This window comes from Rhodococcus sp. ENV425 (assembly GCF_002887785.1).
In the GTDB taxonomy this organism is placed as follows: domain Bacteria; phylum Actinomycetota; class Actinomycetes; order Mycobacteriales; family Mycobacteriaceae; genus Rhodococcus; species Rhodococcus aetherivorans.
Genome location: NZ_PCZU01000187.1, coordinates 27,074 through 83,995, shown reverse-complemented (window position 1 = coordinate 83,995; position 56,922 = coordinate 27,074). Strand labels below are relative to the sequence as shown.

General features: G+C 67.6%; 54 protein-coding genes and 1 pseudogene (1 of these 55 running past the window's edge). 29 read left to right on the top strand and 26 right to left on the bottom strand.

Annotated features, from left to right (window positions below):
* The 3 genes from CQZ88_RS31155 to CQZ88_RS15840 all read left to right on the top strand — a co-directional run.
* Positions 1-283, top strand: partial view of a hypothetical protein gene (locus CQZ88_RS31155; protein WP_231772002.1) — the 3' portion only. Its footprint begins 152 nt before the window's first position; the window shows 283 of its 435 coding nt (coding positions 153-435); its start codon lies off the left edge, out of view; the stop codon is at positions 281-283.
* A 1,327-nt stretch (positions 284-1,610) separates the two neighbouring features.
* On the top strand, positions 1,611-1,913 hold the full coding sequence (locus CQZ88_RS15845) for an FtsW/RodA/SpoVE family cell cycle protein (protein ID WP_081637032.1): 303 nt from the start codon (positions 1,611-1,613) through the stop codon (positions 1,911-1,913).
* A 69-nt stretch (positions 1,914-1,982) separates the two neighbouring features.
* Positions 1,983-5,006, top strand: a complete 3,024-nt coding sequence (locus CQZ88_RS15840) for a protein kinase (protein ID WP_102800009.1) — start codon at positions 1,983-1,985, stop codon at positions 5,004-5,006.
* 258 nt (positions 5,007-5,264) lie between these two features.
* Here the strand turns inward: CQZ88_RS15840 and CQZ88_RS15835 are convergent, their stop codons facing one another.
* The 5 genes from CQZ88_RS15835 to CQZ88_RS15815 all read right to left on the bottom strand — a co-directional run bounded on the left by CQZ88_RS15835 (position 5,265) and on the right by CQZ88_RS15815 (position 10,163).
* Positions 5,265-6,032, bottom strand: coding sequence for an SDR family NAD(P)-dependent oxidoreductase (locus tag CQZ88_RS15835; protein WP_006942918.1), 768 nt, complete (start codon positions 6,030-6,032; stop codon positions 5,265-5,267).
* 57 nt (positions 6,033-6,089) lie between these two features.
* Positions 6,090-6,329: a hypothetical protein gene (locus CQZ88_RS15830; protein WP_044476293.1), complete on the bottom strand. Its 240-nt coding sequence runs from the start codon at positions 6,327-6,329 to the stop codon at positions 6,090-6,092.
* 408 nt (positions 6,330-6,737) lie between these two features.
* Positions 6,738-8,450, bottom strand: a complete 1,713-nt coding sequence (locus CQZ88_RS15825) for an FAD-dependent oxidoreductase (protein ID WP_102800008.1) — start codon at positions 8,448-8,450, stop codon at positions 6,738-6,740.
* A gap of 184 nt (positions 8,451-8,634) precedes the next feature.
* Entirely contained in the window at positions 8,635-8,835 is a 201-nt protein-coding gene (locus tag CQZ88_RS15820; RefSeq protein ID WP_006942920.1) for a ferredoxin, read from the bottom strand.
* Positions 8,836-8,936: 101 nt separating this feature from the next.
* Entirely contained in the window at positions 8,937-10,163 is a 1,227-nt protein-coding gene (locus CQZ88_RS15815) for a cytochrome P450 (RefSeq protein ID WP_006942921.1), read from the bottom strand.
* 309 nt (positions 10,164-10,472) lie between these two features.
* On the opposite strand from CQZ88_RS15815, the gene CQZ88_RS15810 reads away from it, so the two are divergent.
* A complete protein-coding gene (locus tag CQZ88_RS15810; RefSeq protein WP_006942922.1) occupies positions 10,473-11,213 on the top strand; it encodes an SDR family NAD(P)-dependent oxidoreductase in 741 nt (246 codons plus the stop codon).
* Positions 11,214-11,272: 59 nt separating this feature from the next.
* The gene (locus CQZ88_RS15805; RefSeq protein ID WP_006942923.1) at positions 11,273-11,668 is read left to right on the top strand and encodes an SDR family NAD(P)-dependent oxidoreductase; all 396 of its coding nucleotides are present in this window, start codon (positions 11,273-11,275) and stop codon (positions 11,666-11,668) included.
* A gap of 962 nt (positions 11,669-12,630) precedes the next feature.
* Here the strand turns inward: CQZ88_RS15805 and CQZ88_RS31150 are convergent.
* From CQZ88_RS31150 to CQZ88_RS15755, 11 genes and pseudogenes are all read right to left on the bottom strand, one after another.
* On the bottom strand, positions 12,631-12,915 hold the full coding sequence (locus CQZ88_RS31150; RefSeq protein ID WP_258008621.1) for a hypothetical protein: 285 nt from the start codon (positions 12,913-12,915) through the stop codon (positions 12,631-12,633).
* A gap of 40 nt (positions 12,916-12,955) precedes the next feature.
* Positions 12,956-13,321: pseudogene (locus CQZ88_RS32415) on the bottom strand (hypothetical protein); the annotation flags it as partial.
* Positions 13,322-13,848: 527 nt separating this feature from the next.
* Positions 13,849-14,685: a mycofactocin-coupled SDR family oxidoreductase gene (locus tag CQZ88_RS15795; RefSeq protein ID WP_006942926.1), complete on the bottom strand. Its 837-nt coding sequence runs from the start codon at positions 14,683-14,685 to the stop codon at positions 13,849-13,851.
* A gap of 80 nt (positions 14,686-14,765) precedes the next feature.
* Positions 14,766-15,383 (bottom strand): nuclear transport factor 2 family protein, encoded by a 618-nt coding sequence (locus tag CQZ88_RS15790; protein ID WP_006942927.1) that lies wholly within the window; start codon positions 15,381-15,383, stop codon positions 14,766-14,768.
* A gap of 29 nt (positions 15,384-15,412) precedes the next feature.
* Positions 15,413-15,967 (bottom strand): VOC family protein, encoded by a 555-nt coding sequence (locus CQZ88_RS15785; RefSeq protein ID WP_006942929.1) that lies wholly within the window; start codon positions 15,965-15,967, stop codon positions 15,413-15,415.
* 92 nt (positions 15,968-16,059) lie between these two features.
* Positions 16,060-17,379 (bottom strand): MFS transporter, encoded by a 1,320-nt coding sequence (locus CQZ88_RS15780; RefSeq protein ID WP_239010506.1) that lies wholly within the window; start codon positions 17,377-17,379, stop codon positions 16,060-16,062.
* A 345-nt stretch (positions 17,380-17,724) separates the two neighbouring features.
* Positions 17,725-18,648, bottom strand: coding sequence for an SDR family NAD(P)-dependent oxidoreductase (locus CQZ88_RS15775; RefSeq protein ID WP_044476301.1), 924 nt, complete (start codon positions 18,646-18,648; stop codon positions 17,725-17,727).
* Between the two features lie 207 nt (positions 18,649-18,855).
* Positions 18,856-19,821 (bottom strand): SMP-30/gluconolactonase/LRE family protein, encoded by a 966-nt coding sequence (locus CQZ88_RS15770; RefSeq protein WP_006942934.1) that lies wholly within the window; start codon positions 19,819-19,821, stop codon positions 18,856-18,858.
* Positions 19,822-19,945: 124 nt separating this feature from the next.
* Positions 19,946-20,689: an SDR family NAD(P)-dependent oxidoreductase gene (locus CQZ88_RS15765; protein ID WP_102800006.1), complete on the bottom strand. Its 744-nt coding sequence runs from the start codon at positions 20,687-20,689 to the stop codon at positions 19,946-19,948.
* Between the two features lie 103 nt (positions 20,690-20,792).
* On the bottom strand, positions 20,793-22,430 hold the full coding sequence (locus CQZ88_RS15760) for an NAD(P)/FAD-dependent oxidoreductase (RefSeq protein WP_006942944.1): 1,638 nt from the start codon (positions 22,428-22,430) through the stop codon (positions 20,793-20,795).
* Between the two features lie 171 nt (positions 22,431-22,601).
* Complete coding sequence (locus tag CQZ88_RS15755) at positions 22,602-23,738, bottom strand: acyl-CoA dehydrogenase family protein (protein ID WP_006942948.1); 1,137 nt, start codon at positions 23,736-23,738, stop codon at positions 22,602-22,604.
* A gap of 154 nt (positions 23,739-23,892) precedes the next feature.
* On the opposite strand from CQZ88_RS15755, the gene CQZ88_RS15750 reads away from it, so the two are divergent.
* From CQZ88_RS15750 to CQZ88_RS15735, 4 genes are read left to right on the top strand one after another with little or no spacing between them, the layout of a single operon-like run.
* Positions 23,893-25,068 (top strand): CaiB/BaiF CoA-transferase family protein, encoded by a 1,176-nt coding sequence (locus tag CQZ88_RS15750; protein WP_006942951.1) that lies wholly within the window; start codon positions 23,893-23,895, stop codon positions 25,066-25,068.
* A gap of 17 nt (positions 25,069-25,085) precedes the next feature.
* Positions 25,086-26,819: a class I adenylate-forming enzyme family protein gene (locus CQZ88_RS15745; RefSeq protein ID WP_102800010.1), complete on the top strand. Its 1,734-nt coding sequence runs from the start codon at positions 25,086-25,088 to the stop codon at positions 26,817-26,819.
* Positions 26,820-26,821: 2 nt separating this feature from the next.
* Positions 26,822-28,006 (top strand): NAD(P)/FAD-dependent oxidoreductase, encoded by a 1,185-nt coding sequence (locus CQZ88_RS15740; protein ID WP_006942957.1) that lies wholly within the window; start codon positions 26,822-26,824, stop codon positions 28,004-28,006.
* 29 nt (positions 28,007-28,035) lie between these two features.
* The gene (locus CQZ88_RS15735) at positions 28,036-28,488 is read left to right on the top strand and encodes a nuclear transport factor 2 family protein (protein ID WP_006942960.1); all 453 of its coding nucleotides are present in this window, start codon (positions 28,036-28,038) and stop codon (positions 28,486-28,488) included.
* Here the strand turns inward: CQZ88_RS15735 and CQZ88_RS15730 are convergent.
* A complete protein-coding gene (locus CQZ88_RS15730; RefSeq protein WP_006942961.1) occupies positions 28,485-29,105 on the bottom strand; it encodes a TetR/AcrR family transcriptional regulator in 621 nt (206 codons plus the stop codon). The two genes, CQZ88_RS15735 and CQZ88_RS15730, sit on opposite strands and share 4 nt — an antisense overlap.
* 176 nt (positions 29,106-29,281) lie before the next feature.
* On the opposite strand from CQZ88_RS15730, the gene camK reads away from it, so the two are divergent.
* From camK to CQZ88_RS15685, 9 genes are all read left to right on the top strand, one after another.
* Positions 29,282-30,055 carry a 6-oxocamphor hydrolase gene (camK, locus tag CQZ88_RS15725; RefSeq protein ID WP_006942964.1) on the top strand — a complete coding sequence of 258 codons (774 nt, stop codon included), beginning with the start codon at positions 29,282-29,284 and terminating at the stop codon, positions 30,053-30,055.
* Positions 30,052-30,555 (top strand): MaoC/PaaZ C-terminal domain-containing protein, encoded by a 504-nt coding sequence (locus CQZ88_RS15720; RefSeq protein WP_006942965.1) that lies wholly within the window; start codon positions 30,052-30,054, stop codon positions 30,553-30,555. Before camK ends, CQZ88_RS15720 begins: the two co-directional genes overlap by 4 nt.
* Positions 30,556-30,558: 3 nt before the next feature.
* Entirely contained in the window at positions 30,559-31,785 is a 1,227-nt protein-coding gene (locus CQZ88_RS15715) for a thiolase family protein (RefSeq protein ID WP_006942966.1), read from the top strand.
* Between the two features lie 8 nt (positions 31,786-31,793).
* Positions 31,794-32,180: a Zn-ribbon domain-containing OB-fold protein gene (locus CQZ88_RS15710; protein WP_006942967.1), complete on the top strand. Its 387-nt coding sequence runs from the start codon at positions 31,794-31,796 to the stop codon at positions 32,178-32,180.
* Positions 32,181-32,192: 12 nt separating this feature from the next.
* Positions 32,193-33,800, top strand: a complete 1,608-nt coding sequence (locus tag CQZ88_RS15705; RefSeq protein ID WP_006942969.1) for a class I adenylate-forming enzyme family protein — start codon at positions 32,193-32,195, stop codon at positions 33,798-33,800.
* A gap of 81 nt (positions 33,801-33,881) precedes the next feature.
* Positions 33,882-35,051: a thiolase family protein gene (locus CQZ88_RS15700; RefSeq protein WP_006942971.1), complete on the top strand. Its 1,170-nt coding sequence runs from the start codon at positions 33,882-33,884 to the stop codon at positions 35,049-35,051.
* A gap of 41 nt (positions 35,052-35,092) precedes the next feature.
* Positions 35,093-35,965 (top strand): enoyl-CoA hydratase/isomerase family protein, encoded by an 873-nt coding sequence (locus CQZ88_RS15695; RefSeq protein ID WP_065923017.1) that lies wholly within the window; start codon positions 35,093-35,095, stop codon positions 35,963-35,965.
* A 20-nt stretch (positions 35,966-35,985) separates the two neighbouring features.
* Positions 35,986-36,591: a TetR/AcrR family transcriptional regulator gene (locus CQZ88_RS15690; RefSeq protein ID WP_006942975.1), complete on the top strand. Its 606-nt coding sequence runs from the start codon at positions 35,986-35,988 to the stop codon at positions 36,589-36,591.
* Positions 36,592-36,712: 121 nt separating this feature from the next.
* Positions 36,713-37,333 carry a TetR/AcrR family transcriptional regulator gene (locus CQZ88_RS15685; protein WP_161996384.1) on the top strand — a complete coding sequence of 207 codons (621 nt, stop codon included), beginning with the start codon at positions 36,713-36,715 and terminating at the stop codon, positions 37,331-37,333.
* 308 nt (positions 37,334-37,641) lie between these two features.
* On the opposite strand, the gene CQZ88_RS15680 is transcribed toward CQZ88_RS15685, so the two are convergent.
* Entirely contained in the window at positions 37,642-37,911 is a 270-nt protein-coding gene (locus tag CQZ88_RS15680; RefSeq protein WP_221776578.1) for a hypothetical protein, read from the bottom strand.
* Positions 37,912-37,948: 37 nt separating this feature from the next.
* The gene (locus CQZ88_RS15675) at positions 37,949-38,473 is read right to left on the bottom strand and encodes a helix-turn-helix domain-containing protein (protein WP_006942980.1); all 525 of its coding nucleotides are present in this window, start codon (positions 38,471-38,473) and stop codon (positions 37,949-37,951) included.
* 55 nt (positions 38,474-38,528) lie between these two features.
* Between CQZ88_RS15675 and CQZ88_RS15670 the strand changes: the two genes are divergently transcribed.
* Together CQZ88_RS15670 and CQZ88_RS15665 are read left to right on the top strand one after the other, a co-directional pair.
* Positions 38,529-39,923 (top strand): MFS transporter, encoded by a 1,395-nt coding sequence (locus CQZ88_RS15670; protein ID WP_006942981.1) that lies wholly within the window; start codon positions 38,529-38,531, stop codon positions 39,921-39,923.
* Positions 39,920-40,663, top strand: a complete 744-nt coding sequence (locus CQZ88_RS15665; RefSeq protein WP_006942982.1) for an acyl-CoA thioesterase II — start codon at positions 39,920-39,922, stop codon at positions 40,661-40,663. Before CQZ88_RS15670 ends, CQZ88_RS15665 begins: the two co-directional genes overlap by 4 nt.
* 343 nt (positions 40,664-41,006) lie before the next feature.
* On the opposite strand, the gene CQZ88_RS15655 is transcribed toward CQZ88_RS15665, so the two are convergent.
* The 3 genes from CQZ88_RS15655 to CQZ88_RS15645 form a co-directional block, all read right to left on the bottom strand.
* Positions 41,007-42,335, bottom strand: a complete 1,329-nt coding sequence (locus CQZ88_RS15655; RefSeq protein WP_102800002.1) for a serine/threonine-protein kinase — start codon at positions 42,333-42,335, stop codon at positions 41,007-41,009.
* Between the two features lie 113 nt (positions 42,336-42,448).
* A complete protein-coding gene (locus CQZ88_RS15650; RefSeq protein WP_006942985.1) occupies positions 42,449-44,053 on the bottom strand; it encodes an NAD(P)/FAD-dependent oxidoreductase in 1,605 nt (534 codons plus the stop codon).
* Between the two features lie 44 nt (positions 44,054-44,097).
* Entirely contained in the window at positions 44,098-44,562 is a 465-nt protein-coding gene (locus tag CQZ88_RS15645; RefSeq protein WP_006942986.1) for a hypothetical protein, read from the bottom strand.
* 150 nt (positions 44,563-44,712) lie between these two features.
* Between CQZ88_RS15645 and CQZ88_RS15640 the strand changes: the two genes are divergently transcribed.
* Positions 44,713-45,501: a nuclear transport factor 2 family protein gene (locus tag CQZ88_RS15640; RefSeq protein ID WP_006942987.1), complete on the top strand. Its 789-nt coding sequence runs from the start codon at positions 44,713-44,715 to the stop codon at positions 45,499-45,501.
* A gap of 5 nt (positions 45,502-45,506) precedes the next feature.
* Here the strand turns inward: CQZ88_RS15640 and CQZ88_RS15635 are convergent, their stop codons facing one another.
* The 3 genes from CQZ88_RS15635 to CQZ88_RS15625 form a co-directional block, all read right to left on the bottom strand.
* Complete coding sequence (locus CQZ88_RS15635) at positions 45,507-46,361, bottom strand: hypothetical protein (protein WP_029541220.1); 855 nt, start codon at positions 46,359-46,361, stop codon at positions 45,507-45,509.
* Positions 46,362-46,422: 61 nt separating this feature from the next.
* Entirely contained in the window at positions 46,423-46,629 is a 207-nt protein-coding gene (locus tag CQZ88_RS15630) for a hypothetical protein (protein WP_006942989.1), read from the bottom strand.
* A gap of 91 nt (positions 46,630-46,720) precedes the next feature.
* The gene (locus CQZ88_RS15625) at positions 46,721-47,905 is read right to left on the bottom strand and encodes an Ig-like domain-containing protein (RefSeq protein ID WP_006942990.1); all 1,185 of its coding nucleotides are present in this window, start codon (positions 47,903-47,905) and stop codon (positions 46,721-46,723) included.
* A 109-nt stretch (positions 47,906-48,014) separates the two neighbouring features.
* On the opposite strand from CQZ88_RS15625, the gene CQZ88_RS15620 reads away from it, so the two are divergent.
* Genes CQZ88_RS15620 through CQZ88_RS15610 form a run of 3 tightly spaced genes read left to right on the top strand, consistent with a single transcriptional unit; the run spans position 48,015 to position 51,315 of the window.
* Positions 48,015-48,752, top strand: a complete 738-nt coding sequence (locus tag CQZ88_RS15620) for a response regulator transcription factor (RefSeq protein ID WP_168579156.1) — start codon at positions 48,015-48,017, stop codon at positions 48,750-48,752.
* Positions 48,749-50,158, top strand: a complete 1,410-nt coding sequence (locus CQZ88_RS15615) for a cell wall metabolism sensor histidine kinase WalK (protein WP_006942992.1) — start codon at positions 48,749-48,751, stop codon at positions 50,156-50,158. Before CQZ88_RS15620 ends, CQZ88_RS15615 begins: the two co-directional genes overlap by 4 nt.
* Before the next feature lie 53 nt (positions 50,159-50,211).
* Positions 50,212-51,315, top strand: coding sequence for an alpha/beta fold hydrolase (locus CQZ88_RS15610; protein WP_006942993.1), 1,104 nt, complete (start codon positions 50,212-50,214; stop codon positions 51,313-51,315).
* Here CQZ88_RS15610 and CQZ88_RS15605 read toward each other — a convergent pair.
* The gene (locus tag CQZ88_RS15605; RefSeq protein ID WP_029541228.1) at positions 51,277-51,702 is read right to left on the bottom strand and encodes an HIT family protein; all 426 of its coding nucleotides are present in this window, start codon (positions 51,700-51,702) and stop codon (positions 51,277-51,279) included. The two genes, CQZ88_RS15610 and CQZ88_RS15605, sit on opposite strands and share 39 nt — an antisense overlap.
* A 53-nt stretch (positions 51,703-51,755) precedes the next feature.
* Here CQZ88_RS15605 and CQZ88_RS15600 point away from each other — a divergent pair, with 53 nt between their 5' ends.
* The 5 genes from CQZ88_RS15600 to purB form a co-directional block, all read left to right on the top strand.
* Positions 51,756-52,496 (top strand): nucleoside/nucleotide kinase family protein, encoded by a 741-nt coding sequence (locus tag CQZ88_RS15600; protein WP_006942995.1) that lies wholly within the window; start codon positions 51,756-51,758, stop codon positions 52,494-52,496.
* A gap of 10 nt (positions 52,497-52,506) precedes the next feature.
* On the top strand, positions 52,507-53,757 hold the full coding sequence (gene purD / locus CQZ88_RS15595) for a phosphoribosylamine--glycine ligase (protein WP_029541231.1): 1,251 nt from the start codon (positions 52,507-52,509) through the stop codon (positions 53,755-53,757).
* A gap of 50 nt (positions 53,758-53,807) precedes the next feature.
* Entirely contained in the window at positions 53,808-54,986 is a 1,179-nt protein-coding gene (locus tag CQZ88_RS15590) for a pyridoxal phosphate-dependent aminotransferase (RefSeq protein ID WP_006943002.1), read from the top strand.
* Between the two features lie 84 nt (positions 54,987-55,070).
* Entirely contained in the window at positions 55,071-55,688 is a 618-nt protein-coding gene (locus CQZ88_RS15585; protein WP_029541237.1) for a TetR/AcrR family transcriptional regulator, read from the top strand.
* A gap of 24 nt (positions 55,689-55,712) precedes the next feature.
* The coding region (gene purB / locus CQZ88_RS15580; RefSeq protein WP_258008620.1) for an adenylosuccinate lyase at positions 55,713-56,922 on the top strand (1,210 nt) is incomplete at its 3' end.

Here is a 56,922-nt window from a genome sequence, read left to right as displayed (position 1 = left end):
CGAAGATCCTGCCAACCCGAACGGGTTCACCCCCGTGGCGGGGACTCCGCAGTACGCGTCCACGTCGAGGTTTCCCGAAGGCGCAGTGATCGAGCTGCGGGCCGAGGGAGACCTGTACACAGCCCGGGTCAACGGCAAGATCGTGCTGCAGGGGACCGTGGGGGCCGACAAGATCCCGTTCACGAATCGGTACGTCGGCACGGTGATCCAGGATGACAGCCGGGAGCGCGGCGGTGGCCAGCCCCCCGCTCAGCTCGACGATTGTCGGGCGTTGACCCCGTGACGTCGCATTCCTGTCTCCTTCAGCACAGGCCACGATGCCGCAGCCAACCCCTGCGCGCCGAGTTGCCGCTGTCCAACGCCCGGACGCCGCCCGGCTGTGCGAGCGGATCCGCGGCCAGCCGGAAATCGTCACCCGGGATGAGCACATGGCCCGGACAGCTCGCTCCAACGCCCTCGAAGCCACCCGCCAGGCCGACACCACCGCGGTAGCCGAGCCACTCGAGCCGCTCACCGTCGCAGCAGCTGGAAAGCACCGTCGGGTCGCTCGCCGACCGCTGCCACTCGCAACGATCGAGGGTTGATCCGGCTCGGAGAGATCATCCAGGACACGGTCGAGCGGAAAATGCACGACCCGGCCCTCATCGGCCGCGAACTCGATAGCGTCTCAGGCACCGGTCCCGCCGAGACCGGACCGATGCACCCCATCAGGTTTCGGACGGCCTTGTCACCTGTCGATAATGCTAGCCTTCGGTTCGTCGACAGCTGACGGTCCGGCACGCTGATACCGAATGCCATATCAGCGTGTCGAGTCTGCCACCGCCACTATGCCGGTTCGGCTTCGTCGCCGAGGTCGGGCGCGTGGCATGGCAGCTCGTCTCTTCCGCTTCGGTGCCGGCATCGGTGTTGGGGCCGGTCTCGTTGCGCTGGTGTGCGGCGAGTGCTTCGCCGACGGTGCGCAAGTAGGCGGTGCCGGCAGTGCGCAGTGCGTCGTATAGTCCCGCCCGCCCGGTGTCCTGCCCGACCGGCGCTATTTCCCCAGCGGTGTGCTGTGCGGAGGCTGGCGGGTCGAGGGGCACGGTCGGCTTGCCATACGCCGTGTCGGCCTTGTTCGTGGGTCATGGCAACCTCCCTGCTCGAAGCGCCGGACTGGGCGACCTGCTTGTTCTGCCCTTCTGGCGCAGGGAATGTGGACCAGCATGAGGACCGGGGAGTGCCATCTACTCACGGGAACGTAGGTTCGACATCGGTAATGCCCCGGGGCTGGCGGCCGCGTACACCGGTCCCCGGTGCGGCTGCGGTGTGTCCCCGACATCGGATACTGGGCTGTCCAGCGCGACAGCCGGAGCACACACACGGCCGTGGGTGTGGGGCGTACCGGGGCGGCGTGGCTACTCTCCGAGATATGACCCTGTGCCCCAACATATTACGATGTTCAGGCAATTGGTGCGGTGGGAGGATTGTGCCATGATCACCCCCTGGTCGGAAAGAGCAGGGCATCAGCCGGGCGACCGCGCAGTTGTGTGGGGATTTCCCCGTATCCTCGTACACCGACGTCGAAGCCGTAGTCCAGGAGATCAGGGCGCGACTGTAGATCGTGCGCTCGATGGTTGGGGTGCAGGCCTGGACCTTCGGACCCGAAGTGGAGTTCCAGGCCGCAGGCATACAACGAATTCCCCTTTTCGATCACCGGGGAAGAATTCGGCATGCTGGTGGTGATCGGGCAGTTCGCCGCGCAATTGTGGGTGGGATTACGGGTGGCGATGGGTTCGGCTGATCCGTTCCTGTGCATGCTCGCCGCGGTGGCGACGATGTGGATCATGTTCCAGACGTTCGTCGACATCAGCTGCACGGTGACGGCGGTGTTGCCGCGCTATTCTGAAACTGTCCGCAGAGGTGGCACATGGCATTGAAGGAACGGCGAACAAGCCTGATTGTTGCGTTGAAGCGGTCGAGCCGACACGCTGGAACAGGTTGCTGCGATGGCAGGCGGTGATCCGCGGGCGACTCAGCGCGACGACGCGACGGCCATCGGTGCCGAACTCGGGGCAGCGGGTTTCGAGGACGCCGAGCAGATCGGACGCGGCGGCTTCGGCATGGTCTACCGCTGTCGGCAGCGGGCCTTGGACCGTACGGTCGCCGTCAAGATCCTCACCGTGTCATTGGACGAGGAGAACCTTGCCCGGTTTCTGCGTGAGCAGCGGGCCATGGGCCGGTTGACCGGGCATCCCAACATCGTCCATGTCCTGCAGGTCGGGACGACCGACAGTGGCCGGCCCTATCTGGTGATGCCGTACTACCCCCAGACTTCCCTCGACGCATGGATCCGCCGCCAAGGTCCGTTGTCGGTCGACGACGCCCTGCGGATGGGGGTCCGGCTTGCCGGTGCCTTGGACACGACCCATCGGCTGGGAGTCTTGCACCGCGATGTCAAACCGGCGAATGTCCTTCTCACCGAGTACGGCGAGCCGGTGCTGACCGACTTCGGGATTGCCCACATCGAAGGGGGCTTCGAAACCGAAACCGGGGCGATCATCGGGTCGCCCGCATTCACCGCGCCGGAGGTGCTCAGCGGCGAGCGTCCCAGTGTGGCCTCGGACATCTACGGCCTCGGAGCGACGTTGTTCGCAGCTCTGACCGGGCACGCTGCCTTCGAACGCCGACAGGGTGAGCAGGTGGTCGCCCAATTCCTGCGGATCACCACCCAGCCGGTCCCGGATCTACGCGAAAACGGATTTCCGGATGACATCAGCCGCGCTGTTGAACGCGCCATGGACGCCGATCCCCGCCGACGCCCGAGCACTGCAGCAGCCTTTGGGCACGAGCTGCAACAAATCCAGGTGAGTCGAGGGCAGCGAGCCGACGAGATGGCGCTGCTCGAGTACAGCGGCCGGCTCCGGCCCGGATTACCCGATGCTGTGAGACCTGTCCGCCGAGTGGGGAACCTGCCCGCCGAATCGACCACCTTCGTGGGGCGCCGGCGAGAAGTTTCCGCCGCGAAGAAGAGATTGACGGCCTCCCGCGCGCTGACGCTGACCGGGATCGGTGGGGTGGGTAAGACGCGGCTGGCGCTGCGGGTCGCGACGGAGCTGCAGCCGAGCTACCGCGACGGTGCGTGGCTGGTCGAGTTGGGAGAACTCAACGACGAGGCGCTACTCGTCGATGTCGTGGCCGAGGTACTCGACGTCCGAGATTCGCCGGGTCGATCGCTGGAGGATGCAGTAGTCGACTTCGTGGCCTCGCGACAGCTTCTGCTGGTACTCGATAACTGTGAGCAGATTGTCGACGCTGCGGCGCGGCTGGCGGACCGGTTGTTGCGACACTGTCCGGATCTACGCATTCTGGCCACCAGCCGTGAACCCCTCGGTATTCGCGGTGAGGTGGTCATGCGGGTATCGCCGCTGTCGGTGCCGCCCTTGGATCAATTGGGATCGGTCCGGGAACCGCGCCGATTCGATGCGTTGAAGCTGTTCGTCGAGCGGGCAGCAGCCGCCGTGCCGGACTTCGAGTTGACCGAGTACAACCGTGCCGCTGTGGTGGAGGTCTGTACCCGGCTCGACGGACTGCCCTTGCCCATCGAGCTGGCGGCGGCCCGCATGCGGGTGATGTCTGCCGAGCAGCTCCGGCAACGCTTGGCCGAGCGGTTCACCGTCCTGACCACGGCGGAGCGGCACGTGCCCACACGACAACGGACGCTGCGTCTGTCGATCGACTGGAGCTACGATCTGTGCACGCCCGCCGAACAGCAACTGTGGCAACAGTTGTCGATCTTCGCCGGCAGTTTCGGCCTCGAGGCGGTCGAGTACCTGAGTGGCGGCACCGCGACCTCTACCGACGTTCTCGACCGGGTCACTGCGCTGGTCGACAAGTCGATCATGATTCGAGAACAGCACGATGATCAGGTTCGCTTCCGGATGCTCGAGACGATCCGGCAGTACGGTCGCGAGAAGGCTCAACAGTGTGATGAGTACCTCGGGTGGCGCCACCGCCACCGGGAGTGGTTCGAGCAGATGGTCCTGCGGGCAGAAGCGGAATGGGTCAGTCCCCGGCAGCTGGACTGGATCACCTGCTTGAACAGAGAGTTGCCGAATCTGCGTGAGGCCCTCGAGTTCGCTTCGACCGAACCGGCCGCGTCCAGATCGGATCCCGCATTACGGATGGCCACCGCGCTGTTTCCGTACTGGCTGGCACGGGGGCTGCTCAACGAAGGCCGCCACTGGCTCGGACGTATGCTCATGCATCCTCTCGCCTCCAGCAATGACAGGATCGACGCCCTCTATGCCCACAGTGTTCTCGCCGAACTGCAGGGCGATTTGGCTACCGGGGCTGAGTTGGTCGAGCAGTGCAAAGCCCTGGTCCAGGGCGCGAACGACCCGCTCCTGGATGCCCGCGCCGATCACGCCGCCGGCCTTCTCGCTTTGTACAGCGGTGATCTGGTCCAGGCCTGCACGCATTTGGAGCGTGCACTCGCGGTCTTCGATGCGGAACATCACCTTTCGCGGCACGTCTGGATTCTGGTGATGCTCGGTCTCGCATACGAATTGCGCGGCGATACCGACCGAGCGATCGAGTGCCACCGGAAGGTGCTGGCCATCACCGAAGCGCACGGTGAGTTCGTGTATCGGTCCTACTCGCAGTGGGCCTTGGGTGTTGCGCTGTTCCAGGAGGGCGATCACCATGAGGCTCGGGTGATGCTCGAGCAGGCGCTCGGTGTGATTCGGCGTGTCGGCGAACCTCTGGCTGCTGCGGTATGCCTCGAGGCGCTGGCGTGGACCGAGGACGTTGAGAACCGTGCCGAACGCGCTGCCGTACTGATGGGCGCAGCGGAGTCGTTGGGACGTGCGACCGGAAGCTCATCGCTACTCTTCCGTGCGCTTGACCGCAATCATGCGGAATGCGAGAAGTCCGCGCGGATTACTCTCGGTAACAACGAATTCGAAGCCCGACTGCGCCACGGGAGAGGACTCGGGCTCGACGATGCCGTCGACTACGCTCTGGATGGCTGATCGCCTCGTCGACGGACCATCCCTTCATCTCGTTCGTGAAGCCCCCAGGTCTGTCGAGACGCGGTGGTGGATAACCGAACACCCTGCCGAGGAGGAGGCAGGGCGCTCGGCTCCGGCCGGTCGCTCAACTGAGACCACGACCACCGACAGGGGAGAGGCAACCGTGGGGATGGTGGGTAGTCCGGCATCGGCTGGATCGGTCGGACCTTTCGCCAGCGGATCGACGGAGGGGCGCATCGACCAACTCTGGACGCGCTGTCAGATGGCGTGGCAGTGGCCGCCGTCGACGTGGACGGCGGTGCCGGTGATGTAGCCCGCTCGGGGCGAGAGCAGGAAGGCGGCGGTGTCACCGAACTCGTGAGCTTCGCCGACCCGACCGAGCGGGATCCGCATCCGGTCGGCCATCGTGTGTAGGTATTCCTCGACGTCGCGGCCCGCCTCGAGTGCGGGGCGCTGGATCTGGCCGCTGCGGATGACGCCGACGAGGATTGCGTTGACCCGGATCCCGTCGGGCCCGAGTTCGGTGGCGAGCGCATTGGTCATGCTCAGCCCGGCGGCGCGCAGAGGGGCACTCGGCATGGCTTTGCGTCCGGGAGTGCGGGCGCCGGTGCTCAGGACGTTGACCACGGCCCCGCGGCTGGCTCGCAGGTGCGGAAGGGCGAGGCGGATCGTCCGGGCGGCGGCGAGGAACTTCAGTTCGTAGTCCGCGATCCATTCCTCGTCGGTGATGTCTTCGAACCGGCCGCCGGTATGCACGCCGGCGGCATTGAGCAGTCCGTCGACGCGGCCCCACCGGTCGGTGGTGGCGTCGATAAGGGTGGTGAGGTCGTCGATGCGGGTGACGTCGGCGGGGACCGCGTGCACGTCGTGACCGAGGGCGGTGACGGCGTCGTCGAGTCGACGCTTGTCGCGGCCGCAGATGGTGACGTGGGCGCCTTCGGCGAGCAGCGAGCGCGCGGTCGCCAGACCAAGGCCGTCGGAGCCGCCCGTGATCACGAACGCCTTACCGTGCACACCGAGATCCATCCGTCTGCCCTTTCTCCTCGAGTTTCGCGCCCCGAGACCCGGGGTCGACGTAAGCGGTCAAACCAACTCGGAGGCGCGTCGACTCCTCTGGGACAGCTTTGCTGCGCACGCTTCGGCCAGTTTGCGCTTTGCCGTCAGCCCCAAGCCGAGCGTCGGACGTGACTGCAGCAGGGTGTGCAGTCGTAGGTAGAAGGTGTACGGCGTGACGCCGAACTGGGGAAGAATGTATTCGTCGCCCCCGCCGAAAGGGAGCCACTTGGTTGCGAAGTCGATAAACTCTTGGTCTTCGGTGGTCATCGATCTCTCCTTTCGTTCACGTTGTGCCTCGGGGCGCAACGGACCGGACGGGAAGTACTGATCCGTAGATGGATCGGCCCAGTGTGAGAAGTTCGGGCGTTCCGGCATCCAGTGGGCTGGTCTCCAGTGTTGCAAACAATCATTTGTTTTTCAATACTGCGGATTGATTCCCCTGGGTGCACTCGGCCGACGCAGGGGCGCCCTTTCGGACAGCTGCCGCTGATCGACGGGCGGATGCACAACGCGACTGTTCGCACACACTGCAGCGCAGGACTATCGCGGCGTGTCCTGCGGTCCCGCCCTCGAATCGAAGGCCCGTGCAGTGTCTGCATTGACGTGTTCAAACCCTGCTCTTCCGCCACAGGACTGACTCCCGCCGTGACCGCACCGCCGTTGCGAGGTGGGAGATCAGCGTGTCGAGGTGTCGTGCACCTTGACCACTTCCAGCATCGCCTTCACATTGGTGATCTTGATGCGGGGACGTCCGTGTTCCCTGCCTTGCTTGCGTTCGGCAGCGTCGATGGCCTGCCATCCTCGGTAGTCGACGACCTCCGGCTGTCGTTCGGTGACGAGGGCGCTCAGTTGTTCCCTGCTGCAGTCGGAAGCGGGTCCCTCCAGTGTGCCGGCGAGGAAATCCTCGAGCAATACCTTGACGGTCTCCTGGGCGCACTTCTTGTTGGTTCCGATGACGCCGGAGGGTCCGCGCTTGATCCAGCCTGCGGTGTACACACCGGTCAGGGACTCGCCGGTCTGCGGGTCGATGACCCGCCCGTCTCGATGGGGGATCGTTCCTGTGGCGTCGTCGAAGGGGACGCCGGGAACGCCTGCGCCGCGATATCCGATGGAACGCAGCACAAGACCCGTCTCTATGGTCTCCGTCCGGTCGGTGAGGCGGGCTTTGAGAGAGCCGTCGGCGGCCCGATAGAGTTCATTGTGTGCGATTTCGATGGCTTCGACATGGCCGGCGCCGAGCACCGCGGTCGGTGAAGCGAGATAGCACAGCACGATTCGCTTGCGCGTCGGGTCGGGGACTCGGGTGGAGTACTCGCGGGCGAGCTCGGTCTTGAGCACAGTCGAGGGCTCGGCCGCGGGGTCCTCCAGCGCAGCTCTGCTGTGCTCGTCCAAGATCAGATCCTGAGAATCGACCACCACGTCGACCCCCTCGAGCGCTCCGAGAGCCAACAGCTCCGGGGTAGTGTATGCGGCTTGAACCGGTCCGCGACGACCGAGCACCAACACCTCGCGAATACGGCTGTGTCGCAGAGCGTCCAATGCGTGATCGGCGATGTCGGTTCCAGCGAGATCGTCCGGGTCGGAGACCAGGATACGTGCCACGTCCAAGGCGACGTTGCCGTTGCCGACGACGACGGCACGTTCACCGGACAGATCGAACTGCAGGTCGGCATAGTCCGGGTGACCGTTGTACCAGGCCACGAACTCGGTCGCAGCGTGACTGCCGGGCAGGTCTTCACCCGGAACGCCGAGACGACGGTCGCGTAGCGCGCCGACCGCGTAAATGACGGCGTGGTGGTGCGACATCAGCTCCGGGTGGCTCAGGTGCTTGCCGATTTCGACGTTGAGGTGAAACTGCAGAGCCGGCTTGGCTGCGGCGTTTCGGAAGAGATCGGTGACAGCCTTGGTGCGCTGATGGTCGGGAGCCACACCCGCCCGCACGAGCCCCCAGGGGGTGGGGAGCCGGTCGAACATCTCGACCTCGACGGCCCCGTGAACGTTGGTGAGCAGATCATCGGCCGCATAGCAGGCCGCCGGGCCTGAGCCGACAATCGCAACCCGCAACGGTTGGTCCTGCTCGGGCAATGCGATCGTCGATACCGAAATGTTCGGCATGCCCTTGGACTGGAGCGGGTGCTTGTCGAAATAGTCTGCGTTGATGCTGGCGTACCGCACGTCGGTCCCGGTGAGGTCCCACTCCGGGTAGATGGCGCCGACCGGGCATGCGTCCATGCACGCCCCGCAGTCGATGCACGTCACGGGATCGATGTAGAGCATCTCCGTGTTCAGGTATTGCGGGTCCCCCGGGGTGGGGCGGATGCAGTCCACCGGGCACACCGGCACGCAGGAGGCGTCGTTGCAACACGGTTGGGTGATCACATAGGCCATGACAAGTGTCCTCGGTACAACCCTGCAGAAGGGGATGGAAGTGGCGATGGATGGCTGGTCGCCATCGATGAAAGCGTGGTCGGTGACGAGTGAGTGTGTCGGAGTAGCCGGGTCAGCGCTGGAAGGTAGAGGGGGCGGGCGCGGAGACGTTGCCTTTGCTCCGCGCCCGCCCGTGTGTCCCGTCCTAATTGTCGACGAGGGCGATCGCTCCCTCGGGGCAGTTTCGCATCCCGAGTTCGGCGGCTGCCTCCTGGCCGGGCGCCACTTCGATGGTGGAACCGCGGTCGGCGTTGTAGCCTTCGTCGTCGAGTCGGTACACATCCTTGGCGAGGATGAAGCACCGTCCATGACCTGAGCACAGTGTGCCGTCGATCTCTACCTTCATCGTGATCCTCCATCACGTCGTTCATGCGTGGTTCACTACATCCACGACCGAAGTGTCCGGTCGCGCCACTGGTCGGCGCGTCTACGCCCGGAGCATGCTGGTCAGAAGACCAGGTGCAGATCCTTCATCGTGCGCAGAATTCCGGTCTCGTAGCTCGGCTCGGTTCCCGGCTTGATACCGAAATCGGGGATCCGCTTGAGCCACTCGTCGAAGGTGGCACGCAGTTCCAGTCGTGCCAAGTTCGACCCGATGCAGCGATGCTGGCCTACGCCGAAAGCGGTGTGGAGCACCGTCTGCCGGGTGATATCGATCTTCCCGGGATTTTCCACCACACGGGGATCGCGCGATGCTGTGCTGTAACCGAGCAGAACAAAATCCCCTTCCTTCATCGGCGTGCCGGCGACCTCGGTGTCTCGGGTGCAGGTGCGCCCGAGGGCAACCACCGGTGGGAAGACCCGGACGAATTCCTCCACCGCCCGTTCGATCATGTCGGGATTGTCGACAAGGGCTTCACGATCCCCCTGATGCGTGGCCAGGTGATGGATGGCACCCGCCATGACGTAGGTGGTGGTGGCGATGCCACCGAAGGTCAGGTCGACGAGAATGCTGACCCGGTCCTCCCACGGTGCAGGCTGACCGTCCTCGTACTCCACGCCGGCGGCGATGACGTCGACCAGGTCACCGCGCGGGGGCTGGTTCTTGCGGATCTCCAGGTATTGGCCGAGGTACTCGAAGACCTTCGCCATGTGTCCGGGCCGTTCCTCCGGCGGAGCGAAGGTGCCGTTCTCCACGCCGGTGACGAGCATGTCGAGGTCGTCGATCGGCACGCCGAGCACGTTCTTGAAGAAGGCCCATCCCGGTAGCTTCGATCCGAATTCGCTGACGAATTCGCATTCGCCCTTGTCGATGAATCGGTCGATGAGGGTGTTCACGTCGGCGCGGATCTGATCCTCGTACCGGGCGACGGTGGTCGGGCTCAGGTACGGGTTCAGGACCTTCCGCCATGCCGTGTGCTTGGGCGGGTCCGATTCCTCGGGCATGAGGTACGGCAGCCCCTCGGGGCGGTTCGGCATGTATCCCTTGGCGCTGCTGAAGGTACGCCAGTCCTGGCCGACCTTCCGCACGTCTTCTTGACGGGTGACCATCCAGTACCCGTTGCCGACGTTGCTGCGCACAACCGGGCACTTCGCGACCATCTCGTCGAGGATGTCGAAGAAGTGCTCGTTGAACTTCGGGTCGTCGATATCGAAGTCGTTGAACATGTCTCGTCCGAAGCGTCCCTTGAGGGACTCGACGTCCGGGGTGGTGCGCGTCTGCTCTTGAGTCATGCCTCGTTGCCTCTCTGGGTGGACTTGGCCCGACGGTCCGGGTCAAAAAACAAGTGTCTGTTTTTTCCAAGGCTAGATGCCGATCGGTGTGACGTCAACCACCCTTCGGTCAGGGTTGTGAGTGCCGGCACTCTCGGCTGCTTCTGGCGGCGCCACCATCCCTCCTCGGCCTGACGGGGTAAAGGCGGCTTCATCGTCGTCTACCCGGCTTGTGCCGAAACCTATTGACGCTGTTTGCCCCCCGCGTTACCGTCTCTGGAAACGAATGATTGTTTTCCACGGTCGTTCACCCGATGCGAGGAGGAAGAAATGTCCGGAAGGCTGGCAGGTAAGGTCGCCGTCATCAGCGGAGCGGGATCGGGAATCGGAGAGGCGACAGCGGAGGTCTTCCATCGGGAAGGTGCCAAGGTCGTGGTGGCCGATATCTCCGGAAAGCAGGAAGAGGTGGCCAAGCGCCTCGGCGAGGGCTGTATTCCGGTCCACGTCGACGTCTCCAAGTCGGCCGACGTCGAGGCGATGATCCAGGCAGCCATCACCCACTTCGGCCGTCTCGATGTGCTGTACAACAATGCAGGCATCGACGGCGACCAAGCGGCCACCGGTGAATACACCGAGGAGGCGTGGGACCAGGTGCTGAATGTGAACCTCAAAGGTGTATTCCTCGGCATGCGGCACGGCATCCCGGCAATGATCAAGAACGGTGGGGGCTCCATCATCAGTACGGCCTCGATGGCCGCCAACGTCGCCTTCGCGAACATGCCCGCCTACTGCGCGAGCAAGGCAGGCGTCGTTATGCTGACCAAGACTGCTGCCGTGGAGTACGCCAAGGACAACATTCGCGTCAACGCCATCCTGCCCGGCGTGATCGGCACCGGAATGACACCCCACCTTCCGGCCGATCTCATCCAAGGCATCAAGGACGCCACCCCGTTGAATCGCATCGCCAGTCCCTCCGAAGTGGCGAACCTTGCTCTGTTCCTCGCCTCCGACGAGTCCTCGTTCATCACCGGCGACGACATTCTCGTGGACGGCGGCTACACCCTGGTCTGAACGCGTCAGCGTCGTGACAGGGCGGCCGGGACAAGCCGTGACCCGGCCCATTGAAGGGAATGGGGCTCGGCATGCAGGCTGTGCTGCCGTCGATGATCGGTTCCGGTGGCGGGAAGATTGTCAATGTCTCCTCGGTCGCCGCGCTGATCGGCATGCAGAACACGGCCGCGTACGCCGCTGCGAAGGGAGGCATCCTCGGCCTCTCCCGCCAAGCTGCCATCCAGGACGCCTCCGAGAAAATCCGGGTCAACGTCCTCGCGCCCGGCACTATCGAGACTCCCATCCTGGGCGATATCCCGAAGGAGCTGTACGACGTGATGATCGCCGGTACCCCGGCCGGCCGACTGGGCAATCCCGACGACGTCGCATCCATGGCTTTACACCTGCACGGCTCCGGTGGTGACCTCGTCACCGGACAAACCTTCGTGGTCGACGGAGGTGGGACCGCCCACTGAGCCTGTAAATCGGCAAATGCGACGCGGTGCGCCGTGTCGGATAACGAAGTGCTACAGCGTTATCCGACACGGCGCATGGTGTCCGCGACATTCCCACCCAGGAGAACGCGACGACACACTGCGTGCAGGACCCGTCCAGAGCCAAGTTATCGAGTACGAAGTGAACGCGATGTGTACGCCCATGGTAACGAGGCCGAAGACATCACCACTGACGTCGGCAACCTGAACCACACCGGAGACCGCTGCCCCCGCGTCACATGCAGTGAGAACCAGGACCAACGAGATCCATGACTAACCGGGCGCCAAGACCAAGATCAGTCCGATGGTGAATCCTCTGCTTTCCTACGCCCGCGTGGAATTCCGGCGCTTCCTCCAACTCAGTCGTCAGGACGGGTGAGGCAGACCCACGCGCAGGGTCTGCCTCACGTGCTCCGGCCCAAGGGGCGGAACCTGAGGGACGGTCACGGTCGCCACGGCGTGGCGATGCGTGTCGACAGCGTGGGCACTTGTGGCTGCGAACGCTATTGCAGGCCGTCGAACGCACGTCGGGCACGATTCCACAAGAATCGGTCCGGCGGGGGTACCCCCGGGCATGCGTCAGCGCGGGTACCGGGGCTTGGCAACGCACATCCCCATCCGAAAAAGCGTGCGACGAGAGGGCCGATCGGGACGGCCACGCCTGAATCAGCATCCCACCCGTGCCGTGCGGAACGGTGGAAGTCGGCGTTCCTGCCCGAGGACCGAGAGTGCAGCGACGAGGCTGGCAGCCCCCATCGCCAACCAGGCAAACGAGTACGAAGCGGTCGTGACGAGAACCCCCATTATCGAGAGTCCTACGACACCACCGCCGAAGTATGCACCTTGGACCACACCGGAGGCCGGTGCCACCGCATCGCAATACCGGCTCGTGACCCCGTGTACGAGCAGCGGGATCCACGACCAGCCGGGCACCAAGACCAAAATCAGTCGGGCGACAAATGCTCCGGGAATCCCTGACGCCAACAGAACGAAACCCCACCGCCGCCGGCCACCATCATCATCCAGGCCACGGGGAACGGGTCCGATCCCCGCCGGTCGACTATCAGAGCACACGTCAGACGGAACAGGATCGATCCACAGGCACAGGCGGCAACGACGAACGAGATGGACGCGATGTCCAGGCCGGCAGTGGGAGCGGCGATCACCACGAAGGCCGTGGCGCCGCCCAATGCCACGTTGCCGGCCAGGACCCCGGTCATCATCACCACCAGAGGGACGCAACGACACCTTCTCCAGAGCAGCGGCCGGGACGGAACGCGTCCGTTGCGATTGTGCCCCGCGTAGCCACAGCACGATCAGCGCGGCGACCAGACCCCCGATGCCGAGGGCGGACCGCCATCCGATCAGTCTCTCCAGCACCGGCGCGGTTGCTCCGGCCACCATCAGCGCCGTCACGGGACTGGCACTTGCCGCCGCGAACGCAAGCGCGCGTCGTTGGACGCGCACACCCGACATGATCACCACGTTCACTGCGGGTGTGGCCAAGGCCGGAGCGAGTCCGACCACCGCGAGTGCGAGTACCAAACCCGCACCGGAGTGCGCGGCCCAGGTGAAGACAAGACCCAGGGCGAACGCACCGAGGCCGGCGGCGCGCAGTGCTCTCACGGCGCCCATCGGTCTGCGAGTACGGCCCTCGGAAACGCGGCAACGGACGCCACCAGCCGATAGCCGGAGAACGCGAACCCGAGGACAGCTTCGTCGAGGTGCAGATCGGATGTTCTCGCCCATCGCGCTGACCAGAAGCTGGGCAGAATGCGCATGGTGTTCAGGGAGATCGCGTCCACTATGTGTCTGCTACGAATGCTCGCCGGCGACTCTACCGATACCGGAGTGTCGTCCGTGCTGCCCTCGATCAGGATTTCTTCTCGCGCCTGTGCGGGGCTTCCGCCCTCTTCGTCCAACTCGTCGTCCTTTTCACGACGGTGAGGCAGACCCGCATACAGGGTCTGCCTCACCCGGTCCCGCCGGCGGAGCTGGGGCATCCGAGCCCCGTCGGCGTGACGCTCCGCGCTGACGGGCTCGATCTCGGCGCAGTGACTCATCGCCCGTGGTGGAGGCGGGCGTGGCTGTCTCGCCGTCGCTCGCGGACACAACTCGAGATCACGAGGACCGCGGGTTGCCCGCACGCAGGGTCTGCCGCCTCAGTTGTACTTTCCGAGATAGCCCGCATCGACGGGGATAGTGGCGCCGGTGACGTACTTCGCATCGTCCGACGCCAACCATGCGACCGCACCCGAGATCGCCTCCGGCTCCATCCACGGCACCGGCAGCAGGTTCATGGCGGTGAAGGTGTCACCGAAGTCGTCGAACGTGGGATTCTCCACTCCCGGTGCGAAAGCGGACCAGATCGCGTCGTTCTGGATCATCTTCGTGTCGACGGAGCTGGGGTGGATGGTGTTGACGCGAATGAACTGGGGTGCAAACTCGTTCGCCAAGGTCCGCATGAGTCCGACGACGGCGTGCTTGCCCATGTTGTAGTGCACCTGGTTGGGGAAGCCCCGCATCCCGGCGGTCGAACTGATGATGATCACCGAGCCGCCGCGGCCGCCGTCGACGATGTGGGGAAGGGCGGCACGACACGTGTTGTAGGGTCCGTGCATCTGTACATCGATCATCTCGTGGTACGTCTGTTCGGGCATGTCGAGGAAGGGAGCGCTGGACCAGATCCCGGCGTTGGCCACGACGATGTCCAGGCGGCCGAACTCCGCGACCCCGGCATCGACGGCGGCGCGCAGAGAGTCGAGGTCCCGCACGTCTGCCGTTCGCGCCACGATCCGTCCACCGGCTTTGTCGACGAGCCGGGCGGTTTCGGCGAGGTCGTCCTGGGTCGCCAGGTCGTACGGGACGCTCGCCATGTTCGCGCAGAGATCGACGGCGATGATGTTCGCGCCCTCCTCGGCCAGGCGCACGGCGTGTGCGCGTCCCTGCCCGCGGCCGGCTCCGGTGATGAAGGCGACCTTGTCCTGCAGTCTGTTCATGTGGATCTCTCCTGGGACGATTGCTCGATGGGTGGTGTTGTTGTGAGACTGATCTGGGTGGTGACGGCGTCGTCGGCGGCTCAGCCGCCGAGGCGTGAGGGATCGATGGTCAGCGGACGCTGATAGGAGATGTCCGAACGGTCTCGGCGAGGCTGGGGACCCGTCCGCATGAGGGTCTTTGTCCGTTCCGGAAGGTTTTTCACCACTGTCATCGCGACCTGGTCGAGTTGGTCGGGGATCGAGTCGAGCGGTGCCCAGTCCCGGATGCAGGCGCGCGCGGCGATCGCCCAGTGGCCGTCGCGTTTTTCGAATCGGTCGAGGTAGCGGCCACCGCTCATGGTCAGGGGTGTTCCTTCACGGTTGAGCCCGACGAACATGTAGTACGTCTCGGTGTGGGCGACATCGCCGTCGAGCTCGCAGGTGATGTTGAAGATGGCATGTTGGTGGGACAGGTGGGTCCGGGTGTGCATGTCGATCGCCCAGTCGGCGAACTCCTCCGGGCTTCCGACGAAGACGCCGTGGTCGTCGATGGCGTCGGGATGGTAAACCGACAGCAGCAATTCGCGATCGAGCCGGTCCACCGCCCGTGAATAGGTCATCAGGCAGTCGCGGATGCTCTGCCTGTCCTGCAGCTCTCGAACCGAGGCGGCCAGCTCGGTCAGGGACGGGGTTTTCTCGATCTCGGGATTGGCGGTCATCACTGCTCCTTGTCGTCCAGCGGGGCGCATCAGGCGATCGGGTGGTCCTCGCGTACACAGGCGATGTAGTCCCGCCACACGATGCGGCCGGCGAGGACGTCCTCGCAGGTGTAATCCTGGGTAGGGGTGTCCCACCGCAGATCGGTACTGACGAACTGGAGCAGCGCTCCGAACGTGACTCGAGGCGAGAGGAACGTTTCGCTCCAGGCCGATAGGCGGGTGTCGGTGTCGATGGGTTCGCACCCGTCGGTGCGCAGGGCCTCGACCGTGCGCGGGATGTCGTCGACCAGGAACGTCATGTGGTGAAAACCCGGGCCGCGGCGGCGCATCGCTTCGGAGATGAGCGAATCGCTGCGCAGCGGCTGCATCAGTTCCAGTTTGAACCCGGGCAGCATCCAGTGCGTCAGCCGGATCCCGGTCTCGTCGTTGTCCCCGCCGCACAGGAACGTCCCGCCGATCACGTCACGGAAAAACGTTGCGGCTTCGGCCATCGACGAGACCGCGAAGGCGACGTGGTCCACCTTGGTGATCCGCTCGGCGGTCCGGCCGCCACAGACCGTGGGATCGTCACCTGTCGAGGACATCGTGGTTCCTTCCGTCGAGTTGTGGGGATCGAGTGCTGTGCCGGTTATTCCGGGGCGGGCTCTGCGGATCGTCTGGCCCGAGGACGTGTCGCCTACCGGACGGCCGTACGCGATTCCGTGTCCAGAGTCTGCGCCGCCTCGTGTAGCGCGGCTGCGTCCGCGAGTTCGGCGGTGAACTGGGTACGGGTGATCGACCACAGACGCAGAGCGGCCAGGGCCGAGATCGCGAGCGGGATCGAGGCCGCCAGGAAGATGTACTTGGGGGCAACGGATTCGGAGGCGTAGCCGGCCAGGATCGGGGTGATGATCGCGCCGATACGGCTGATACCGACCATCAGGCCGTAACCCCGAGCGCGGGCGAGCGCCGGGTACATCGGTGGTGCCATGGCGGTGTAGGAGGACACGGACACGAACACGGCCAGTCCGAGTGCGGTGGCCATGACGAGGGCGAGGGGTCCGCCCATGGTGAGGGTGAAGAGCACCAGGCTGACCACGGCCAGGCTCAGTGCCATCCAGGCGATTCGGGTGGCGAGGAATCTCAGGCCGATGAGCCCGAAGACGATCGATCCGGCGAGGCTGCCGATGCTGATGATCGTGCCGGCGATGGCGCCGTCCTGAGTGCTGCCGCTGGCGTCGGCGATCAGCTGCGGCGTCCAGGTGCCGACGAAGTAGTACGCCGCGGTGAGGAAGGCGTAGCCGATCCACAGCAGTACGGTGCGCTCGCGCAGTTCGGCGCTGAGCACCCGAGGCTTGCCGGGGGCGGGGGGAGCGACGGTGGTCGACGACTGCGGTTGCTGCTCGGTGGGGGTGTAATCCAGGCCCAGTTTCGTCGCGATGCGAGCGACCTTGTCCTGTGCCCCCGGCTTGTCGGTGGTCAGCAGGAAGGTCAAGGTCTCGGGCAGCAGAGCGGCGACCAGGACGAGTCCGAGGAAGCTGACGGCGGCCCCCACCCAGAACATCGCCTGCCATGCCCCGCCGAAGATCGACATGAGGGACACGCCGGTAAGGCCGGCGAGGGTGCTGCCCAAGGGAAATCCGACGGTGACGATGCCGATGGCGAAATTGCGGCGCGCGGCCGAGGAGTACTCCTGGGCCACCACGATCATGGTGGCGCTGATGACGCCGACACCGATGCCGGTGAGGAAGCGGCCGCCGAGCATGACCGCAGAGTTCGGTGCCAGGGCGGTCGTGACCATCGAGACGATGTTCAGGGTCAGGCCCGCCAGGATCAGAAGGCGCCGGCCGTAGCGATCTGCCAGAGGAGCGACGAAGATCGCCCCCGCCGCCATGCCGAGGAGTCCGGCACTGATCAGGTATCCCTTTTCGCTGGGGGCGGCGAAGTCTGCCGGTAGATGAGGCAGCACGAAGCCCATGGCGAAGAAATCGAAGCCGTCGAGCATGTTGCAAAACATGCACAAGACAACGATGAGCCACTGATAAGGCCTCATCTTCGTTGAATTGATCTTGCTGATGACATCCATACCTTCTGCTCCCTCGTGGAACGGTGACGGGATGATGGCGTCTACCCAGCGCGCCGTGCCCGCCGGCTCGGCGGGCACTGGGTCGGTAGCTGCGGGCCGACGGAACCGATGGGACACTGACCTCGATCGAGGTGCGCCCTGACGTTCCGTGCCCGGACGGATTCGTCCTGGACGACGGTGCTTCCACCGTGGCGGGCATCGGCCGAGCCGGACGAACGCCATAAAAAACGATTGATTGTTTTCTGCGTCACACTGTGCGCTCCCACTCGGGGAATGTCAAGAAGTTTCAAAGCGATCTGTCGACTCGGTCACCGTCCCGGAGCGGATCTCAGCGGTTCCGGATGGCGGGGTTCGAAGAGGTCCCTGCCCTTCGGCCATCGTGCTCAGCACCTCCCGGACGAGAACGGCCATGTCGTGAGCCCACACGGAGGTCAGACCGCCATCGACGGTGAGAGATTGGCCGGTGACGAATCCGGAGCGGTCACCAGCGAGGAACACTGCCACGTCGGCGATGTCCTGGACTGTGCCGGCACGACCGAGCGGGTGCAACTCGCCCAGCCGTGGGGCCAGTCGGTCGAGGAACTCGTTGTGGCGTTCGCGGCCGAGGCGGGTGGCCTGGGCGAGGATGGGGGTCAGGATGACACCGGGAGTGATGACGTTGGAGCGAATCGCGTAGCGGCCCAGTTCGTGGGAGGCGGCGCGGGCGATCTGCTCGATTCCGGCCTTGACGGCCGAGTAGGACACCGATCCGATGCCGGCCAGTGTCGTGGCGATACTCGATATCGAGACGATGCTTCCGCCGGTGCCCTGGGCCTTCATACGCTGCCCGGCATGCTTGTGCCCCAGCAACACCGATCGTAGTAACAGATCGCTGGTGCGGGTGAAGGAGTCGGCGTCGACGTCGAGCAGGCGACCCTGGCCGCCGAGTGCGCCGGCGTTGTTGACCATGATGTCGATCCGGCCGAACGTGTCGACTGCGGCGGCAACGAGAGCCTGGATGTCGGTCTCGCAGGTGACGTCGGTGTGGTGGAACACGATCGAACCGGGATGGGTGTCGGCTACTTCGGCGCCGCGGTGGTCATCGATGTCTCCGACGAGCACCACGGCGCCGTTGTCGACGAACGCTTCGGTGACGGCGCGGCCGATCCCGCCCGCGCCACCGGTGACGACGGCTACCTTGCCGTTCAGTTCTCTGCTCACGAATCCCTTTCCGATCACTCGGTCCCGCAGAACCGTCCGTATGGGCGATGTCGGCCCCCGACGGCCGGTGGCGGATCGGCGGTGCGACCTACTCGCCGACGATGATCGATTCGGTGGGACAGCCGTCGGTGCGCGACGCAGATCCTCTACCGACACCCCAGGTCACAGGCCCGCGAACAGTCGGATCCAATACCTGAGCCGAGGGCCTCATCGCCAATGCTCCATGGGCATTCCCGCTACCGGAGACCACAACACCTGCACCTCTCGATTGCCGAGCCCACCCAAATAGAGCGTCTTCAGATCCGGTCCTCCGAAAGCGATGCTGGACAGGTTGGACACACGAGACCCACGGCTGTGCGAAATCTGATCCCAGGTCAGGCGCCCCTCGGCATGGGCCGAGGCGATCGCGTCCAGCTCACTGCGATTGACGTCTTCGAACACGACGGTCCAGGTCATATCCGGTGCGATGCGGATCAGGCGGTTGGAGATGACACAGACGATCCAGAGCGCGCCCTCCGCATCGACGGCCATGCCATCGGGGAAGGTGTCTTCCGGGTAGGTGATCCGGACAGGATTACTCAACAGGCCGTCTGCCGCAACGTCGTACCGGGTGGTGCGGCAGGCAAAGGTCTCGTTGACGAAAAGGTACTTGCCGTCGGGCGAGAGCCGTAGTTCGTTCGTCCAGTTCAGCCCATCTGCCGCAACAGTGACCTTGCCATCGTGCACCAGCAGGATCTGCCCGGTGTTCTCTTCCGCGGTGAAGTGGTCGTGCTTGCGTCTCAACGAGCTGATGGTGATCCAGGCCCGGTCACCGTCCACCAGCACGAAATTGGTGCGCGGTATAGCGGTCCCGTCGAGCTCGGTCGCGAAGGGGCGGGCCTCACCACGCCGTCCGACCCGCCAGACACCCCCCGCCTTACCCATATTGGCGAACAAGAAGTCACCGTCTGCCGTCAACGCGATACCGTTCGGCCGAAAGCCCTGCGCAATCAGATCTGCCTCGACGGCGGGGCCAGTGGTCCCGTCGGGCGCGATCCGCGCGATACCGAGCGTCCAATCGCCGGTGTAGATCGAGCCATCGCTTGCTGCCAGCACGCATTCCGGCCGGTTCAGGCCACTGCCGATCTGCGACAGATCCGCCGGCTGAAACGGCTCGATTTCGGTCAGCACCATTTGTCTTCTCTCCTGATTGCAATGGAGTCAGGCCGCGATCGGAGTGCGGTCGGGATCTCCGATCGCGGCGACTCTTTGGGGGCTCAGCGGTTGCGTCGGCGTGCACCAAGCGTGACGCTGCCGCTCACAAGGCCAGGTAACCGCCATCGACGGGAATCGTGACTCCTGTGACATACGAGGACATATCGGAAGCGAGGAACACCGCCGGGCCGGCGATCTCCTGTGTCTCGCCGACACGACCGAGCGGTAGTCGTTGGAGGAACTTCTCGCCCGCTTCACCGGTCACCGTCATCAGGTCGCTCTTGATCCTGCCCGGTGCCAGTCCGTTGGCTCGACCACCTGTCGGGCCGAGCGTTCGGGCGAAATACTGGACCAGTGAGCGGACGGCAGCCTTGGACGCGCCGTAGGCGGCACTCGATCTCGGCGCCGTGAATCCGGCAATCGACGAAACGAAGATCACGCTTGCGCCCGCATGCTTCAACGTGGGCAGCAGCGCGACTGTAATGTCCCATTGCGCAGTGAGGTTCACGCCGATGACCTGATCCCACTTCTCCGCCTGATCAGGATCGTTCGGTCTGATGCGGGGCGCGATGCCCGCATTGTTCACCAGCACATCGATATTTCCGTATTGCTCGGCCATCCGAGCGCCGAAGGCATTGACGCCCTCACGGTCGCTGATGTCCAGGATCTCGGCAGAGGCCGAACCACCCGAAGCCTTGATGTCCGCAACCACGACATCTGCTGCTTCCTTGTTCCTGTCAACCACCAGGACGTGTGCGCCTTCCGAGGCCAGAGCGGTCGAGATGGCCGAACCCAGGCCGCGGCCACCTCCGGTCACTACCGCCCTCTTATCGGACAGTCGTGTCATCTGCTTCTCTCCTTTCGCGAATCAACCGGCCGGTGTGGCAAGTCGATCGATTTCTGTGTGCATTCGGTGCCTTGGCCAGCTGTAAATCCGAGACGTCGCAGGATCACGACATGACGTATCCCTTGTAGCCGTTGCGGGTCACGTCCTCGCAGTACTCCCGGAACCTGGGATTGCCCCCAACGAAGAGCAACACCTCGCGTTTGTCGCGCCCCTCGATGTTCTTGTTGATGCCGGTGAACCAGGAGTTCGTCTGCCCAAGGAGCAACTTGCCCATCAACTTCGTGCAGTAGAGCGTATAGCTTTCGGCTGCATCGGGTTCCGGCTCTATACGTTGGACATGGTTTTCCTTTGCATGGGCCATCATTTCGCTCAGCCAGTCGACGGCGAGCGCCGAGCAGCGCGGAATGTTGCAGAAGGTGGCCCCGCTCTGCGGTCCGACAAGCAGGAAGAAGTTGGGGAAACCGGGGCATTGCATACCCATGTAGGTGGTCACGCCATCAGCCCACGCATCCTTCAGTGCCACACCGTCCGTGCCGCGGATGTCGATACGGTTCCACGCTCCCTTGACTGCATCGAAGCCCGTGGCGTAGATGATGACGTCGAATTCGTGCAGGGTCTCGGTGGTCTGGATGCCATCGGGTGTGATTCTGGTGATCGGCGTCGTGTTCAAGTCGACCAGGGAGACGTTGTCCTGGTTGTAGACCTCGTAGTAGTCGGTTTCGAGAGGCACCCGCTTCATGCCGAAGCCGTGATCTTTCGGGATCAGCAGTTCGGCGGTGCGGGGGTCCTTGACCCGCTCACGAATCTTCTGGGCCACGAATTCCGAGACGTACTTGTTGGCTACCGGATCGGACAGCACGTCCTGATACGCACCGAGCCACAGCGAGAATCCCGGGCCCTTGTACAGTTCTTCCAGCTTGGCATCGCGCTCCTCCTTCGGAACGTCGAACAGGTTCTTCGGAATGAACTCGTGCGTATAGCCGGCAATGGATGCGTCGCACTTGGCAATGAACTCGTTGTAGTGCGATTTGATGTAGTCCATCCGCTCCTGGGTCATGGGACCGTTGCCCAGAGGCGTGCACCAGTTCGGTGAGCGCAGGAACACCGTCAGGTTCTTGGCGACCTTTGCCATCTCCTGAATGACCTGCACACCCGTTGAACCCACGCCGATCACGGCTACGCGCTTGTCGGAGAAATCCAGATCGGCGGGACCGAATCCGTTCGGGTCATGCGGCCAGTTCGCGGTGTGGAAGCTTTCGCCCTTGAAGGTGTTGATGCCGGGGGCGTTGGGCATCTGGGGCGCGGACAGCGGTCCGAGGGCCGAGAAGACGAAGCGTGCAGTCACCGGAGCGCGATACTGTTGTTCGAACTCGAGTGTCCAATAGTTGTTCTCGTCGTCGAAGACGGCCTTCTTGACCCGCGCGTTGAAGATGTAGTCCTTGCGGATGTCCATGAGGTCGGCCGCGCGGTGGATGTATTCGAGTACTTCCGGTTGGGCGGCGAAGCGCTCGGACCAGTTCCACTCCTGCATGAGCTCTTCATTCCAGAAGTAGCCGTACACTTCGCTCTCCGAGTCGACCCGAGCGCCCGGATAGCGGTTGTGATGCCACACACCGCCGATGTCGTTTGACCCTTCGACGCCCAGGACGGAGTAGCCCATCTCGCGCAGTCGATAGGTCTGGTACAGACCGGTCAATCCCGCGCCGATCACCACGGCGTCGAAATCGAGTTCTTTCGTCATTGCACTTCCTCTCGTTGGCCTGGGGGCGAGCGTTCCGGGCGGCCGAACAGGCGAGCCGCTTCGCTGCGTCGATCGAGCCCCGGACCAATAACAATCGTTTGTTTTTCATGCGCCGCACGTATCCACGGATATGTGTCACGCGTATGGGGCTTGCAGGGAATTCGAGGCCGGTCAGAGCCCCATCTGCTTGGCGATGATGCTGTGCTGGATCTCGTTGGTGCCACCGCCGACCATGCCGTGCTTGGCCTCGCGGAAGTAGCGCTCCATGTCGTACTCGGGCAGCGTCGCGTAACCGCCGAGGGCCTGCATGCCGTTGGTGGCCACCCGGAAGGCGGTCTTGGCGGCGAAGACCTTGGCCATGGAGACCTCCTTGAGCGCCTTCTCTCCACGGGCCAGCTTGGTGGCGGCGCTGTAGACCAGCAGGCGTGCCGCCTCGACCTCGCACTCGTCCTCGGCCATGCGGTGCTTGAGCACTTGGAAGGACGACAGTGGCCGGCCGAACTGGGTGCGGTCCTTGGTGTAGCGGATGGTGTCGTCGAGGGCGGTGCGGGCGTTGCCGACGTAGGTGGCTGCCAGGCTCAGGCGCTCCCATTCGAGGTGGCTGCCGACGACGGTCCAGCCGTCGCCCGGCTGGCCGATGATGTTCTCCACTGGGACGCGGGCGTCGGTGAAGAAGATCTCCGTCGTGCCGAGGCTGCGGCGGACGATGGTGTCGAGTTTGCGGACGTCGACGCCCTCGGTGGTGTTGGGCACCAGGATCATGCTCAGACCCTTGTGCTTGTCCTCGGACGTGCGGGCCATGACGGCGATGACTGTGCCCGGGAGGTGGGCTCCGGAGCAGAACACCTTGTTGCCGTTGATGATCCACGAGTCACCGTCTTGAACGGCGCGGGTGCGCAGGCCGGCGGCATCGGAACCGGCATTGGGTTCGGTGATGGAGATGCTGAACTTGATCTTGCCTTCCATGAAGTCCGGCAGGTACTTCTGGCGCTGCTCGTCGGTGCCGTGGAACGCAATGTTGGTGGCGGTGAACATCGAGGTCATGATCGCCGCGGCGAAGTCGAGGCTGTACTTGGCGATGGCTTCGCAGAAGATCGCGTACATCACCGGGTCGGCTTCGAGGCCGCCGTACTGCTCCGGGATGAGCAACCCGAGCCAGCCGCGGTCGGCGATCTTCTGGTACGCCTCCTCCGGGAACTCGCGGGCCTCGTCGTGCTTGCGGATGTACTCGATCCCGACCTCACGCTCCATGAAGGCGTGGACGGTCTCGTGCCACATCTGCTGCTCGTCGGTGAAACGGAAATCCATGAGTTCTCCTGGGGTGTGACGGGGGTGATATTCGGAGGACGCTGTGGTCTTGACCACCTTAACCGCATCTGATAGCAATAAACAAGTGATTGTTTTTTCAGCACCGTCCGCCCCGGTGTTCTCAGTCGGGCACCATGGAAAGATGTGAGCGTAGATGGGTCTGCAACACACGTACCAGGGCATACGAGTCCTCGACCTCAGCGAGAACATCGCCGGTCCCCTCGCGTGCATGATCATGGCCGACCTCGGCGCCGACGTGATCAAGATCGAACGCGCCGTCGGTGGCGATTCCACCCGGCTGCTCCCGCCGCAACGGGAAGGCACCGGAACGGTGTTTTCCACAGTCAACCGCAATAAGCGCAGCGTCGCCCTCGACCTCGCCACCAGGCAGGGGCGAGACGCCGTCCTGCGCCTAGCCCGCGACGTCGATGTGGTGGTCGAGTCGTTCCGGCCCGGTGTCGCCGAGCGACTGGGCCTCGGATTCGACGACGTCACCGCCGTCAACGACCGAGTGATCTACTGTTCGATCAGCGCCTTCGGCCGCGGACGACTCGGCCATGACCGCCCCGGCTACGACGCGCTGGTCCAGGCCTTCACCGGGATCATGAGTCTGACCGGTGACCCCGATGGCCGCCCGGCCCGCACCGCCCCCTCCCTCGTCGACATCTCCACCGGGATGTGGGCCGGCATGTCGATCATGGCCGCGCTGGCCAACCGGCCCCGTCAGGACGGTCCGGTCCGCCTCGAATCCACCCTGATCGACAGCGGCCTGTTCATGATGTGCCACCAGATCATCGGCCTCGTGGCCGCCGACTTCCACCCGCAACGACTGGGATCGGCCGCCCCCAGCACCGCGCCCTACCAGGAGTTCCCCACCTCCGACGGATCGATCATGGTCGCCGCCGCCACCAACCGACTCTTCCAAAAACTCTGCTCTGCAATGGAAGCCGAGGAACTCGTCGACGATCCGCGATTCGCGACCGTCACCGATCGGGTGCACCACCGCGAGGACCTCACCACCGAACTCGAGAAGGTGTTCGTCACCCAATCGTCCGGCTACTGGCTCGCGCGCATCGCAGCCGCCGGGGTGCCGGTCGGTCCCGTCCACTCCCTCGAGGAGGCCCTCGCCCACCCATTGACCAAGGAACGCGCACTGGTGGTCGACGACCCCGCTGCCGCACAGGTGCGCCTGCCGCTCGACCAAGACCGCGACCTGCCGCTCGTCTCTCCACCGCCGCTCGGCCAGCACACCGAGGACATCCTCCGTGAGGCCGGCTTCGCCCCCGAAGAGATCCGTGCCCTCGTATCCGCCGAGAACACCCTCCCGTGAACCGGAGACCCGCCGAGATGAATCCTGACACTACGACCGAACGCCGCTTGGCGCTGGAGCAACGGTACGCCCCGTGGCGGCCGCGTACCACCGCCCAACTGTTCGACGAGGTCGCCGCCGAGTACCCCGAGCGCCCCTTCGTCCTGACCGACGACCGCACCTACACCTACGCCGACATGCACCGGTGGGCCCTTCGACTCGCCGCCGGACTGATGGCGGTCGGCGTGCGGCCCGGCGACCATGTCGCCGTGGACATGGCGAACTTCGCCGACTTCATCGCACTCAAGCTGGCAATCGCCCGGATCGGCGCGGTGTCCGTCGCGGTCAACTACCTGCTCCGGCACGAAGAACTGGCCTACGTGCTGCGCCAGTCCGACGCGAGCGTGCTGATCACGATGGACGAGTTCAGAGGGCTCGACTATCTGGACTGCCTCGACCGGATCGCTCCGGGCTGGGAGGACAACGGTGGGGGAGAGGCCCTGCCGCGGCTGCGGCACGTCTTCGTCCGCGCCGTGACCTCGGACCTGCCCCGCCGCGGCGCTCCGCTGTCCTGCCTCGAGGCCGCCGGTGCCTCGATCCCCGACGAGCAGGTGCTCATGGTCACCCGCGGGGTCGGCGCGCGGACCGTCTCGGACATCCTGTACACGTCCGGGACCACGGGCAAACCCAAGGGGGTCATGCTCGTTCACGATGCGGTGACCCGCACCGCCTACAGCTCGGCCTATACGCGGGCCTTCCAGGACGGGCGTCGCATCGGCTACGCCCTGCCGATGTACCACGTCTTCGGCTACATCGAGGCGATGGTGGCGGCGATGTTCGTCGGTGGTGCCGTGGCACCACAGGTGACGTTCGATCCGGCGGCCATGCTCGCGTCGGTCTCACGCCACGACATCGACGAACTCATCTGCGTGCCGACGATGACCTCCCGGCTGCTCGACGCGGCCGCCGACGGAACCTACGACCTCTCACCCCTGTCGACGATGTTCTCCTCGGGCACCGCCCACAGCCCGGAGATGTGGCAGCGCATGCTCGACGTGCTCGGCGTCGAGGAACTGTTCACCGCGTACGGGCAGAGTGAGACCACCGCGTCGACGATGTGCACGCTGCCGGGAGACGCGCTGATCCGGTTCCAGACCACCAACGGCACCGTCAAGCCCGCCGGCGCCGCCGGCGACCCCGGCCTCGGCGCTGCCGTGGCGGTGTACAAGGTCATCGCGACCGACACCGGCGCCGATCTGCCGGTGGGAGAGATCGGTGAGCTCGTGGTGCGAGGCCCGGCGGTCACCCCCGGGTACTACAACAAGCCCGCCGAGACCGCGGCGCTGTTCACCGCGGACGGGTGGATGCGCACCGGCGACCTCGGTCGCCTCGACGCAGACGGTTACCTCACGCTGACCGGTCGGATCAAGGAGTCGTACCGCTGCGGTGGTGAGCTGGTGCTCCCGTCGGAGATCGAGGCCGTGCTCAACCGCCACGAGGCGGTGAAGGTGGCACACGTGGTCGGCGTTCCGCACGAGCGCATGGGCGAAGTCGGATGTGCCTTCGTCGTGCCTGCCGACGGCGCCTCGATCCAAGAAGACGAGTTGATCGCCTATTGCAGCGATCTGCTCGCCCGATTCAAGGTGCCGGCCCATGTCCTGGTGGTCGCCGAGCACGAGCTTCCGGTCACCGTGACAGGCCGGGTGCAGAAGTTCCGCCTGGTGCAGCGGGCGACCCAAGTGCTGGCCCAACGCGTCGAAACGGTGAGATGACCATGGCCCAACCCTCCAACGACATCGTCATCGTCGGCGGTGGCCTGGCCGCCGTGCGGACCGCGCAGGGGCTGCGGACCCTGGGCTACGACGGGCCGATCCGTCTGTATTCGAACGAGTCCGAACCGCCGTACGACCGCCCGCCGCTGTCGAAGGACTTTCTGACCGGTGAACTCGACACCGACGGCCTGCATTTGCTCCACGACAAGGCCCTGGCGAGACTCGACCTCGACATCCATCTGGATTCGGAAGTCGTCGCGCTCGATCCGGCCGGCCGCCGTCTGGCCCTTGCCGACGGCACCACCGTGCCCTACGGACGCCTCGTGGTGGCCACCGGGGCGCAGGCCCGCCGATTGCCGGGGTTGTCGCCCTCAGCGCGCATCCACTACCTGCGTACCGTCGACGATGCCCGTGCGCTACGCACGGCGTTGGCCGACGCCTCCCGGATCACGGTCGTCGGAACCGGCTTCATCGGGCTCGAGGTGGCCTCGTCGGCCCGCCACCTCGGTCTCGAGGTCGACGTCGTGGCCGCCGACGAAGGACCGATGATCGGCATCGTCGGTCGCCGGCTGTCCCAGTGGCTGACAGAGCTGCACACCGCGCACGGGGTGCGCCTGACCAATTCGGTCGTGGTGTCGTCGGTGGACGAGTCCGCCACGGGGGTGACCCTCACCCTCGACGACGGCACCTCCCGCTCCTCGGACATCGTGGCCGTGGGGGTGGGCGTCGGCCGCGAGCTGCAGTGGTTGCGCGAGGCCGGGCTCGAGGTGGACCGAGGCCTGGTGTGCGACGTCGACGGCCGCACCAGCGATCCGTTCGTCTTCGGTGTCGGGGACATCGTGTGCATGCACATCGGTCCCGAGCACGAGGACCTGCAGCACTGGACGGCCGCCGCCGACAGCGCCCGCCGCACCGCCCACGCATTGATGGAGGCCGAGCACTCCCACGACCCGGGCGACGGGTTCTTCTGGACCGAGCAGCACGGCCACCGATTGCAGTTCGTCGGTGCCGGCGGCACCGACGCCGAAGTGGACGTGCTCAGTGGATCGATCGACGAGGGGAAGTTCGTCGCGCACCTGCGCTGCGGGAGCACCGTCACCGGGGTGTTCGCCTCCAACAGTCCCCGCGAATTCCTCGAGGCGCGTCTGGCCTTTCAGAAGCAGGCCGCGGCCGGCGCCGTCGGCTGACGGCGAATTCTTACGATCAGGAGGTACCTGTGAGCATCGATATCGAACGCACCCTCCCCGTAGCGGACCGGGTGGCGATCACCGAGTTGTACGCGCGCTACTCGACGTCCTTCGACACCGGGGACGTCCCAGGATGCATCGAATTGTTCACCGAGGACGGCACATTCACCGTTACGGGGCGGGAACCGGTGGCGGGCACAGCGGCACTGGCGCAGTTCTTCGCCGCCGCGGCCCAACGGTCCGCCGGCACCCATCACATCGTCAGCAACATCCTGGTGGAGAAAATGTCCACGGATCGGGCGCGGGGCAGCGCGCGCGTGCTGGCACTGCGGGTCGACGGCGAGACCGTGCGTCTGGCCGCCCTGGGGCGGTACCGCGACGAGTTCGCCAAGGTCGACGGCCGTTGGCTGATCCACACCCGGTGCGTCGACTCCGGTGTGCCGGACTCGCTCGTCGGCGCCGTCGTCGTCCGGCCCGACTAGGCGTGGGCTGCGCCGTGGCCGACGCGCACGCTCGCCAGCACGATCTCGGCCACGCCCGCAGCGACCGCCTCGGCCGGCTCCGAGCCGTCCGCGGGCAACCATTCCGGGCACCAGTTCACCATGCCGAGGACGGCGCGTACGGCGGTCGGACGATCGAGGTCGGGGGCGAATTCGCCGGCCGCTACCCCGGCGTCGATGATGTCCCGGAGCCGGTGTTCGTAGGCGTAGCGCTTGGCCACGATCCGGGTGCGCTCCGGTGGTTGGATGTGGCGCCACTGGTGGTAGACGACTCGGGCGCGGTTGACGTCTTCGGCCACGACCCGCACGTGGGCCTCGACGAAGTGCCGCAGTTGTTCGGTCGGAGTGCCGGGCAACTCGGCCACAGCGTCGAGGTACTGGTCGATGCCGCTCTCGACGAGACTGACCAGCATCGTGTGCTTGCTGTCGATGTGGGCGTACACGCTGCCCGGCTGGATTCCCAGCGCCTCGCCGAGGTCGCGCACGGAGGTACCGGCATAGCCTTGCCGGCTGAACAGACGCACCGCTGCCGCCATGAGCCGTTCCTGCTTGGTCGGTTTCTTCGGTGCCGAAGCGCGGGCACGGGACTGCCGGGGCATGGCGCCTCCTTTCGAACGGGTGGCCGTGCAGTGCGGACACCACGGCATGACACCTGATTGTTCTCTACCCGGTTTCCGACGAGTACAGCGGTCTTGTTACCGGCCTCACCTGATGTTACATTCAAAAAACAAATGATTGTTCACCGCTCCTCGGTGACTCGAACGGAGGAAGTTCGATGAAGCAATTGGCCACCCCCTTCCAGGAGTACTCACAGAAGTACGAGAACATCCGCCTCGAACGAGACGGCGGCGTCCTCCTGGTCACCGTCCACACCGAAGGCAAGAGCCTGGTGTGGACCTCAACCGCACACGACGAGCTGGCCTACTGCTTCCACGACATCGCGTGCGACCGGGAGAACAAGGTCGTCATCCTCACCGGCACCGGCCCCTCGTTCTGCAACGAGATCGACTTCACCTCGTTCAACCTCGGCACCCCGCACGACTGGGACGAGATCATCTTCGAAGGCCAGCGTCTGCTCAACAACCTGCTGAGTATCGAGGTGCCGGTCATCGCGGCGGTCAACGGACCGGTGACCAACCACCCGGAGATCCCCGTCATGTCGGACATCGTCCTCGCCGCGGAGTCCGCCACCTTCCAGGACGGACCGCACTTCCCTTCCGGCATCGTGCCCGGGGACGGCGCCCACGTGGTGTGGCCGCACGTGCTGGGCTCGAACCGTGGACGCTACTTCCTGCTGACCGGCCAGGAACTCGATGCTCGCACCGCCCTCGACTACGGCGCGGTCAACGAGGTCCTGTCCGAGCAGGAGCTGCTGCCCCGCGCCTGGGAGCTCGCCCGCGGTATCGCCGAGAAACCGCTCCTGGCCCGCCGGTACGCCCGCAAGGTGCTGACCCGTCAGCTGCGGCGGGTCATGGAAGCCGACCTGAGTCTCGGCCTCGCGCACGAAGCGCTCGCCGCCATCGATCTGGGAATGGAGTCCGAACAGTGACCAGCACAGCACCCTCGACCGTAGCCGAGACGGGGACTTTCCACGTCGACCGCTACTTCGAGGACTTCCCGGTCGGCACGGTCTGCGTCACCGGCGGTCGCACCGTGGACATGTCCGACATCTCGATGTTCGCCGGCCTGACCGGCGACCACTATCCCCTGCACACCGACGAACAGTACGCCAGCCGAACCCAGTTCGGTACCCGAATCGCGCACGGGCCCTTCACCTTCTGCATCGCGGTGGGTCTGGTGGCCCTGGCCGGCTTCTACGGCGAAGCCATCGTCGCGATGCGCGAGGTCCAGTCGATCCGTGCCCTCAAGCCGGTGCGTCCCGGCGACACCGTGCACGTCCGGGTCGAAGTGGTGGCTGCCGAACCCGCACGAAAGCCCGACCAGGGCATCCTCTCCCTCGATTACACCGTGGTCAACCAGCACGACGAGACGGTGATGACCGTCCGAATGGTGTTGCTGGCCAAGCGACGTAGCCCCTTGGAAGGCTGACACATGACACTCTCTTCGACCGATCTCGGTTTCAACCCCATGGCGGGAAGCCCTCTCGAAGCAGCTTTCGTGGGTATCGCCGAAATCCCCTCCGGGCGCTATCCGAACCGCCCCTTCATCGGCTCCCTCGTCGAGGTCGCGGTCGCCGCGGTCCGCGACGCCGGCATGCAGATCTGCGACATCGACACGGTGCTGCTGATCCCGTGCCTGCACTCCGCGGACGATCAGGCCGACCTCATCTTCTCCCGTGTGGTGGAGGAACTCGGCCTGCACGGCCGCGCCAAGGCCAGCGCCATGCTGCACTCCGGCGGATCGACCAGCGACAACATCACCCGCACCGCCGCCGGCCTGATCGCCAGCGGACAGGCCAAGAACATCCTGGTGGTCCAGGCCGACAAGTGGGGCTCCGCCCCCGTCGCGGACATGGTCGACATGCTCAGCGGCTACGGCATCCCCCGCGAGTGGGAGCGCCCCACCGGCCTGACCTTCAACGCGGTCGGCGCCCTGATCACCCAGCGATACATGGCAGCGTCCGGCTCGACTCCGGAAGAGATGGCCGCGGTATGCGTCGCCCTGCGCCAGTGGGCCCGACTCAATCCGAATGCGATGTACAAGGACAAGGACCTGACCGTCGAGCAGGTGCTCGGCTCGAAGATGGTGTGCGATCCGATCCATGCCATGGAGTGCCCGATGTTGGCCGACGGCGCCACCGCGTACGTGATGACCAGTACCGAGAATGCCCGCAAGACGCATGACCGGTGGGTCCGGATCGCCGGCTCGGGCGGCTGCGTGTCGCACTACAGCATCGGTCAGGAGAACGACCTGGCCACCATGGGATGGCGGCGGGCCGGTGAACGCGCCTACGAACAGGCCGGCTGGGGCCCCGACGACGCCGACATCGCGCAGGTCTACGACTCCTATGCGGCCGTGCTGACCATCGGCCTCGAGGGCCTGGGCCTGTGCAAGCTGCATGAGGGCGCCCGGCTGTTCGCCGCCGGGGAGTTCTCTCCCGGCGGCCGCCTGCCGGTCAACACCAACGGCGGTCTGCTCTCGGCCGGGCACACCGGCGTCGGCGGCGGCACCGCCCTGCTGGTGGAGGGCATCCGCCAGCTCCTCGGCCGCGCCGAGGACGCCCGCCAGATTTCCGATTGCCGGCGTGCCGTCTGCGGCGGCTCCGGCGGCACCTATATGGACAGCCAGGTGCTCCTGCTCGAGCGCGTGGACAAGTGAGGGACAACATGACGACTTCTCTGACCGACGAGTACTACGCCGCGCTGAGCCGAGGCGAACTGGTGATCCAGCAGTGCGGTGGATGCCACAACCCCATCATGTACCCGAAGTACGTGTGCCCCTCCTGCGGCAGCACCGATCTCGGATGGACGCCCACTCCCGGCGCGGGACAGCTGCACAGTTTCGCGATTCAGCGAGTGGGGGCTCCAACCGGATTCGAGGACGACCTGCCGTACGCCGTCGGCGTGGTCAAGCTCGATGAGGGCGTCCAGCTCCTCGCCCGTCTCCGTCCCGATGCGAACGGCGGCTGGGACGCCTATCGCTGCGACATGCGGGTCCAGTTCGACACCACCCCGGACGAAGGCCGCCATATCGCCTGGTTCCGGGCGGAATAGGAAGCCGGTGCCGTGTCTATCCCCGAGATGAACATCGCGACCTTCCTCGCCAAGTCCGCAACCCACCACCCGGATCACCCGGCCATCGTGGCCGGGGCCCGGACCGTCACCTACCGCGAGTTCTACCGTCGTGCCCTGAGCATCGGCGGCGAACTGCTCGCCCGCGGGCTGCGTCGCGGAGACCGGGTCGCCTTCGCGCTGCACAACAGTCCCGAGGTCCTCGAGACCGTCTTCGGGTGCCTGGCCGCCGGGCTGGTCGCCGTTCCGATGAACGCCCGGCTGCACCCCAAGGAGATGGGCTACATCGTCCGCTCCTCGGGAGCGAAGGTACTCATCCACGGCACCGCCTTCACCGCCCAGATCGACGAGCACCTGGGCGAATTCGACGGCATGCAGTGGCGCTTCGAGGTCGGGGGCACCGCGGGCATCGAACCGTACGACCGCCTCCTCGACTCCGGCACGCCGCTCGAGGCGCCTGTGGAGGTGACCGCCGAGGACGCGAGCTGGCTGTTCTACACCTCCGGCACCACCGGACGCCCCAAGGGCGCGACCTGGACCCACCGGACCGGCCGCGTGGTAGTGATGAACTACCTCGCCGACGTCTACAACATCGACCATGACGATGTCGTGCTGCACGCCGCACCCCTGTCGCACGGTAGCGGAATCGTCGCTCTGCCCACCATCGCCCGGGGCGCAACCAACGTCATCCTCGATGCGCTGAGCTTCTCCCCGGAACTGCTGTTCGACACCGTCGCCCGGCACAAGGTCTCCCACATCGCCTTCCTCGCCCCCACCCAGATCGTCGCGATCCTCGACAAGTACGACCCGGACCGGTTCGATCTGAGCACCGTGAAGGCAGTGTGCTACGGGGGAGCCCCGATCTACCTCGAGCACCTCAAGGCCGCTGTCGAAACCTTCGGCCCGATCTTCGCGCAGATCTACGGCCAGGGGGAAGCTCCGATCACGGTCACCGGACTGACCCGGGAGATGCACGCCCGGTTCGCGGCCACCGACGATCCCCGCCTCGGATCGGCCGGCATAGCCCGCACCGACGTCGAGGTGCGGGTGGTCGATGCCGACGGCACTCCCGTCGCTCCCGGCCAAGCCGGCGAAATCATCGTCCGTGGCGACGTCGTCATGCGCGGGTACTGGAACAATCCCGAGGCCACCGCCGAGGCGCTGCGCGACGGATGGCTCTACACCGGCGACGTGGGCACCTTCGACGACCAGGGCTACCTCTACCTTCTGGACCGGACCAAGGACATGGTGGTCTCGGGCGGCAACAACGTCTACCCCCGAGAGGTCGAGGAAGTGCTGATCACCCACCCTGCGGTGGCCAGCGTGGTGGTCTTCGGCATCCCCGACGAGTACTGGGGCGAAGCCGTGCACGCCGTGGTCGTGACCGAACCGGGCCACCAGGTCACCGCCGAGGAGCTCATCCGCTTCTGCGGGGAGAACCTGGCCGGATACAAAAAACCCAAAGCCGTGGAGTTCGTACCGGAACTCCCGGTCAGTGCCTACGGGAAGATCCTGCGCCGCGAGGTCCGCGACCGCTACTGGGCCGGCCACGACCGCAAGGTCGGCGGCGGCGCACGCGGCGTGGCGACCGCGACGCCGTAACGACCTTGGCATGCCGGGCCGCCGCGACGGCGCCACGACCCTCGCGGTGGCCCGGCCGCCTCACAGAACCAGGAGTTTGCCGTGGACAGAGTTTTCATCGCCGGCGTCGGCATGACACCGTTCGTCAGCCGCACCGACCAGACCCTCGGCGAGATGGCAGCCGCGGCCGCCGCGCAAGCCTTGACCGACGCCGCCATCGAGCCCCGCGACGTCGGCCGGGTGTATTTCGGCAACGGCGCCGCCGGCCTGCTCACCGGCCAGGAAATGATCCGAGGCCAGGTGGCGCTTCGCCACACCCCCTTGGCTGGAATACCCCTGGTCAATGTGGAGAACGCGTGCGCCTCCGGCAGCAGCGCGGTGCTCGGGGCATACGACGCCATCCGCGCCGGCCGCTGCGACGTGGCCGTGGCCATCGGCGTCGAAAAACTCTCCCACAGCGAGAAACACCGCACCTTCGCCGCCATCCGCGGCGCGACCGATGTCGCCGAACTCGACACCGATGCTGCTGCCCAGGAACTGAAGAGTTCGGCCCTGCTCGACGTCTACGCCGCCGAGGCCCGCGAGTACATCGACACCTACGGCGCCTCGGTCGAAGACTTCGCCGCCGTGGCGGTCAAGAACCGCACTCACGGCGCCCTCAACCCCCGGGCCCAGTTCGGCACCCCGCAGACGATCGACGACGTGCTCGCCGCCCGCATGATCGTCGACCCACTGACCCTGCCGATGTGCTCACCGACCACCGACGGCGCCGCCGCCGTCGTGCTCGTGTCCGAGCGCTACCGCAACCGCAACGGGGCAGGCACGTGTCAGATCCGGGGAATCGACCTGGCCTCCGGCCACGGCGCCGGCTCGGAACCGGTCGCCCGCGCTGCCCGCGCCGTCTACGACGCCACCGGCATCGGCCCCGACGACCTCGACGTCATCGAGGTTCACGACGCCGCAGCACCGTCGGAGATCCTGCAGTACAGCGAAATCGGATTGTGCGAGGACGGGGAAGGACACCTGCTGCTGCGCAAGGGTCAGACCGCCCTCGGCGGCCGTACCCCCGTCAACGTCAGCGGCGGTCTGCTCAGCCGGGGACATCCCCTCGGCGCCACCGGCTGCGCCCAGATCGTCGAACTGTTCGACCAGCTGAGCGGACGAGCCGGAGCCCGGCAGGTCGAACGCGCCGGCGTAGGGCTGGCAGTCAATGCCGGCGGATGGCTGGCGGGCGCCTACGCCACCACCGTCGCCACCCTCCTCACGCGGTGACCGTCGTCGGCACCGTCCATCCAGCACCCAAGGAGACACCAGTGCGGCAAGACCTGGAAACGCTGTACTACGAGCAGGCCGACGACGGCGTCGTCGTACTGACACTCAACCGCCCGGATCGGGGCAACGGGGTCGTGCCGGAACTGGTCCGGGACTTCGTGGAGACCTTGACGCGGCTCGAGGCCGACAAGAGTGTCCGTGCCCTCGTCCTGACCGGCGCCGGGAAGCAGTTCTCCGCCGGTGCCGATCTGAAGGCGATGAAGGACTACCTCGAACATCAGCACCGCGTCGAGCACGAACCCTACAACGCCCGGGTACTTTTCCCCCTGACCCAGCGTGTCGTCGCATCCCGGCTGCCGACGATCGCGGCGATCAACGGGGGCGCCACCGCCGGGGGCCTCGACTTCGCCCTGGCATGCGACATCCGCATCTGCTCCACCAGAGCGAAAATGGGGGAGACCTACATCAACATGGGTCTTCCCCCTGGCAACGGTGGCTCCTACTTCCTGCCGCGACTCCTCGGATCGGGCATGGCGGCGGAATTGGCGCTGACCGGGGACGTCATCGACGCGCAGCGCGCTCTCGAGATCGGGCTGGTCAACCGTGTAGTCGAACCCGAGGACCTGCTCCCCGAGGCGGTGGCGCTGGCCGGCAAGATCGCAGCCAAGTCCTGGCGCGCGGTCGAGGCCACCAAACAAGCCTTGCGCTCGACGTGGCAAGTCGACCTGGCCACCTCGATGACCAACAGCTTCTGGGCGGTCTCGGCCCTGCACTACGGGCCGGATCTGCTCGAAGGGGTCTCGGCCTTCCTCGACAAGCGTCCACCACGCTTCAACGAGGATCGGACACACGCCGCGGATTCGCCCACCGCGGATCCGGCGGCATCGGCGCCCGCTCACGCCTCACTACAGTGACGCCTCACTACAGTGACACTGTGAGCACTTCGGAACGGGCACCTGCCGCCGCCACGCGCGAAACGATCCTCGCCGCGGCGACGGCACTGTTCGGTGACCTCGACTACCCGGCCACCTCCATCCGCGACATCGCCCGGGCGGTCGACATGCTCCCGGGCAGTATCTACGCCTACGTCGAGAGCAAAGAGGCGATCTTGTACGAGATCGTCTCCACCGGGATCGACCGGTTCGTCTCTGCGGTCGAATCCATCGACCCCGCCACCGCACCGGACGAACGACTCGAACAAGCCATCCGTGCCCACATCGACATCGTCGCCGAAAACCCGCAACGGGCCCTCGTCGTCTTCCATCAATGGCGGTATCTGGGCGACGAGTCCCGTGCCCAGGTGATCGCAGCCCGGCGCCGTTACGAAGAGTTCTTCCGCACCACCATCCGCGAGGGCGCCGAGACCCAGGTATTCCGCCCTGACCTCGACGTTCGCTACGCAACCTTGACGGTTCTCGGCGCGCTGAACTGGGCGCCGGAATGGATCCACGCCGACGATCCAGCGCGTGCGGACAGCGGGCGGAAGCTGGCAGACATCCTTCTCGCCGGGCTGCGTCCATTCGACGAGAATGCACCGTAGCGGTCGATGTCGCAGCAGCCGGGAAGCGGCACGAACCCGATGCTGTCGCCTTGGTAACGACTGTTTGTTTGGGTTACATTCGTAAGAAGAACTGACCGTCCCGGACGGGGAAGGGGGAGGCATGCCACCGAGACAACGGCGTAACAACAGCCGTTCCGCAAAGAGCGGCCCGGTTTCGGCTGCGGAGATCCGTGCAGCCGCCTTGGCCTTGTTCAGCGAGCGGACGTTCCCCGTCATCGGGATGCGAGACATCGCTGAGGCGGTCGGGCTGCTGCCCGGTAGTCTGTACGCCCACATCAGCAGCAAGGAAGAGTTGCTCGCCGACATCGTCACCGAGGGCATCACGAACTATCTGGTAGAACTCCGCCCCTTCCTCGAATCCCAGGATCCGGCTCCCGATCGGATGCGCGGCGCCGTCAAGGCCCACGTGAAGGTGCTGGCGAAGACCCTCGAACAGACCCGGGTCGCCTTTCATCAATGGCGGTTCCTCGGTGACGGTGCCCGAGAGCAAGTAGTCGAGCTGCGTAAGCAGTACGAGAATGTATTTCTGCAGATCTATCGGGCGGGGGTCGCGGAGGGCACCTTCCGGAAGGCGCGCAGCGAGCGCATCGCAGTGCTTGCGGTGATCGGCATGCTCACCTCCGCATCGGAGTGGTATTCACCCGAAGGTCGGCTCGGTGCCGACGAGTTCGGTGAAGCCCTGGCCGAAGCCGCAGTGGACGGGCTCGTCGCGACGAGCTGACCGGCCGAGGACGGGTTCCAACTCCGTGGTGCATATTGAGCGACACTGCTAGTCGGGTCGCGACCGAGCGCCGGCACAGCGCACCGGGCCGGCACGCCCCGACGGGAGTGCACCACGGGACCGCCGCCGAGGTGCATCGTCGGCAGCCGCTCGGCGAGTACTGGGCTGCACACTCCGAGCGGTTCCGCCGCCCCACGGCGCCGGCCCTGTCCGGGCTCACTGGCCGCAACACCCGCCTGTCTCGAGCAGAGTGGCAACTACCGGCTTGATCATGCGCATGACCGTCAAAGCGTGGGAATGTGCTCGGCTCAGGTCTCGCTGTCCGGGTGGATCGGTGACGTGCGCAGCTCGCTCTCGTCGCCCTCGGAGACCTCGAACACCTGCAGGGGCGTGTTCGGGGGAGGGGTGCCCTCGTTCCGTCCGGGCGTTGCCGCCGCGGAGGGGGCCGTCGACGACTCGATCCGCCGGCGGAGCTCGGCGAGAAGCAAGTCGGTAGGCACCCGGGTGAGATCGGGCCCGGCACCGTCTTCCGGGATCTTTGTCACCGTGACCACCCCGGCACGCTCGTGGAAACGCATCGACCGATGCGATTGTCTCAGAGCGCGTGACGGCGAGTCATCGGTTTGCGGGGTCGGTGCGACGCATCGCGCGCCGGGCCTGCTCCTCGGTGAAGTTCGGTGTCAGGCGCAATTCCTCCAGGGGGACTTCACGTTCGGTGCTGCGGACCTCGACGCGCACGGGGTCGCCGGTGGCGTCGTCGGACAGGCCGAGGGGGCCGCCGCGCTCGCCCTGGAGGTACTTGTCGCCCCACTGCATCAGCGCGAGCACCGCAGGCAACAGGTCGCGGCCCTTCTCGGTGAGGATGTATTCGTACCGTGTCCGCTGCCCGGGCTTCTTGTAGGGCCGGCGCTCGAACAGGCCCTCGGCGGTCAGTTCGCGCAGGCGTGCGGCCGCGACGGCCTCGGTGATGCCGACGCGGCGCGCGAAGTCGTCGAACCGGGTGGTGCCGTAGTAGGCCTCGCGCAGGATCAGCATCGCCGAGCGGGTCCCCACCACGTCCATCGCCTTGGCGATCGAGCACTGGGAGGCCTGCCAGGCGTCGCGATCGGCGAGGAAGCCGTCCAACCGTGCCGCATGCATGCCCCCATCCTATCTGACTTGCCAAGGCCATAGTCAGCTTCTAACCTCTCTGGCTATGGAAAGCCAAAGTCAGGCCTCGGTCCGGATCGGCCCGCTCCTCGCCGTCCTCTCGGGAGCGCCCTTCGTCGCGAGCCTCGATCTGTTCGTCCTCAACGTCGCACTGGGCGACATCGGGACCAGCTACCCCGGCAGCTCGCTGGGAGAGCTCAGCTGGGTGCTCAGTGGCTACGCGATCGTGTACGCGGCGCTGCTGGTCCCGCTCGGTCGCTGGGCCGACCGCATCGGCCGCCGGCGCGGCTTCCTCGCCGGCCTCGGGCTGTTCACCGTCGCGAGCGCGGCATGTGCGCTGAGTCCGTCGCTGTGGGTGCTCGTGATCTGCCGGCTGTTCCAGGCCGTCGGAGCCGCGGCGCTGACGCCGGCCAGCCTGGGGCTGCTCGTGAGCGCGGTGCCGGAGGCGCGACGTGCCGGTGCCGTGAGGATCTGGGCGGCCACGGGTGCTGCGGCGGCGGCGTTCGGCCCGGTGGTCGGCGGGCTTCTGGTCGAGGTCTCGTGGCGCTGGGCGTTCCTGATCAACGTCCCGATCGGGATCCTGCTCCTCGCCGTCGCGCGGCGCGTCGTGCCGGACATCCGCCCGGTCGATTCCGGCACCCGCCTCGACCTGGCCGGCGCCGCTCTGCTGACGCTGGGCATCGGTGCACTCGCGCTCGGACTCGTCCAGGGGCCGGAGTGGGGCTGGGCCGACGTCCGCATCCTCGCCGCGTTCGTCGTCGCCGCCGGGGCCCTGCTGCTGTTCGCGCACGTCAACGCCCGGCACCCCGCGCCGCTGATCGAGCCGAGTCTGCTTGCGGTGCGCTCCTTCTCCTGGTCGAACGTGACCGCCCTGATCTTCAGCGCGACGTTCGCGGCCGGTCTCCTGGCCAATGTGCTGTGGGTGCAACAGGTCTGGGGATACTCCGCCCTGCGGACGGGTCTGGCCGTGGCTCCCGGGCCGCTGATGGTGCCGCTCTTCGCCGCCGTCGGGCAGGTGCTCGCGCGACGTTTCACCCCCGGCACGATCGCCGCAGCGGGATGCGTGCTGTGGGGCGCAGGCGCCGGCCTGGTCCTCGCGACGGTGGGGCCGGAGCCGGAGTATGCGACCGCGCTGCTGCCCGGCTGGCTGATCGGCGGCGTCGGCGTGGGGCTGGCCTTGCCGACCATCCTCTCGGCCGCCACGGCGCAACTGCCCCCCGCACGCACCGCCACCGGCAGCGCGATCGTCACCATGAGCCGGCAGCTCGGCACCGTGCTCGGGATCAGCGTGCTCGTCGCGATCCTCGGGGCCGGTGACGATGCGGTGTCCGCCTTCCGATTCTCCTGGTGGACGATCGCGGCGGTTGCCGTCGTCGCCGCCCTCGCCGCCGGAGGTATGACCCCCCGCCCGTCCACACCGGAAGTGAAGGTCCTGGCATGACCCATCTCGCCCCCGCCCCCTTCCCGATCGAATTCGATTCCAGCTGGCTGGGATTCGGTGGCGTGCACGGCGGACTCGTCGTCGCGGCCCTGATCCGCGCGGCCGCCGTGGAAACCGGCGCAACGCCGCTCGCCGTCTCGGCGCACTTCACCGGCCCTGTGCAGCCCGGCCCCGTCGACGTCGCGGTCGACGACGTCCGCGGCGGCCGGACCGTGAGCGCCCGGGCATCGATGCCGGACTCGGTCACCGCCCTCGTCCGGCTCGCCCGGACGGTGGGTGAAACGACCTGGCCGCGTACGGGAAGCGATTTCGGCGGCACGGATCCCGTGACGCTGCCGCCCCTGGAGATCCCGGTCGACTTCGTGCCGTTCTCGCAGTACCTCGACATCCGGCCGATCAATGCGGCCCGGCCCTTCGGCCGGGGCGACGACCCGGAATTCGAGGTGTGGATACGGCTGATGTCTGCGGTCGGGTTCGCTCCGGTCGAGCGCGCCGCGATCCTCCTCGATGCGCTGCCGCCGGGGTTGTTCGCGACGATGTCCGCACCCGTCCCGGTTCCCACGGTGGAGTTCGCGGCGCATTTCGCCCCGTCGCGTGCAGCTGCCGACGGTTGGTATCACCTGCGGCACCGAACGGTGTGGGCCACCGAGATGCTGTGCGTCGACGAGGCGGAGCTGACCGACGGCGACGGCCACCTCGTCGGTCAGGCCCGGCAGCTGCGCCGCATCCTCGGAGGCTGACGGAAGCGTCGGTGATGCACATCACGGAGTGGGACGTCGAACCGCGGGTAACACCTAGAACGTACCGCTCGATGATCTTGATGGCGTCCCCTGTGGTGCACCCTGCTGCTGCGGGAGCGTCGTTCGTCCCCGCTCATGCGAGGACGGAAGGATCGTCACTCGACACAACGGAGGTAAACATGGTTCTCGGTTCCCTCGCTGCAACGCTGTTCACGCTGCTCGCCGGTCTCGGCATCCTGCTCTGACCCACGCTCGACCCACGCCGCAAGCGCTCCGCCTCGAAGCGGGAGCGCTTGCGGCGCGCGGTCCCGGCTCGTGCCGGGCCTGTCTCGACGGCCGACGGTCAGCGGCCGTTGCCGCCTCCATTGTTGCCGCCCCCATTGTTGCCGCCCCCGTTGTTTCCGCTGTTGCTGTTGTTTCCGCCGCCGTTTCCGTTGTCGTTGCTGGGCTTTTCGGGCTTGGGAGGCTTCTCCTCCGCCGGCGGTTGCGCCGGTGCCGGCGCCGGGGCCGGTACGGGAAGGGTGGTGAAGACGGGCCCGGTGTCCACGGCCGAGGGGGTGGGCGAACCCACGCTGCCGACCGGTGTCGGGGCGGTGGCGGGAACGCTGCTCGTCCCCGGCGTGGCGACCGGCGGTGTGTCGCCGCCCTGACCCCAGGCCAGCAGGAGGAGGGCGACCACCGCCGCGGCGGTGAGGCCGATTGCGAGCAGGATCCGGCGGCGACCGGAGTCGGGCGCCGCGTCGAACGTCGACAGCGTCGGGACGGGCGCCGGCACGGGCGGCCCGGCAACGGTGAACCCCCGGGTCGGCGCGTGGATCACCTCGGTCACCGGATCGGCGCGGTGCGGTTCCCGCAGTGTGGCCAGGTGCGGTTCCCGCAGTGCAGCGAGCATGTCCCGGGCGCTCCCGAAGCGGTGCTCCGGTTCGCGTGCCATCGCACGCTCGATCACGGCCACGAGTGCGGAGTCGACGTCCGGTCGCGCGGTGGCCAGCGGCGGCGGCGGCCCCTGCGTGATCGCCCGCGCCAGGGCCAGCAGGTTGTCGTAGTCGTAGGGTTTCCGCCCGGTCAGCGCCTCGTACCCCACGGCCCCGGCGGCATACAGATCGTCCGTCACGCTCGCCGGTGTGCCGGAGAGCCGATCGGGGCTCAGGTAGGCGACGGTGCCGACGAGTTCACCGGTGCGGGTGTAGTCCTCGCCGGCGCTCTTGGCGATACCGAAGTCGGTCACCTTCACCGTTCCGGTCTCGGTGAAGAGGATGTTGCCGGGCTTGATGTCGCGGTGGAGAATCCCGGCGTCGTGCGCCGCGGCGACCGCAGCCACCACGGCGATCAGTATCGCGCGCACCCGGTCCTCCGGCATCGGGCCGAGGGCGATCTCGTCGGCGAGGGTGCGGCCGGGCAGGCGTTCCATCACGATGTACGGAACTCCGGCGTCCTCACCGCTGTCGTGCACCGCGACGATGTGCGGATCGGTGAGGTTCGCCGCGGCTCGCGCCTCGGCTTCGAAGCGCCGGCGTACGTCGGGCTGGCGGCCGAACTCGCCGCGCAGCACCTTCACCGCGACGGGCCGCCCCAGCCGCGTGTCCCAGCCGTCGTGGATCTCGCCCATGCCGCCGCAGCCGAGCAGGCCGCGCAACTCGTAGCGGCCGGCGAGCAGTTCGGGAACGGGCATGGTTCCAACGCTAGTGCGGTGCCGGGGGTGGTACCAGGCAAGCCTCGCCGGACGGCCGTCGTCATGCGGTCCGAGTCGTGTGGCGCGGCGGGACGCCGCCGTCCCGTGACCGGTCAGGTGGGGGTGCCGGCCGCGGCCGCGCCGCATCCGGCTGCTGCGGCGTCCCGCAGGTCGTCGACGGATACTCCCGCGACCGCCGCTGCGGCGGCCACCCCACCGAACAGGGTGCCGACCAGCCCGTGCGACGGGCGCACCCCCGCACCGGCGTGGAACAGGCCCTCGACCGGTCCCGTCGCGCCGAGGCGGGTGAACGTCTGGCTCGGGGTGAACGCCGGGCCGTACGACACGCCGCCGGTGCAGCGCATGAAGCGTTCGTCGGTGACGGGAGTCCCCGTCTCCTCGTGGACGATGGCGTCGGCCAGGCCGGGAACCGTGCGTTCGGCCGACCTCACGAGCCGGTCGCGAAGCTCGCGTCGTCTCGCGTCGTAGCGCGCTGTCGAACCGCTTCCCGGTGTTATTCCCCACCAGGTGTGCTGTGCCGGGGCCGGGCCGATCAGCTGAACGTTGGTCTGCCCGGGCGCGCACAGCCGGGGGTTCTCCGGGTCGGCGAGGCTCGCGATCCACAGGCCGGCGGACGTGGACGAGGGAAGCTCACCCGCACGGAGCGCGGCGTACTCCGCATCGAAGTCGTCCGTGTCGGTGACGAGACGGGTCGCGTTCGGATAGCCCTCGGCGGCGAGGTCCCGGTCGAGAATCAGATAGACGACGGCGAGCGGCAGGGCCAGTTCGTAGCTGCGTACCCGCCGGAGGAGCCGGGAAGGCACACGATCCGGCGGCAGCAGCGACAGATACGTCTGCTGAATATCGACCGCCGACACGACCGCGGGGGCGAGAATCTCGCGTCCGGCCCCCGGAACGGTGTCGAGCGATGCGTCCTGTGTTCGTACGCCGCGAACTCTGCCGTCGTCGACGAGAATCCGGCTCACCTCCGTGCCGAGCAGTACGTCGCCACCATGGCCGCGCACCACCTCTGCCAGGCCCTCCGAGACGACCCGCGATCCGCCTTGCGGGTACGACAGGCCCTCGAGATAGGTGTGGATCATCCGGGCCGCCACCGGCAGCGACAGCCGCGACGGCGCCACGGCCAGACTGCCGGTCGTCCAGCCGAGAAGTGCGGTGGTGAGTTGCGGGGAGGCGTGCAGATGGCGCAGGTAGCCACCGGCGGTCGCGCGTCCGTAGCGCAGCAGGCCACGTAGCCGCCACGGCAGCTGTGGCAGCTCACGCAGGTGCGGCCGCTCCGCGATCCGTCCCAGCTCCTCGGTGAGCAGCTCGACGGTGGTGAGGAATTCGTCGATCGTGTGACGCTCTGCCGGAAATGCCTCGTACAGAGTGGCTTTGAAGGCATCCATGCCCTTCGGGACCGCCAGTTCGCGGTCGCCGTTCAGCAGCCGGAACATTCCTGCGGGATCGAACTCCCGGAACGTCACGTCCACACCCAACGGTCCGAGTGCGTGTCGCACCGGCGCCTCGGAGGTGTAATGCAGCCCGATGTCGAATTCGTATCCGTCGTGGGTGAAGGCGGACATGTGCCCACCCGGCTGGTTGCGGGCGTCGGCCACCAGTACCCGGCGCCCGGCGGCCGCCAGATATGCCGCGGCCGTGAGCCCACCGGGTCCGGCCCCGATGACGATCACGTCGTAGTCGTAACGCTCTTCCATGCTGACCTCCGGATTGCGGGGAAATCGCCGGTTCGGGGCGCCGTTCAGTGGTGCCGGATCTCGCGGGTGGACGGGTGGCCCGCCACGTTGCGGACGAAGGTGACGAACGCGGCGACGATTCCGATGATGCTGCCCACGATTCCCAGTCCCAGCGCAATGCGCACCACGAGCGGCCAGTCGAACGAGGCGTCGCCGAAGTCGAACGGGAACACCTGCCAGATCCGCAGCAGCGCCAGCAGCGCGACCGCGGTGGTGACCACGTCTCCCAGCGCCTTGAACCAGATGGGATCCCACACGAAGTACAGGAGATTGGCGACCAGGCTCGCCAGGATCGAGGCATTGACGAAGCCGATGACCGACCGGGTGCCGTCGGTGAGGAATGGTACGGCTTCCCAGCCCGGCCACACGTTGGCGGCGTACAGCACCGCCGCATTGAGGAGCACCGCGACGAGATACCCGAATCGCCGGGCGGCGACCGGGGAGCGCGGACGGGTCGTGGTGGGTGTCATGGCGACCTCCCTCGGGCAGGACCGTCTTCCACGCTAGCCCCGGCGTCCGGATCCGCGTCAGGGAAGAAGGTCCCCGGCCGGCCGATGAGTTTGCCGTCGCTCGGCGGTCGGAACAGGTGCAGCATCGTTCGCAGCGGAGGAGTGAGCACCATGTTCGACCGTTCCCCAGCCTTTTCCGGCTTCGCCGTCGACGACGTTGCCGCGGCCGCGAAGTTCTACGGCGACGTCCTCGGCGTCTCCGTGTCCGAGGAGCACGGAATGCTCCACCTGCACCTCGACGGCGGCCGCGACACGTTGATCTATCCGAAGGAGGACCACACCCCGGCCACCTACACGATCCTCAACTTCCCGGTTCGCGACATCGAGAAGGCGGTGGACGAACTCGCCGCGCGCGGAATCCGGTTCGAGCGCTACGAGGGTGTCGACGGCAAGGGCATCTTCCGTCGGGTGGGTCCGCCGATCGCCTGGTTCCGGGACCCGGCGGGCAACATCCTCGCCCTCCTCGAGGTGGACGAGGCCCCGGCCGACGAACAGATCCGCGCGCTGATCGAGGAACACACCGCGGCCCGCAACGCCAAGGACGTCGATCGGCTCGCCGCGTGCTATATCCCCGGTGCGACGGTGTTCGATCTGGCGCCGCCGCTGCGCAAGTCCGCTCCCGACCCGCAGGCCTGGGCGTCGTGGTTCGCGGGGTTCGACGGCCCTCTCGACTGCGAAGTGCGGGATCTGCGCGTCGAGGCGGCCGGCGACGTCGCGTTCTGCCACGCGCTGTCGCGGCTGGGAGCGACACAGCTCGGTGGACCGCGATTCGACATGTGGTTCCGTGTCACGTTCGGTCTACGCCGCGTCGAGGGGTCGTGGCGGATCGCGCACGAGCACGAGTCCACCCCGTTCCATATGGACGGTTCCTTCCGGGCCGTCACGGACCTGCAGGAGTGACCGGCTCAGTCCGGTGGCTGCAGTTCGTGCCTGCCGCTGTTGCCCGTGCCGCCCGAGTTGCTGCGCAGCCACCGACCGGGCAGCTTGCCCGCGAGGTCGCCCAGTGGGCCCACCGCCCCGCGGAGCAGTTCGACGGTCTCCTGCAGCACGTCGATGCTGGTGCTCATCCGCAGGATGCTGGGGGTGAGCTGCGCCAGCGTCTCGGACAGCGACACGATCTGATCGAGCGGACCGCCCTTGGCGAGGAGGCGCTCGAGGGCGCCCTGTTCGGCGAGGAGGGTGTCCAGCACTCCACCCCGCTCGAGGGCCCGCTCGAGCAGGCCGCCGGGCTGGAGGGCGATGTCGACGATGCCGCCGGGGGCGGTGAGGCGTTCGACGGGCCCGCTCTCGGCGAGCAGGCGCTCGAGCGGGCCGCTGGGTGCGGTGAGACGGTCGAGGAGGCCGCCGTTCGACAGCAGGCGGTCCAGCGCCCCGTCCTCGGCGAGGATCTTCTCGAGCGGACCGCCGGGGGCGGTGACGCGGTCGAGGGCGCCGCCGGGCTCGAGGAGGCGGTCGAGGGGGCCGCCGGGTGCGGTGAGCCGGTCCACCGGCCCGCCGGGGGCGAGGAGGCGGTCCAGCGGTCCGTCGGGGCGCAGCGCCTGGCCGAGAGGACGGTCGTCGGCGGCGAGCACGGAGACCTGTTGCAGCAGGCCCAGCGGTCCCCGCGGATTCGCCACGCCGACCGCGCTCAACCCCGCGTACGTCCGGGGGGAAATCGCCAGGCGGACGGTGGCGATCGCGCCCTCCGCCACGCCCAGGGCCGAGTCCGCTGCGGCGAATCCGAGGCGGACGGGAAACGCGAGCGCGGACGCCAGACTCATGCCTGTCACTGTAACCGGCACAACAGTCCGGCTCGGCGGGACGAGCCGTTACCGAAGGTCGTCAGGAGACGCGGAGCGTTCCGACCCGTACGTACGTCTCGGTGCATCCGCAGCCGTGGGCGAGGTCGGAGCAGTCGACCACCAGCATGTGCCGCACGCGGGAGGTGTCGAAGCAGTCGGGTTCGGTGCATTCCACGGGCACCGTCGCGTGCACGACGAGGGTGCCGTGACAGTGGTCGAGATCGGATCGGCACGCCCGGCACGTCATGGGCGGGACCTCCTTCGCGGTGGCTGTCTTCGTCCCGTAATAGCATCACGCGCCGACAAGGTGGTGGACGTGCGGGGCGTGTTACGCCGGATCAGCGCCGCCTGCGCCGGGCGACGAGGGCGACGGCCAGCGCGCCGGCGATCACCCCGATCCCGGCTGCGACCCACCAGCCGGGTGTGCTGTCGGATCCGGGAACCGTCACGGCGACGGGTTCGGATGTCGCGCCCGCCGCGCCGGGCGCGCCCGAGTAGACCGCCGTGATCGTGTGGCTCCCGGCGCCGGAGACGCGGTGCTCGGTGGTGGCGCGGCCGTCGACGACCGCCACCGGTGGACCCAGGTCGGTGCCGCCGTCCCGGAACAGGATCGTGCCGCCGTCGACGTCCGGTGACACCGTCGCCGTGAGCGTGACGACCGTCCCGTCGTCGACCACGTCCGGGGCGTCGACGGTGACCGTGGCGGGCACCTCGGCGGTGTCGGAGATGGTGATGGTCGCCAGCGGGCCGGCGCCGGCGTTGAGCGGACCGGTCATGGTGTCCCGCGGCGAGCAGCGGGTCGGTCCCCACTGGTTGGTGCCGAGGAACGTGGCCTGGGTGAGCGAGGTGTTGTAGTTGGCGTCGTCGTCGACCAGGCCCGCGGCACCGGCCGTGCGGAGCATCGGCGTGATCACGCCCGCGTCGCCCGCGATCATGGTCACCTCCACCGCCGGCAGCCGGAACCAGCTGTCGCCGACGGGGCTGGGGGAGCCGTCGAGCTGCAGCTGCGTCTTCGGCGCCCGGATCCCGGCCTCGCTGTCGGCACCGGACGTGGGGCTGTTGCCGATGACCTCGTTGTTTCCGGACAGGCGCAGGATCGTGCCCGCCGGGTCGGGGACGCCGTCCTCGTTCACCCGCAGCACACCGGGCGGCACGTTGTCCAGGTTGAAGGCGGTGCCGGGCACGACAGCGGCGTCGACGAACGTCGCGTTGGCGGGAATGGCGAAGTCGTTCTTCAGGCGGGAGACGCTGCGGGTGGTGGCGCCGCGGCTCGAGTCGGGGTACGCGACGGGCGCCGTCTGGATGCGGTAGGTGAACCGCTCGCCGGGACGAACCCGGGCGGGCGCGTCCACCGTGGCCGACGACCCGAGCAGCTCGTCGACGTCGATCACCGACCGCACCCGGCACGCGATGCCGAACGAGACCTCGACCGCCTCCGCGGCCGCGGGCGGGCAGACCGCGATCAGGGACACGGCGACGGCTGCGGCCGACGCCGCCCCGCGGCGCACCCACTTCGGCGACACGGCGGCTCCTCCCGGTGCGGACACGTCCATGATCCCCGATCGCCGTACTCCGACGGCCCGAATTCGGCAGGGCCGGCATACAGGAAGTTCCCAGGATTCTCGCAGCGGCATGCCAGAGCCCTCCGGGAGAATCGACGCCGTGACCGACAAGACCCCCGAAGCGCGGATCCTGATCGTCGACGACGAGCCGAGCATCGTCGAACTGCTCTCGGTGAGCCTGAAGTTCCAGGGTTTCGAGGTCGAGACGGCGGGAAACGGCGCCGAGGGACTCGACCGGGCCCGGGCCTTCCGGCCGGACGCGGTGATCCTCGACGTCATGATGCCCGGGATGGACGGGTTCGGGATGCTGCGCCGGCTCCGGGCCGACGGTTCGGACGCGCCGGTGTTGTTCCTGACGGCGAAGGACGCCGTGGAGGACAAGGTGTCCGGCCTGACCCTGGGTGCGGACGACTACGTCACCAAGCCGTTCAGCCTCGAGGAGGTCATCGCCCGGCTGCGGGTGATCCTGCGGCGGGCCGGCAAGGTGTCCGAGGACGAACGCTCGTCCCGCATCACCTTCGCCGACATCGAACTCGACGACGACACCCACGAGGTGTGGAAGGCCGGCAGGCCGGTGTCGCTCTCACCCACCGAGTTCACCCTGCTGCGGTACTTCATGGTCAACGCGGGCACGGTGCTCAGCAAGCCGCGGATCCTCGACCACGTGTGGAGCTACGACTTCGGCGGGGAGGTCGGCGTCGTGGAGTCGTACGTCTCCTACCTCCGCCGCAAGGTCGACACCGGGGACAAGCCGCTGATCCACACCCTGCGCGGGGTCGGGTACGTCATGCGGGAACCCCGCGAGTGAGCCGCATGCGGGCGCTGCCGCTGCGGTTGGCGCTGGTCGCGGCGCTGGTGTCGTTGTCGGGGCTGGGGCTGCTGGCGTCCGGGGTGGCGGTGACGTCCGCGTTGCAGGGTTCGCTCCTCGCCCGCACCGATCAGGATCTGCACACCGCGGCGCAGACGTGGGCCAAGCCCCCCGGTGCCGGCCGCGAGCTGCCGCCGCCGGACGCCCCGAGTTCGAATCGCCCGCCGAGCCCGTTCTATGTGCGGGTCGTCGACCCCGACGGGGTCGAGCGGTTCGTCGTCAACGACGAGTCCACGTCGCCGGCGCTGCCCGGCGAGCCGGCGGGGGAGCCGGTGACCGTGGGTTCCGTCGACGGTTCCGACGTGCGCTGGCGGGTGGTGTCGACCCGCAGCACCGCGGGCATCGTGACCACCGTCGGGGTCACGCTGACCTCGATCGAGGAGACCGTGGATCGGCTCGTCGTGCTGCAGGTCGGCATCGGCGCCGCGGTGCTGCTCGTTCTCGGGGTGGCCGGCTACTTCGTGGTGCGGCGCAGCCTGCGGCCCCTGGTGGAGGTCGAGCGCACCGCCGTGGCGATCGCGGGCGGGGATCTGCACCGGCGGGTTCCCGAACGGGATCCGCGCACCGAGGTCGGCCGGCTGTCGGTGGCGCTGAACGTCATGCTCAGCCAGATCCAGGCGGCGTTCGCGGCGACGGCGTCGTCGGAGGAATCCGCGCGCAGATCCGAGGAGAGGATGCGACGGTTCGTCGCCGACGCCAGCCACGAGCTGCGCACCCCGCTCACCACGATCCGAGGATTCGCCGAGCTCTACCGTCAGGGCGCGAGCAGCGACACCGCGATGCTGATGGACCGCATCGAGAGCGAGTCCCGGCGCATGGGGATCCTCGTCGAGGATCTGCTCATGCTGGCCCGCCTCGACGCGCAGCGGCCGCTCGAGCGGAAGCCGGTGGACCTGCTGGCCCTGGCCGCCGACGCCGTGCACGATGCGCGGGCCGTCGCGCCCGATCGCGTCGTCGGGCTCGAGGTGTTCGACGGTCCCGGTACCCCGGAGGTGTTCGGCGACGACGCGCGGCTGCGGCAGGTCCTCGGCAATCTCGTCACCAACGCCCTCACCCATACCCCGGCCGACGCCCGCATCACCGTACGGGTGGGCACGATCGGATCCGATGCGGTGCTCGAGGTTCTCGACACCGGCCCCGGCCTGAGCGAGGCCGACCGTGCCCGGGTCTTCGAGCGGTTCTATCGCGCCGACACGTCGCGCACCCGATCGTCGGGCGGCAGCGGTCTCGGACTGTCGATCGTCGCGGCGCTGGTGGCGGCCCACGGCGGCCGCGTGGAGGTGGAGTCGGCCGTGGGCGCCGGTTCCACGTTCCGGGTGCTCATCCCGCGGATGCCGGTGGAGTGACGATCCGGCCCTCGGCTACGGTGACGTAACTGACTTTCGAGTAAGGAGACGTCGTGGGACTGTCGGGGACGGCGCAGCGCGCCCTGCACAACGCCTGGGCGCTGTTCGTCGGCGACGGAATCGAACCGCCGCACGCCACCGCGTCGGCCGTCGTCGCCGACGGACCGCACCGTACCCTGCGCCGCTACGGCGAGCCCGACGCGGGTGCCCCCGTCCTGCTCGTGCCCCCGCTCGCCGCGCCCGCACGCTGCTACGACCTGCGGCCCGGGCAGAGCCTCGTGCAGCACCTCGTCGACGCCGGCCGCAGCGTCCACGTCCTCGACTTCGGCACCATGGACCGTTCCGACCGGCATCTCGGCTTCGAGCACTGGGTCGACGACATCGTGCCCGAGGCGATCGCGCGGGTCTCCGAACTGTGCGGCGGCCGCGACGTCGACCTGGGCGCCTGGAGCCTCGGTGGGACCCTGTGCCTGCTCACCGCGGCCGCCCACCCCGGGCTGCCGATCCGCTCGATCACCGCGTTCGGCACGCCGATCGACTACGCGCGCATCCCCTTCCTGGGGCCGGCCCGCCACCTCGGACGCGCCCTGGGCGAGCCCGCCCTCACCGCCGTGACCCACCTGCTCGGCGGCGTGCCCGCCCCGCTGGTGCAGATCGGCTACCGGGCCACCGCCCTCGAACGCGAACTGACCCGGCCGTGGTTCGTCGCCTGCAACCTCGCCGACGCCGACACCCTGGCCCGGATGGAGGCGATCGACCGGTTCCAGGCCGACATGCCCGGCTACCCCGGCAGGCTGTTCCACCAGATGGCGATGCGCATCACGGTCGCGAACGATCTCGCGACGGGCCGGGTCCGCTTCGACGACCGGACGATCGACCTCGCCGACGTCTCCGTGCCCGTGCTCGCACTCGGCGGCAGCGACGACGTGCTCGCGCCCGTCCCTGCGGTCGAGGCGATCCGCCGGGTGCTGCCCGGCTCGCCCCACGTGCGGTTCGAGGTCGTGCCCGGCAGTCACCTCGGGCTGCTCGCCGGCCTCACCGCCCGCGGCACGTCGTGGGCGCACTTCACCGCGTTCCTCGACGACCCGTCGGCGCCGGTGCCGACGGGTCCCGGCGCGTCAGTCGGGGACGTTGTCCGCGTACCCGAGTTCTCGTAGCGCGGCCTTCAGCTTCGCCTGCGCCTCGTCGAGCGACTCCGGCGACGGGTCCTTCTCGGCCTTGCTGATGTCGAAGTCGCCGAGGTCGTACGCCGGGAAGACGTGCAGGTGCAGGTGCGGCACCTCGAGGCCCGCGACGAGCAGGCCCGCGCGCGGCGCGTCGAACGCCGAGCACACCGCCCGGCCCATGATGCGGGCGACGTCGCCGACCTTGCCCCACACGTCGGCGTCGACGCTCTGCCAGTGGTCCACCTCCTGACGCGGCACCACGAGCACGTGGCCCTGGTTCACAGGGTTGATGGTCAGGAAGACAACGACGTCGTCGTCCTGCCACACGAACCGGCCCGGCAGGTCGCCGGCGATGATCATGCTGAACACGGAAGCCATACCGGGGAGAATAGGCGGACCGCCGCGCGCGCCGCCTCTCGTATCCTCGTCGCATGTCGTCGCCGCAGCCGCCCCGGACGGGCCCGCTGCGCGCGCTCGTCGCCGACCTGATCGACCGGCACCTGCGCATCGTCGCGGCGGGGGAGCGGCGCGTGGTCGGGCTCTGCGGCCCACCCGGCGCCGGCAAGAGCACCGCCGCCGACCTGCTCGTCGGCCTCCTCCGCGACGCGGGCATACCCGCCGCGGCCGCGCCGATGGACGGCTTCCACCTGTCGAACCACCGGCTCGACGCCCGCGGCACCCGATCCCGTAAGGGTGCGCCGGAGACGTTCGACGTCGCCGGGTTCGCGGCGCTGCTGCGCCGCATCCGCGACGACCGCACGGAGACCGTCCACGCCCCCGAGTACTCGCGCCGCCTCCACGAACCGATCGCCGCGTTCCACGAGATCACCCCCGAGACCCGCGTCGTCGTCACCGAGGGCAACTACCTGCTCCTCGGCGACGGCGGGTGGGAGCGGATCCGCCCGCTGCTCGACCTCGTCGTCTACCTCGACGCACCGGGCGACGAGCTCGCCGCCCGGCTCATCCGGCGCCATCGGGCCACCGGATCCACCGCCGAGCAGGCCGCCGAGTGGGTCCGCACGGTGGATCTGCCCAACGCGCGCACCGTCGCGCGGACCCGCGACCGCGCCGACCTCGTGTGGTGCCCGGTGGAGGGGAACGACCGAGGCGCGGGAGCGGCCCGCTGGAGCCGCGCGGATGCGTCGGTCCGAGGCCCCGGACCGGTCCCGTAACCTGTGCTGCGTGCGCGTACTCGTTATCGGCTCCGGTGCCCGTGAACATGCCCTCGTCCTGGCCCTGACCCGCGATCCCGGCGTGACGGCCGTGCTGGCAGCCCCCGGCAACGCCGGCATCGGCCGGATCGCCGAGCAGTTCCCGGTCGACGCCGCCTCCGCCGAGGAGGTCGTCGCGCTCGCGAAGGAACAGAACGTCGACCTCGTGGTCATCGGCCCGGAGGTTCCGCTCGTCCTCGGTGTCGCCGACGCCGTCCGCGCCGCGGGCATCGCCTGCTTCGGCCCGTCCGCCGCGGCCGCCCGCATCGAGGGCTCGAAGGCCTTCGCCAAGGACGTCATGCAGACCGCCGGGGTCCGCACCGCGCACAGCGAGGTCGTCGACAATCCGGCCGAGCTCGACGAGAAGCTCGACCGCTTCGGACCCACCTGGGTGGTCAAGGACGACGGGCTCGCCGCCGGCAAGGGCGTCGTCGTCACCACCGACCGGGCCGCCGCCCGCGACCACGCGGCGGAGATCCTCGAGAACGGGCACCCGGTGCTGCTCGAATCGTTCCTCGACGGCCCCGAGGTCTCGCTGTTCTGCCTCGTCGACGGCGAGACCGTGGTGCCGCTGCTGCCCGCGCAGGACCACAAGCGTGTCGGCGACGGCGACACCGGCCCCAACACCGGCGGCATGGGCGCCTACACGCCGCTGCCGTGGCTGCCCGAAGGCATGGTCGACACGATCGTCGAGGACGTCGTCCGGCCCGTCGCCGCCGAGATGGTCCGCCGCGGATGCGGCTTCTCGGGCCTGCTCTACGCGGGCCTGGCCATCGGCAAGGACGGCCCGGCCGTCGTCGAATTCAACTGCCGCTTCGGCGATCCCGAAACCCAAGCCGTGCTCGCCCTGCTCGAGTCGCCGCTCGGGGAGGCGCTGAACGCGGTCGCGACCGGCACCCTGGCCGAGCTGCCGCCGCTGCGCTGGCGCGACGGCGCCGCCGTCACCGTGGTGCTGGCCGCCGAGTACTACCCGGCCAGCCCGCGCACGGGCGACGTCATCACCGGGGCCGACGCCGACGGGGTCCTCCACGCCGGCACCAGGCTCGCCGACGGATCGCTGGTCTCCGCCGGCGGCCGCGTGCTCAGCATCGTCGGCACCGGCGCCGACCTGACCGCCGCCCGCGACGAGGCCTACGCCACGCTCGCCGGCATCAAGCTGCCGGGCGGGCACTTCCGCAAGGACATCGGCCTCGCCGCCGTCGAGGGCCGGATCACCGTCTGACCGTCCCCGGCCGCCGGTCGCCCCCGGGCCCGCGACTACCGTCTGGTGACGTGCGGAGCGAATCGCAGCGATCCCGGATCCAGACCTTCCACGTCATGGACGTGTGGAAGGCCGCCACCGAGCGGCAGCGCACCCACGGCGACGTGCTGAGCCTGGCGGCGGGTCAGCCGTCCACGCCGGCACCCGCCCCGGTGCTGCGCGCCACCCATCGCGCGCTCGACGACGAGCTGCTCGGCTACACCGAGACGTTCGGGATCCTGCCGCTGCGCGCGGCGATCGCGGGCTACCACCGCGACCGCTACGGCATCGACGCCGACGCCGACGACGTGGTCGTCACCACCGGATCCTCCGGGGCGTTCACCCTGCTGTTCCTGGCCGCCTTCGACGTCGGCGACACGGTCGTCGTCGCCCGGCCCGGCTACCCCGCCTACCGCAACACCCTCGCCGCGCTCGGCTGCACGGTCGTCGAGCTGGACTGCGGGCCGCACACCCGCTACCAGCCGACCGTCGAGATGCTCGAGGCCCTCGACGGTCCGATCGCCGGACTCGTCGTCGCCAGCCCCGCCAACCCGACCGGCACCATGATCGAACCGGCCGAGCTGGCCGCGCTGGCCCGCTGGTGCGACGACCACGGCGCGCTGCTCATCTCCGACGAGATCTACCACGGCATCGAGTTCGGAACGCACGGTGCGCCCGCGACGAGCTGCGCGTGGGAGACCTCCCGCGAAGCCGTGGTGATCGGCTCCGTGTCCAAGTACTTCTCGATGACGGGATGGCGGCTCGGCTGGATGCTCGTGCCGGAGGGACTGCGCCCGCCGCTGCAGCGGCTGGCCTCCAACATGACGGTGTGCCCGCCGACGATCTCCCAGTACGCGGCCGTCGACGCGTTCGGCGCGGAGGCCCGGGCCGAACTCGACGGCCACGTCGCGCGGTACGCGGCCAACCGCGAGCTGCTGCTCCGGGGCCTGCCGGAGCTGGGGATCACCGAGCTTGCGCCCGCCGACGGCGCCTTCTACGTCTACGCCGACATCGGTCACCTGCTCCCGGCCGGCGAGAACTCCACCCGCTGGTGCGCCCGGCTGCTGCAGGAGACCGGAGTGGCGCTCGCGCCCGGCGTCGACTTCGACACCGGGCACGGCGACCGGACCGTCCGGCTGTCCTTCGCCGGTTCCACCGCGGACGTGCGGGCGGCGCTGGAACGGCTGCGCGCCTGGTTGCCCACACCGTGACGAAACCCGACAGATAGGTCCTACCTGCGAGTATTCGGGCCGTTTCCCTCAGGCGTGACCACCGGGACTGGCACCATGACAAAGGTGTCGATCGCAGCCACCCCGAAGGGCGAACGGCGCCGCCAGGCGCTCGTCGAGGCGGCGGCCGACCTGATCCTCGAGGGCGGGATCGATGCCGTCCGGCACCGCGCCGTCGCGCACCGCGCCGGACTTCCGCTCGCCTCGACCACCTACTACTTCCATTCCCTCGACGACCTGATCGCGAGCGCGGTGCAGCACAACGGGCGGCGCGAGCTCGACGCGATGCGCTCTCGGGTGCAGTGCGTCCCGCCGAGCGACCGCAGCCCCGAGTCCACCGCGGACCTGATCGTCGACCTGCTCGTCGGCCCCGGCGGGGTCGGCGAGATCGAACGCGAGCGCCTCATCGCCCGCTACGAACGGTGCGTCGCCACCGCCCGGCACCCCGAACTGCGCGACGTCCAGCATGAGTTGCGCGTGCAGATCGATCAGCTGCTCACGGACCTGCTGCAGCGGTGCGGGCGCTCGGTGCACGAGCCGCAGTTGCGGCGGCTCGTCGCGGTCGTCGACGGGGCCGTGCTCGGCGCGCTCGGCGATCTCGAGCCCGATCCGCGGGCCCTCGCGCGGGGCATCCTGCCCGACGTCGTGGAGCGGGTGGCACCGCCTGCCGAACAGGAGGCGTGACGGGGCGCCGTAAACTGATGTCCTGTGAGTCGCATCCCGAACGTTCTTGCCACCCGTTATGCCAGCCCGGACCTGACAGCGCTGTGGTCGCCGGAGCACAAGATCGTGCTCGAGCGCCAGCTGTGGCTGGCGGTCCTCCGGGCGCAGGCGGAACTCGGGATCGACGTCCCGCAGGAGGCCCTGGCCGACTACGAGCGGGTGCTCGAGCAGGTCGACCTCGAGTCGATCGCGGCCCGCGAGCGCGTCACCCGCCACGACGTGAAGGCCCGCATCGAGGAGTTCAACGCCCTCGCCGGCCACGAGCACGTGCACAAGGGCATGACCAGCCGCGACCTCACCGAGAACGTCGAACAGCTGCAGATCCTGCGCTCCCTCGAGCACGTGCACGCCCACGGCGTCGCGATCGCCGCGCGGCTGGCCGACCGCGCCGCCGAGTACTCGGCGCTGGTGATGGCGGGCCGGTCGCACAACGTCGCCGCGCAGGCCACCACCCTCGGCAAGCGGTTCGCGTCCGCCGCCGACGAGCTGCTCATCGCGCTCACCCGGTTGCGCGAGCTGATCGCCCGGTACCCGCTGCGCGGCATCAAGGGCCCCATGGGCACCGCGCAGGACATGCTGGACCTGCTCGGCGGCGACGCCGACAAGCTCGCGCGTCTCGAGGCGACGGTCGCCGAGCACCTCGGGTTCGCGAACGTGCTCACCAGCGTCGGTCAGGTCTATCCGCGCTCGCTGGACCACGACGTGCTCTCCGCGCTCGTGCAGGTCGCGGCCGGGCCGTCGTCGTTCGCGCACACCGTCCGCCTGATGGCCGGGCACGAGCTCGTCACCGAGGGCTTCCAGCCGGGCCAGGTCGGCTCGTCCGCGATGCCGCACAAGATGAACACCCGTTCCTGCGAGCGTGTCAACGGCCTGCAGGTGGTGCTGCGCGGGTATGCGTCGATGGCCGCCGAGCTCGCCGGCGCGCAGTGGAACGAGGGCGACGTGTTCTGCTCGGTCGTGCGGCGCGTCGCACTGCCCGACGCCTTCTTCGCCCTCGACGGCCTGATGGAGACGTTCCTGACGGTCCTCGCCGAGTTCGGCGCGTACCCGGCGGTGATCGAGAAGGAGCTCAACCGCTACCTGCCGTTCCTGGCCACCACCAAGGTGCTCATGGCGGCGGTGCGTGCGGGCGTGGGCCGCGAGACGGCCCACGAGGTCATCAAGGAGCATGCGGTCGCCGTGGCGCTGGCGATGC

Bases quoted from the DNA above. Each gene is read 5' to 3' on its own strand.
- CQZ88_RS15795 (WP_006942926.1), bottom strand. From the start codon at position 14,685: ATGAACAGACTGCAGGACAAGGTCGCCTTCATCACCGGAGCCGGCCGC.
- CQZ88_RS15810 (WP_006942922.1), top strand. From the start codon at position 10,473: ATGTCCGGAAGGCTGGCAGGTAAGGTCGCCGTCATCAGCGGAGCGGGA.
- CQZ88_RS15755 (WP_006942948.1), bottom strand. From the start codon at position 23,738: ATGGATTTCCGTTTCACCGACGAGCAGCAGATGTGGCACGAGACCGTC.
- CQZ88_RS15650 (WP_006942985.1), bottom strand. From the start codon at position 44,053: ATGGAAGAGCGTTACGACTACGACGTGATCGTCATCGGGGCCGGACCC.
- CQZ88_RS15820 (WP_006942920.1), bottom strand. From the start codon at position 8,835: ATGAAGGTAGAGATCGACGGCACACTGTGCTCAGGTCATGGACGGTGC.
- CQZ88_RS15750 (WP_006942951.1), top strand. From the start codon at position 23,893: ATGGGTCTGCAACACACGTACCAGGGCATACGAGTCCTCGACCTCAGC.
- CQZ88_RS15600 (WP_006942995.1), top strand. From the start codon at position 51,756: ATGTCGTCGCCGCAGCCGCCCCGGACGGGCCCGCTGCGCGCGCTCGTC.
- CQZ88_RS15805 (WP_006942923.1), top strand. From the start codon at position 11,273: ATGGGGCTCGGCATGCAGGCTGTGCTGCCGTCGATGATCGGTTCCGGT.
- CQZ88_RS15825 (WP_102800008.1), bottom strand. From the start codon at position 8,450: ATGGCCTATGTGATCACCCAACCGTGTTGCAACGACGCCTCCTGCGTG.
- CQZ88_RS15780 (WP_239010506.1), bottom strand. From the start codon at position 17,379: ATGTTTTGCAACATGCTCGACGGCTTCGATTTCTTCGCCATGGGCTTC.
- CQZ88_RS15815 (WP_006942921.1), bottom strand. From the start codon at position 10,163: ATGACTCAAGAGCAGACGCGCACCACCCCGGACGTCGAGTCCCTCAAG.
- CQZ88_RS15640 (WP_006942987.1), top strand. From the start codon at position 44,713: ATGTTCGACCGTTCCCCAGCCTTTTCCGGCTTCGCCGTCGACGACGTT.
- CQZ88_RS15830 (WP_044476293.1), bottom strand. From the start codon at position 6,329: ATGACCACCGAAGACCAAGAGTTTATCGACTTCGCAACCAAGTGGCTC.
- CQZ88_RS15665 (WP_006942982.1), top strand. From the start codon at position 39,920: ATGACCCATCTCGCCCCCGCCCCCTTCCCGATCGAATTCGATTCCAGC.
- CQZ88_RS15785 (WP_006942929.1), bottom strand. From the start codon at position 15,967: ATGTCCTCGACAGGTGACGATCCCACGGTCTGTGGCGGCCGGACCGCC.
- CQZ88_RS15760 (WP_006942944.1), bottom strand. From the start codon at position 22,430: ATGACGAAAGAACTCGATTTCGACGCCGTGGTGATCGGCGCGGGATTG.
- CQZ88_RS15835 (WP_006942918.1), bottom strand. From the start codon at position 6,032: ATGGATCTCGGTGTGCACGGTAAGGCGTTCGTGATCACGGGCGGCTCC.
- CQZ88_RS15770 (WP_006942934.1), bottom strand. From the start codon at position 19,821: ATGGTGCTGACCGAAATCGAGCCGTTTCAGCCGGCGGATCTGTCGCAG.
- CQZ88_RS15605 (WP_029541228.1), bottom strand. From the start codon at position 51,702: ATGGCTTCCGTGTTCAGCATGATCATCGCCGGCGACCTGCCGGGCCGG.
- CQZ88_RS15680 (WP_221776578.1), bottom strand. From the start codon at position 37,911: ATGCGTTTCCACGAGCGTGCCGGGGTGGTCACGGTGACAAAGATCCCG.
- CQZ88_RS15740 (WP_006942957.1), top strand. From the start codon at position 26,822: ATGGCCCAACCCTCCAACGACATCGTCATCGTCGGCGGTGGCCTGGCC.
- CQZ88_RS15685 (WP_161996384.1), top strand. From the start codon at position 36,713: ATGCCACCGAGACAACGGCGTAACAACAGCCGTTCCGCAAAGAGCGGC.
- CQZ88_RS15710 (WP_006942967.1), top strand. From the start codon at position 31,794: ATGACGACTTCTCTGACCGACGAGTACTACGCCGCGCTGAGCCGAGGC.
- CQZ88_RS15840 (WP_102800009.1), top strand. From the start codon at position 1,983: ATGGCAGGCGGTGATCCGCGGGCGACTCAGCGCGACGACGCGACGGCC.
- CQZ88_RS15675 (WP_006942980.1), bottom strand. From the start codon at position 38,473: ATGCATGCGGCACGGTTGGACGGCTTCCTCGCCGATCGCGACGCCTGG.
- camK (WP_006942964.1), top strand. From the start codon at position 29,282: ATGAAGCAATTGGCCACCCCCTTCCAGGAGTACTCACAGAAGTACGAG.
- CQZ88_RS15670 (WP_006942981.1), top strand. From the start codon at position 38,529: ATGGAAAGCCAAAGTCAGGCCTCGGTCCGGATCGGCCCGCTCCTCGCC.
- CQZ88_RS15645 (WP_006942986.1), bottom strand. From the start codon at position 44,562: ATGACACCCACCACGACCCGTCCGCGCTCCCCGGTCGCCGCCCGGCGA.
- CQZ88_RS15715 (WP_006942966.1), top strand. From the start codon at position 30,559: ATGACACTCTCTTCGACCGATCTCGGTTTCAACCCCATGGCGGGAAGC.
- CQZ88_RS15655 (WP_102800002.1), bottom strand. From the start codon at position 42,335: ATGCCCGTTCCCGAACTGCTCGCCGGCCGCTACGAGTTGCGCGGCCTG.
- CQZ88_RS15745 (WP_102800010.1), top strand. From the start codon at position 25,086: ATGAATCCTGACACTACGACCGAACGCCGCTTGGCGCTGGAGCAACGG.
- CQZ88_RS15630 (WP_006942989.1), bottom strand. From the start codon at position 46,629: ATGACGTGCCGGGCGTGCCGATCCGATCTCGACCACTGTCACGGCACC.
- CQZ88_RS15790 (WP_006942927.1), bottom strand. From the start codon at position 15,383: ATGACCGCCAATCCCGAGATCGAGAAAACCCCGTCCCTGACCGAGCTG.
- CQZ88_RS15765 (WP_102800006.1), bottom strand. From the start codon at position 20,689: ATGACACGACTGTCCGATAAGAGGGCGGTAGTGACCGGAGGTGGCCGC.
- CQZ88_RS15730 (WP_006942961.1), bottom strand. From the start codon at position 29,105: ATGCCCCGGCAGTCCCGTGCCCGCGCTTCGGCACCGAAGAAACCGACC.
- CQZ88_RS15635 (WP_029541220.1), bottom strand. From the start codon at position 46,361: ATGAGTCTGGCGTCCGCGCTCGCGTTTCCCGTCCGCCTCGGATTCGCC.
- CQZ88_RS15620 (WP_168579156.1), top strand. From the start codon at position 48,015: ATGCCAGAGCCCTCCGGGAGAATCGACGCCGTGACCGACAAGACCCCC.